The organism is Psychrobacillus sp. FSL K6-1415, assembly GCF_038003185.1.
GTDB lineage: Bacteria > Bacillota > Bacilli > Bacillales_A > Planococcaceae > Psychrobacillus > Psychrobacillus psychrodurans.
The window spans coordinates 634385-691847 of sequence record NZ_JBBOOQ010000001.1 but is presented as its reverse complement, the minus strand read 5'-3'; the positions used below and the strand labels follow the sequence as shown (position 1 = coordinate 691847).

The window sequence follows — 57463 nt, the reverse complement described above, 5'->3', positions numbered from 1 at the left end:
TTTGCCTTTTGATTCTAGCAGATTTTCAACTCCAAGAATAACAACCACTTCTACATCTGGTAATAAAACAAGCACATCTAATTCTGCATCTATCCACTGGGCTTTACGGCCTTGTATCATATTCTCTACATACGCTCGTTTTCCATTAAATGCTCCACCGAAAATGACATGCATCGTTCCCCCTCCAATACAGCTTTTTTATCCGGCCAATGCAATGTAAACATAATCCCGTGAGGTACTTCCCAATCCCAAAAACTCTTTTCTATATTTGCAAACCTGGTCAGTATAAAACGAATAGGCCCACCATGCGTAACGATTATCGGGTGCTCTACCTTTTCGACTGTTTCTAATAAGGCTTCTAGCACCCGTTTTTCCATTGCTTGCATTGACTCTCCATTTGGTGGGGCTATTTGCCTCGGATCATCAAGCCAATTTCTGTATTGAGCTTCATCTTTTAATTCATTATATGTTTTTTGTTCCCAATCACCAAAGGAGCATTCTCGAAAATTTGAATTCTCAATATAAGGAACTTCACTAAAAATTTTCGCTGCTGTTTGCTTGCAACGCATTAAGTCGCTGCCAATTATTTGATTAGTTTCAAATGAAATTTTTTTCGTTTTCATTCCAGTAATGATTGGTTCGTCAGTCCAGCCGATATACTTTTTGTCTCGATTTCCTTGCGTTGGAAAATGTCTTACGAGAACAATAGCAAAAGGGTTAGCCATAGCACCACCTCCGAAATTTCTACGCTTGCACCAAGTAAATCACCAGTAACTCCACCGAAGTTTTTCAATACCCAACTGCGGAACAAACAAATAAATGCAAATAACACAGCGGCTATAGTGACAGCAACCACCCAATTGGTCATCCATCCTAAAACTACTAGGCCAATAAAAAAGTGACATGCTGTTGTAATTGTAACGACATTGGCATTCATTTTTCCCTTGAAATAATAAGCCAGTCCACTCGTTTTAGCACTGTTCGTTACTGAAAATAGGATTCCAAGTAGAGCTCTAGAGAAAAATGGGATAAGCATAACGAAAATCCAGTGAAAGGATTCTGTCGATAATACTTCAGATATAATAATTACTTTACCAATAACTAAGAACACAACCGCCATTACACCAAAAGCACCCACTCGCGGATCCTCTAGTATTTCGAATCGCTTCAATCGATCTTTGTAGGAAAAGAATGCATCCGATGTGTCGATATATCCGTCCATATGAAGTCCTCCAGATAGTACAACCCCTAGAAGTACAATACTAAACCCTGTCATTATTGGACTCCATTCAAAGTAGAGGACTAAACAAGCAATTGCTCCAATGCCTGCTCCTATCCAAGGAAAAATACTGTACATCCCTGTAATTGCTCGTTTTTCCATCGGCAGGTTTTTATTTACTGGAATGACCGTAAAAAATTGAAGTGCCAACAAAATGCTCCTCATTTTCCCACCACATCATTCTTTAATAGGCTTAATACTTTCTCCCATTGTACATGCTTTTTAAAATGGTATGCCCATTCATTAATTTGTTCATCTGATGCCATTTGCCCTCTTTTTTCTTCGCCGTCTTCTTCCTCAAACTCATTTGCAAAATAAGGGATGACTCCTAAAACATCGATACCTGTGTACGTTTCGATGAAATCGATTCCGTCCTCAAACAGAGAAACGTCTCCTTGAAACTTGTTGATAATTATTCCTTTTACACGTGCTCTTTGTACTTCTGGAAGTAGTACAAGCGTACCGACAATGGATGCAAACACGCCGCCATACTCAATATTGGCTACTAATATTACCGGCACATCTGCCAGATCAGCAACACGCATATTTACTAGTTCACGATCACGTAAATTTACTTCAACAGGACTGCCAGCACCTTCTAATATCACATACTCATAGGATTCAGACAGCAAATTCAAACTATTTTTAATGAGTTCTTGCCCTTTTTCAAAAAATTGTTCCCTGTAGCGCATGCCACTCATTCTATCCAACTTTCTTCCTAAAACAATTATATCCGACTCCAAGTTCCTCGCTGGCTTTAATAATATGGGATTCATTTCGGCTAAATAAGAGATTTTTGCAGCTCTTGCTTGCAAAGATTGCGAGACACTTATTTCCAACCCATCTTCTGTATGGATGCTTAAGCTCGACATATTTTGCGATTTAAAGGGGGCTACTTGCTTTCCTTCATTAGCAAGTAGTCGACAAATAGCTGTACAAACCAAACTTTTCCCTACACTAGAAGCAGTACCTTGGACCATTAAGCCCTTCATCTATATCCCTCATTTCCACTGATGACTGACGCCATATTCCATTTCGAAGGCATGATCTGCCTTCGAAACAAGCTTTTGATGGATTTGCCCAATCCACGCTTGATATAGAGCTGTAAATTCATACTTTGATACAGGTTCATCGAGTACTTCATTTGAAACAATTACAACTATCTTTGTTTTTTTTAATAGCTGGTCTATTGTCTCGTATAGCTGCTGCTCTACTTTCTCCATTTGCCCTTCATACAGTTCATTAGCTAGCCAGGTCGTGACACAATCCCATAGGATGCCATCATCTTTTTGGATTTTGGGAATGATTTGTTCGAGATTACGCGGTTGCTCAATCGTCACCCACTCGACTGGGTAGCTTTTACGGTCAACTTGATGTCTTTTTATACGCTCTTTCATTTCTTTATCCACTGCAACGCCAGAAGCTATATACACATTTCGGTTTGCCCGCTTATCCATTAGGTAATATTCAGCAAAGCTGCTTTTTCCACTACGTACACCGCCCGTTATGAAGACAAGTTTTCCACGAACCATGCGGTCATCTCCTTTTGCAAATGCTCCATTTGAGAAATTTCTTTCATGCCCACCCGAAACCATTTTCCATCTAGCCCTTTGAAATTTTCTGTATGGCGGAGGACGCATCCTTTGGCTAATAAACTTTCGAAAAACTCTTTAGAACGTGAAGAATCTGGTAGTTGAAAACAGAGAAAGTTAGTCGCTGATGGTAACACAATACAGTTCCATTTCACTAGAAACACCGTCATTTGTTCACGCATTTCTTTTGCGAAAGCGATTGCTCGCATTCGATAATCTTCCTCTAGCAAACACTCTGCTCCAATTGTCGCCGCAATCGCATTACTATTCCAGTGTGGCATTCTCGAGCGTATATCGTTTACGATGGATTTATTAGCTAAAGCGTATCCAAGTCGAATACCAGGGATTGCATACATTTTCGTCATTGAGCGTACGACAATAACATTTGGAAATTCCTTTAAATACGGGATAAAAGATTCTTTTTCATCTATAAAATCTAGAAATGCTTCGTCTAATATAACTTCACATTTATATCTCATCGCATATTTTGCTATTTGAATAATTTCTTCCAGTGGGATTAAATAACCGGTCGGATTATTAGGTCTACAAATGTAGATTACTTCCGCAAACTCTACTTCATCGAGAACTTCGTCCAAAGGGACTTTCCCAGTCGCAATTATCTCTTTTATGTATACATTGTAAGGTGCAAGTGTTGCTTCATATTCGGAAAAAGTCGGATGAATCAATACTGCACGTTTATTTTCATACCGTTTTGCAAGGCTCGCAAATATTTCCGCTGCCCCATTTCCAATAACCGTATTTTCAACCGAAATACCGTGATATTTTGCAGCTGCCGATAAAAATGGTTCTCCCTGTGGATCTGGGTATTTTGTGATTAGCTGTGCATAGGTTGACCATTTTTCATTCACAAACGTCGGTGCTCCTAATGGATTCACATTTTCACTATAGTCAATAACCGTTTCGGGCATTTCGATTCCGAGTCGCTCATATACATGATGAGCATTTGCACCATGATTAGGTAATGCCAAATAAAACCCCTCCAATGACCATCATCCACAGCCAAAATAGAACTACAGCAGTATTCATATGAGAGATGGTGCTTAATATATGGTTTGGCGATAATGGAACCTCTCCAATTCCCATGAGTGCACGGTTAGAAACGATTCCTTTATATGTATTGATGCCTCCAAGTTGAATGCCTAGCTGATAAGCAGTCGCTGCTTCTAAATAGCCACTATTTGGACTTGGATGTTTTTTCGCATCCTGCCACCAGCCTCTCATCCGTTTGCTAAAAGGCATTCCACTCTCTTTTTTGCCCCACAGCATGATAATATAGCCAGTTAATCGGCTTGGTATATAGTTCGCTATGTCATCCAGCTTTGCGGCTGCAAATCCGAAGTCCTCGTATTTTTCATTTTTATAACCGACCATTGAATCGAGCGTATTTATCGCTTTGTATAACCAAAGTCCAGGCGCACCAGCAAACACAAATGCATAAAAAAGTGGCGCAGTTATTCCGTCACTAATATTTTCTGATACTGTTTCTACGACGCCACGAGTAACTTCTTGTTCATCTAACTTTTCTGTATCACGACCGACAATCCACGAAAGCTTTTGTCTTGCGGACGGTAAATCTTTTGCTACTAACGGTTTATATACATCTAATGCTGCCACTTTTAAACTTTTCTGTGCAAGCCCAGATGCGATTAGTATACTTTCTACCGCAATCCCCACCCATATATGTACGGAGTATGAACCTATTAGTAAAGCTAGTGTGACAGAGAATGTTAAACCAACGACTATAAAAACAAGTAAAAACCCTTTCGCTTTGCGTGCTCTTCCTTTATTCAACCAAGCTGTTAGTTTCGAAATAAGCGTTCCAATCAATTTAACTGGATGCGGCCAACTCGGTGGATCTCCAATTATTCTATCCAATATTAAGCCAATCGCTATTGCAATTATATGTGGACCCATGCCTACTCCCAACCTTTTGCTTTTTTGTAGACTTGAATAGCTTCCACTGTGCATTCATACACACCGAGTCCTATTTTTTTCCCTATTTCCGTGATTGGTCCAGCATATGGAATATGTGTCCTTTTTTGGGTCGCTGCTATTAGTACACTATCCGTAGATGTTCCGGTAGCAATCGTTCCAGTACGAGGGTCCTTTACCTGTTCAAAAGCGAGTGCTTTCGTTTTTGATTCGGTAGCTGTAATAACTGATTGAATAAAAGCTTCGTCTGAAAGTTCTCCATTCACAATTATCCATGTATTAATGGTACCAATTGCTGGAAGCATCTCTACTTCATGTGTTCTAGAGACGTCCACTGCATTCCCTACTCCTGCAGTAACCATAATGACGATGCTTCCAAAAGGTGTGTCATATTCTTTAATGACAGCATCCGTAGTCTTTACTGCGGTCATCATTCCTACTGTATCTGCTTCAGAAAAACCGTTCTCCGCTAAGTATTCAAGCATTTCTTCTTTTACATTATCGCAAGCATAGCTAGCGTCCACTCTTCTATTGACGAAGTTTTTGTACCAGCCACTTCCTGCATTAATCACTGCGGATGACCATGTTTTGAGTTGCGTTTCAGCTTGAAATATAACCAATTCTGCCGTAACTTGAAAGTTCTCTGCTGTGATAAGCTCATCATTCTGCTTTTCATTTACATCCGGAAGAATTGTAATTTGAGGCTTCGGACGTTCAGGGTGAGGATTTGTACTAATACGGGCTTGATACACCGATTCAATTTGATCTTTCTTCACTACTTCCTGAGGTGCGCCTATTACTTGTACCTCCCCGTGATCCATTAATAGCAGACGATCACAGTATAGAGATGCGAGATTTATATCATGAAATACACTAATAATAGTGATTCCTTTTTCAATCGCCTGTGTTTTAATCGTATCAAGTAATTGTTTTTGATGTGCAATGTCTAGATGATTGGTCGGTTCGTCCAGTAGGAGTAAAGGTGCTTGTTGAGCAAGTGCTTGGGCAACAAATACACGTTGTTGTTCCCCACCAGATAATAGGTCTAGCATTTGATGCTCGTATCTTTCCATCGCTGTTAGCTGCATCGCTTCAATAACCGCCGTTTCATCTCCATCCGACCATGAAGAAAACAATCCACTTTGATGGGGATATCGGCCAAGTGCGATCGTGTCTCTCACAGAATGAGAAAAAGCATGACTATGTAATTGTGGTAAAACCGCCATTTTTTTCGCAAGCTCTTTCGATGAATGAGACCTTAACGATTTCCCTTCAATCAAAACTTCTCCGGCCGCCATATGTAAAATACCGCTTATTACTTTTAGTAGTGTAGATTTTCCGCTTCCATTTGGTCCAAGAATTCCAAGCATTTCACCTTTTCCAACTTCAAATGAGACGTTTTTAACGATTAATTTGTGATCATATCCACCCGATACATTTCTCACTTGTAACATATTAAATGCCTCCTTTTTTCCGTTGTCTAAAGAAAATAAATGCAAAAACTGGTGCCCCAATAAATGCAGTTATCACACCAATCGGTAGTTCAGTTGGAGAAATAATCGTACGAGACATTAAATCACAGATGATTAATAATGCTGCTCCATTTATGAAGCTAAGTGGTAACACGTGACGGTTATCGGAACCAAATAATAGCCTTGTCATATGCGGAACGACAAGCCCTACGAATCCAATCGTTCCAGATACAGCGACCGCTGTTCCTGTCAGCATGGAGCCGCCAATTAAAATCATCATTTTCCGCTTTTTCACATTGACCCCTAAATGCTGTGCACGTTCTTCTCCAAATAACATTGCATTTAACTCTCTTCTGTTTAACCACAATAAAATCGTGCCAATAACTACAAACGGCAATGCCATTTGAACAAAACTCCATCCGCGCATTGATACACTTCCGAGTAGCCATCCAATAATTTGTCTCAATTCTTCTCCTGTCAATGCAATCATTAACGAAATTACAGAACCTAAAAAAGAACTAAAAATAATTCCAGTCAAAATAATTGTTTCCATTTTCATCGAACGATCGACTAGCTTGGCAAATGTAATAACAAGTAGCATCGTAACTAGAGCCCCAATCATACTGAAAACAGGCAATGTGAATATTCCTAAAAACGGCACCGAAATACCGAAAAAGAGCGTAGCCACGGCACCAACTGAGGCACCGGACGACACTCCTAACGTATAAGGATCGGCAAGCGGATTTTTTAATAACCCTTGAAATGCAGCACCTGCAATGGCTAGTGATGCACCTACTAGTCCTGCAAGCACCACACGTGGCATGCGAATTTTCCAAACGATATTGGTCGCGATTGCATCTGCTCCCGTATCCCATAATGTGCTGATCGGTACCTTTACGGATCCGACCGATACACCTAGCCAAATTGCTACAAAAAGAGCTATTATGGACAAGATGTAGCCGATCAAGGCTTTACTCACTAAAAGCCTCTGGATAAATTGCTTTCGCTACTTCTTCTAATCCCTCTGCAAGACGTGGACCTGTACGACTTGTTAGGTTCTCATCTACTTGTATAACTTCATTGTTTTTCACTGCTGTAATAGAATCGAACCCGTCACGAGCTTTCACGCTATCCACAATTCCTTCTACATAGCTATACATTACAATAATTACGTCCGGATTACGGTTAACAATTTCTTCTGGTTCTATTTTAAACCAGCCTTCTTGATCCGCTGCAATATTCTCAGCATTCACCATATCTAAGATTTCTTGCATGAACGTTTCTTTACCAGGTGTATAAATTTCCGGAACATCTGAAGTTTCAACGAATACAGTTTTCTTCGTTTCTACTTTTGCTACTTTCTCTTTAACTTCTGCTACTTTTGCTTTCATATCTTCTACAATTTGTTGTGCTTCCTCAGATTTACCAGTAGCACGACCAATTTCCTCAATTGTTGTATATGTTTCATTGAAGTCCGTTGCATTTTTCACTACGTATACTTTTACTCCAGCGTCGCGAATTTGTTGAAATCCAGCTTCACCCACACCCAAGGCAGATTCATGAGCAAATACAATATCCGGATTCATCGCTACGATCTTTTCCACGTTGAATTCCATACCACCGATTTTCTCTTTTTCAAGCGCTTCTTCTGGGTAGTTATCGTAATCATTAACTCCAACAATTTCATCATTTAATCCAAGTGCAAATAAAATTTCTGTATTACTTGGTTGCATAGAAACGATTGTTTTTGGTGCTTCCTCTAATGTAATTTCAGTACCGACTGCATCGGTCATTGTAATTGGGAAAGTTGTTTCATCTACTACTGTTTCTTGTTGCGTATTTCCTGTATTTTCTTCAGGTTTAACTTCTTCTTGTCCGCATCCTACTAGCAATAGAACTGCTAAAGCGGATGTCATCCATAACTGCCATAATTTCTTCATTTTACATTCCTCCTATTTAAGCCAATAAAAAATCTCCCATCCTTTTGATGAGAGATAGATAGGTATAAATCTGCACGAAAACACAATGAGCCAGACCTACACCAAACCTATCCTCGTAGGTAACGGGCGTAAAGCATATAGGCAGGTTTTCTGACTTATGATGTGTTGCATCACATACAGTGGCGGGACCGTGCTGGACTTTAACCAGCTTCCCTTTTAACTCTAGCAATCCGTAACTAGAGCACCTCTATGCATTTATTTATTGATGTTGCTTTGTCTTCATTATACCTTATTTTTTATGACTGTCGACTTCGTTTTTTATTGTTGGCGTTTTGGTTTGGAGGTGAGCTCTCTCGTTCATATGCGTATCTCTCTCGTATAGCTAGGGATCTCTCTCGCATAAGAGGTGAGTTAACATATACTTGCTCTCGTTTGTTGTTTACTTGTTGTCACTGGACTTTTACTTGCGTTCAAGATAGAAATACTTGTGAATAGGCTAGGCTTACTTGCTCTTGAGAGGTATTTACTTGCGTTCAAGAAGTTAATACCAATTTTTTAACTTGATAATTTGGAGATTGCTTTAATATAAAAGAGGAATTAACGTTTACTTGCTCTCGTTTGTTGTTTACTTGTTGTCACTGGACTTTTACTTGCGTTCAAGATAGAAATACTTGTGAATAGGCTAGGCTTACTTGCTCTTGAGAGGTATTTACTTGCGTTCAAGAAGTTAATACCAATTTTTTAACTTGATAATTTGGAGATTGCTTTAATATAAAAGAGGAATTAACGTTTACTTGCTCTCGTTTGTTGTTTACTTGCTGTCACCGGACCTTTACTTGCGTTCAGGAAGTTAATTCCAATTTTTCAACTTGATAATTTGGAGATTGCTCTGATATAAGAGAGGAATTAACGTTTACTTGCTCTCGTTTTGTTGTTTACTTGGTGTCACCGGACCTTTACTTGCGTTCAGGATAGAAATACTTGCGGACGGGCTAGGCTTACTTGCTCTTGAGCGGCACTTACTCGCGTTGTGGATATTAATTCCAAATGAACAGCATAAGAAAACCCTCAACCAAGGTCGAGGGTTTAGGATTACATTTGTTCAGGTGCAGATACACCCAGTAGGCGCAATGCATTTGAGATTGTTTGACGTGCTGCTGTTACAAGTGCAAGGCGAGCTTCTGATTGCGTCACGTTATCCGAATTCAGTACTTTATCCGCATTATAGAAGCTATGGAATGTCGTAGCTAATTCTTGGATATAAATTGCAATTCGATGAGGTGCACGAAGTTTTGCAGCATCTGCAACTATTTGTGGGAAGTCACCAATTTTCTTCAGTAAATCTAATTCTTTTTCACTTTGCAATAATTCAAGTGAATCAGTCGACACTTTCATGCCTTGCGTTTCTGCTGATCGTAAAATTGAACAAATACGTGCATGTGCATATTGAGCGTAGAACACTGGGTTTTCATTAGATTGAGAAACAGCTAAGTCTAAGTCGAAGTCCATATGTGAATCACCTGATCGCATACCGAAGAAGTAACGTACTGCGTCTAGACCTACTTCTTCCACAAGCTCACGCATTGTAACAGCTTTCCCAGTACGTTTACTCATTTTCATTTTTTCGCCGTCTTTATATAGTTGAACCATTTGAATAATTGATACTTCAAGTTTTTCACGCTCATACCCAAGCGCCTCAATTGCCGCTTTCATACGTGGTATATAGCCGTGATGATCTGCTCCCCATATGTTGATCAATTGATCGAATCCACGAACTAATTTATCTTCGTGGTATGCAATATCGGGCAATAAATATGTGAAAGAGCCATCACTTTTGATAAGTACACGGTCCTTGTCGTCTCCAAATGTAGTAGAACGGAACCAAGTTGCTCCTTCTTTTTCAAAAATATGACCGTTCGCACGTAATTTATCTAAAGCTACTTCAATTTTACGGTTCTCATATAAAGATGTTTCCGAGAACCAGTTATCAAAACCAACACGGAAATCAGCTAAGTCTTTTTGAAGTTTTGCAAGCTCTACTTTTAACCCATGTGCACGGAATGCTTTGTAGCGTTCTTCATCCGACATCGATACAAATTTTTCGCCATGTTCTGCAACAAGAGCAGCTGCGATGTCGATAATATCCTGCCCGTGGTAGCCACCTTCAGGCATTTCTTTATCTAATCCTAAAGCTTGGAAATAACGAGCTTCAATCGAAATAGCTAGGTTATGAATTTGGTTTCCGGCATCGTTAATATAATATTCGCGAGCAACGTCAAATCCAGCAAAATCAAGCACATTACATAAAGAATCTCCTACAGATGCTCCACGGGCATGCCCTAAATGTAAGTCACCAGTTGGATTAGCTGATACGAATTCCACTTGAATTTTTTCTCCCGCACCTGAAGTTGAACGGCCAAAGTTTTCTTTTTCTGTAAGGGCAGCCTTTACTACATCTTGTAAGTAATCTTTACGAACCGTGATATTCATGAATCCAGGACCAGCGATATCAATCTTTTCCATCATTGTTCCTGACATATCAAGATTTTCCACGATTGCATCCGCCACTTGACGAGGATTCTTTTTCGCAAGTTTTGTTAGCTGCATTGCAATATTTGTTGCGTAATCACCATTTGCCTTATCTCTTGGTGTTTCAAGTTGGATTGCAGGAATTTGCTCTTCCGTTACAAGTTCTGCTTTTATAATTGCTTGTTGTAATGCGTCTTTAATGGATTGTTGTAGCTGTTCTACTGTGTTCATTTATTCCGCCTCCGTATAAATTAGTTCTAATGTATATGTACCAGCAACTTCTTCATTTATGATTAGCTCATATTCCACTTGAAAATGGCCGTCATCAAAATGTAAATGCTTTGTTTTTGTAGTAATAATTATTGTTCCATATTGAGTATCGTAGCTACCCGTTTGTAGTTCTCCCCGTTCAAATGGCAAGCGCATCTTAACTCCACCATTTCGTAGTATCAACGCGGTCTGTCCACCTAACTTCACAATAGTTCGAGTTATCTTTTGATCTTGCATTTCTTCATAAACTAGATAATACTGTTCACCTTTTAGTGTTAAAGTGCCTTTGATTTCTATATTGATTGTTTCTTCTTGTACATTCGGATGACGAATCGTAGAAACTAGTCTTATATTTACTGTCTTTTGTAATGGAGTAGACATGCCTATCATCCTTTGTAGAAGTTTTATTTATGATTTCCTAAAAGCGATTATTGACCGCAACTGGAAGACAATTCACAATATCATATATTTTTTTACTATAACCTTCATATTATATCTTAATATTAAGGAATGTGACAACTAATCACTGAAAAAGTAATATACTATTCATACTCGAAAGGTTATAATGGACCGAGATATTTTAAGAAGGTGACCTTTGTGCTTATTGACTTTGTTATTAATTTTTGTATTTTGTTTACTTTTGCAATTCTTACCTATATTCCATTTCAAAATAAATTAAATGTTTATATACCATCTTATAATTACGCCCGATTTATACTTGGGATATTAAGCGGATTTACTGGTTGTCTATTAATGTTAACCTCTGTTAGCATTTCTGATTTCTTTATTGTGGATGGGAGAATGGCGGTTATTGCATTATCCGGTGTCTTAGGAGGGCCGTTTGCACCTATTATAAGCGGAACAATAATCGGGGTCTTCCGCCTATTCATGTACGGATATTCCACGAATGCACTGATTGCTGGTAGCAGCACTATCGTAATAGGACTAGTTATTGGACTTTGGAGTTGGAAGAAAACGATGACCTTTCAAAACGTCCCTTACTTTTTTGGATATTCCATCTTGCAAACTTCTATTGTTTTAGGTTTCTTAGGCAATTGGAAATTTGAAACGTGGTTGGCCATTATAAGCTTTATAGTATTTTCAGTCTTGTCGTTTTCCATTATTTTTGTAATTCTTAAACTACTTAGCTCTCTTTTTGAAAAGATAAAACATATTGAAGAGATGTCTGCAACAGACTATCTAACTGGCTTGAATAATAACCGGAAATTTCAAGAATGTACTCAACAGCTTATAGAAAATAATGAAGTATTTTCACTACTATTGTTGGATATTGACTATTTCAAAAAGGTAAATGATACATACGGACATCCTGTTGGAGATGAAGTATTGAAAGAATTAGCACTCCGAATAAAAGATACAAGTAAACCATTCGGAGGTATTGTTTCTCGAAATGGAGGAGAAGAATTTTCAGTCATCCTTCCAAATACTACAGATGATAAGAGCATAGAAATTGCAGATCTCATTAGATTATCAATTGAGAAAAACTTGTTCCTGATCTCAACAGGAGAAAAACTGAGTATAACTATTTCAGGTGGTGTTAGTACTTACCCAGAAGATGCTATAACAACTCATGAATTGTATAAGCTTGCTGATGAAGCCCTTTACTTGGCTAAAACTTCTGGAAGAAATAAAGTAATACATATCAATTAGAATTAATAATGGAATGAAATTTTCAATTGAAACCACAAGTATATTGTTCACTAAAGTGACACTTATACTTGTGGTTTTATTTTCCCTAATCAAGTGATACTGATGGAGAGAAATAGTTAAGGCAGAATCCAGACTCATATTTAATCAATAAAAACGTGATGTCCTAATGACATCACGTTTTTATGTTTTCTATTTAACCCATCCTAAGATCATTTCGCGCAGAAGCTTCGAAGCTGTATTTACGGTCTGTTCCGAAGGATCATAATTCGGTGCTACTTCTACTAGGTCAAAGCCTACAACGTTTAGACCAGAATTTGCAATTGCGTGAATAGAAGCCAATAGCTCACGGCTTGTGATTCCTCCGCAGTCTACTGTTCCTGTTCCAGGTGCGTGCGCTGGGTCCAGTACGTCGATATCGATTGTTACATAGACAGGACGCCCCTCTAATGTTGGTAGCACTTTTTTCAAAGGCTCTAATACTTCGAATTTATGAATTTGCATGCCGTTTTCTTTCGCCCAATCGAACTCTTCTTTCATACCAGAGCGAATTCCGAATGAGTAGACGTTTTTTGGACCGATGTATTCGGCGATTTTACGGATTGGTGTGGAGTGAGAAAGCGGTTCACCTTCGTATTCTTCACGTAGATCTGTATGCGCGTCCATATGAATAATCGCAAGATTGTCATAGTTATCTGCCACTGTTTTCATGACAGGCCATGACACTAAATGTTCGCCTCCCATGCCTACAGGGATTTTCCCATTTAGCAATAGTTGACGAATAAAACCCGATATTAAATCTAAGCTCTTTTCTGCATTACCGAATGGTAGTGGAATATCCCCTGCATCAAAATAGTTCACGTCATCTAGCTCGCGGTCAAGATACGGGCTATATTCCTCTAAGCCGATTGAAGCTTCACGGATCCGCCCAGGGCCAAAACGCGAGCCAGGACGATAGCTTACTGTCCAATCCATTGGCATACCGTAGATAACTGCCTGTGCTTCATCATAATTTTGTTTACTTTTTATAAATACATTACCTGAGTATGCTTCTTCGAATCGCATGGGCTTACTCTCCTGCAAGGTCTTTCACAAATTTTGGTAGTACAAATGCCGCTTTGTGAAGCTCTTTTGTATAGTATTTTGTTTCAATATCAAAAAATTGCTCATCTGGCACTTGTAATGGATCATACTTCTTAGATCCGATTGTAAAGCACCATAATCCACTTGGATATGTCGGAATATTCGCCAAATACATATTTGTAATTGGGAAAATTTCTTTCACATCTTTTTGAACTTGGCGGATTAAATCTGCCTTGAACCAAGGGTTGTCCGATTGCGCAACAAATAGACCGTCTTCTTTTAACGCTTTAGAAATTCCAGCGTAGAAGCCTTTTGTAAATAGGTTTACTGCAGGTCCAACTGGCTCTGTAGAATCTACCATAATTACATCATATTCATTTTCAGACTCAGCTATATGCATGAAACCATCTCCTACTTGAACATCTACACGAGGGTTATCTAATTCACATGCAATTTCTGGTAAGTATACTTTTGAGTACTCAATTACTTTTCCATCTATATCAACAAGCGTTGCTTTCTTCACTTTAGGATGCTTCATAATTTCACGAATTACTCCACCGTCTCCACCACCAACTACTAACACATTTTCAGGGTTAGGATGTGTGAATAAAGGAACATGTGCAACCATTTCATGGTATACAAATTCGTCTTTTTGAGAGGTCATTACCATACCATCTAAAAAGAGCATATTTCCCCATTCTTCAGTTTCTGCCATTTCTAACAATTGAAAATCTGTCTGCTCGGTATGAAGAGTGCGTTTCACCTTCATTGTGATGCCAAAATTCTCGGTTTGCTTCTCTGTAAACCAAAATCCAGCCATTTATCTATCTCCGTTTCTATAATGGGTTTTGTTATTTATTAAAAAAATAAATACATTGAAAGTATAGTGCTTTTTGACAAAAGTGCAATACTTTTTTGTTTTTCCGTTTAATTTGAATCTATTGTTCTCATACTAATGAAAATATCAATTAGAACGGAGTTGATTTCATGGGGCGTATTCAATACAGAAAAAAGGTCATACGAACTAAAAGATGGAAAAGGCTGTTACTTTTAAGTATTGCAGCTATTTGTGCACTTTTTAGCGCATTCATCACGCTCCGAATATACGCTCAAATCGTTGGTGCCCCTATGATTCAAGTGCCAATTTCTTCTGTCTTCTTAGACAGTCAAGGGAATGTTATCGGTGATCGTTTTAAGGAGCAACGCAGATATTGGATTTCATTGGATGAAATGTCCCCTTTTCTACCGCAAGCTACTGTAGCAGTTGAAGATCAGGAGTTTTATGAGCACCACGGGTTTGATTATTCTCGAATTGCTTCTGCTATTTTAAAGGATATAAAAGCCGGTAAAAAGGTGGAAGGTGCCAGTACAATTACGCAGCAATACGCTCGGAATTTATTTCTAACTCATGAAAAATCTTGGACAAGAAAAATAAATGAAGCATTATATGCGTACCGATTAGAAATTTTCTACGATAAGGATGAACTGTTAGAAGGATATCTGAATACGGTATACTTTGGCCACGGTATGTATGGCGTCGAGGCAGCAAGTAGATTTTATTTCGGAAAGAGCGCCAAATCTTTAACTCTAGCTGAATCCGCACTTTTAGTCGGAATTCCGAAAGGTCCTACCTACTATTCACCTTTAGTAAATGAAGAAAAAGCAGTCACTCGCCAGCAGCTCATCTTGACATTGATGGAAAATCAGCAAAAGATAACAACAGAGCAAAAGGAACGGGCGTATAACGAAAATTTCGTATTAAAGGCAGAGGACTCTTTAGTTAAACAGAAAACCGCTCCTTATTTTTTAGAGGAAGTGTGGAAAGAGGCAACAGATATTGCCTTAGAAAAAGGTCGCCGTATTGAGGAAGGTGGCTGGACGATTGAAACTACGTTAAACAAACAGCATCAACAAGTAGCAGAACAAATGATTGAAAAGTGGATGCCAGAAGGAGAATTACAAGTAGGATTCGTCAGTATGGAACCAGATACTGGTTTTGTGACAGCAATGGTAGGCGGACGAGATTTTGCGGATAGCCCATTTAACCGTGTTACGCAGGCTAAGAGACAGCCTGGTTCTACCGTAAAAGCATTATTATTTGCAGCAGCTTTGGAAAATGGATTCTCCCCCCTTACTTATATGAAAAGTGAACGTACTATTTTCACATATGATAATGGCCGCCAAGAATATGAACCGAAAAATGTGAACGGTGAGTTTGCAGGTCACCCTATTTCTCTGGCACAAGCTCTCGCTATTTCTGATAATATTTATGCAGTTAAAACGTTGGAGGAAATTGGATATAAACCATTTCAACAATTAACGGAAAGATTTAATTTGGATATGACTGTCAAGGATACTCCTGCTACAGCGCTGGGGACAACGGAAGTTTCCTTACTAGAAATGACAAAAGTTTATAATACCATATCCGCTGGAGGAATCCAGAAAAAACCTACGTATATTACGAAAATAACAGATAAAAGCGGAAACGTTATTTATGATATAAAGGAAAATGATATAAAAGGGAAAAAGGTATTAACCGAACAAGATTCATTTATATTATCTCATTTACTAACAGGCATGTTCGATCCTGTTTTCAATGACTATTCTCCTGCAACTGGTATTAGTATTCGAGCAAAACAAACGAGACCTTATGCTGCAAAATCTGGAACTACAAACACCGATCAATATTTGATAGGCTACTCTCCACAGTTAACAACCGGTGTATGGAATGGGTACGATCAAGGTAAACAAGTGAGTGATGCAGAAGCGAAGCAAGTAACAAAACAAGTATGGATTGAATTTATGGAGGCTGTTCATCAAGGACTCCCAGTCGAGCCCTTCGTTGCTCCAGACGGTGTGAAAGGTGTCATTGTCGATATAGAGACAGGTGGAATCGCTACATCTGCCTGTGAAAAACAGCGATTAGTATATTTAAAGGAAAAAGATGTGCCAACTAAGCTTTGCACCGATCCAAAATTGAAGCAGCAAACTTTCGAGGATAAATCTGAAGATTCTCCTCCTTGGTCTATCTTCCCATTTAATTTATTTGAATAAGGTATAAAATGGAAAATAGGTCAGACTAGATTAAAAACCCATCGTATTTCAAACATTATCGGCTAATTAGGATATCAATAAAAATAAAATAAAAAGCATTCTACTACCCATCTTTAGGTAATAGAATGCTTTTTCTTAGCTTGGCTTTCTGTAAAAAAATGCGTTTATAGGATTGGGTTGTCCATTCACACAAACAATTTACATATTTGAGTCCACTAAGTGTCCTAGCATTACATGGAAGTAAGCTTTAACTAAATTGTACTTTCTTTTTGCTTTTAATTCAACCACCTAAACAGACTATTTGATTAGTTGGCTTAGACAGATAGATCTTGGTGTAGCTTTTCTTCGCTTCTTTCCCACATTTCTTTGTTATGACTCTGTAAGAATTCACGTAAAATAATTTTGGAGCGGTCATCCATAAAATCTACCAGAATTTGACGTTTCATTGATTTGTCCATACGATTTACATGATCTGCTAAGATTTTATACCCACGACGTTTTTCACGGTTGATAACCATTTCACAAGCACTAACTCCAGCAAAATAAGGTCCTTCTGGATTATAATCTATTGTCACCCAGACAAGCCAATACGGTTTTCCTCCAGCGGAGTCTTCTCTGTTTGTCGTAAATTTAATGCCTCGCTCGGTATCACTTCTGGCATGCATTGCCCCAATTTCGACTCTCGCAACGTCTTCTTCTATATCAATAATGACTGGTGATACATTCTCTAATGAAAGAGAACCTACACCAAATCCCTTATGTCCATCGGTCGGATCATTTTTAATAATCGTGAAGCCAATTTTTTGTTTTGGTTTTTCTTCGTTAGTCATTCGATAGTCCCCTCCGTTCTGGTATGATACTAGTATACAGAAAATTTCACTTAAGGAGGAAATGAAATGCCATATGTAACAGTAAAAATGCTAGAAGGACGTACGGACGAGCAAAAAAGAGCATTAGTTGAGAAGGTAACTGCAGCTGTTTCCGAGACAGTTAATGCACCTGTAGAGAATGTTACTGTATTCATCGAAGAGATGCCGAAAAATCATTATGGAACTGCTGGTAAGTTGTTCAGCGATAGATAAGAAGATTGGAAACGAGCCTTTTTTGAAGGGTTCGTTTTTTTATTCCATTCGGAAGGTCACTTGCTCTCTCCTGCCGTATACTTGCGCACAATTGTGATTTACTCGCTCTCTTTATTAGTTACTTGTGCTACTTCTCAGTTTACTTGCTCTTAAGTAATTTTTACTTGCGGAAAGGATAATTTTTACATAAGAAAAACCGGGGAAAAAGACGACCGGTCTTTTAAGTTCAAAACCTGTTTCTAACGTTGTCGAAGTGCTTTGGACAGACGTTTTGCTATATGATTACCGAGTGAATTTTTAGTGATATTGGTAATCTTATGGCGTTTGCCTGTCCGAAGCCCTCCTACAACGCTAAGAAACAGATTAGTGCATTTTTGGATAACTAGAGATAAGATACTTTCCTATTCATAGAGGAAGCTCACGAAGATGCAATTTCGTGAGCTACTTCGCTTCTTTATAAGGCAAATACTTACTACTTCACTTTATTTCCACTGGTAAAAAGAAAGTCTAATTCCTTCATCTATCATAAAATAATAGCATTTCTAATTCAACAGTGATTACAAATGGTTTTTCCCTACATTAACTTGGACTAATCTTATTATCTAAGCGATATGCTTTGCCAAATTTAATAATGGGTACTACTCACATAGTTGATTGTAGTGCAAGGTGGCGACTCCAGTGGGAAAAGCGTTAGGCGAAGACCCCGCAGCGAAGACATTGGCCAAACTTTGTTTGGGTAATGTCTTTGAGACGAGTAACCGCAGGAGCATTTGTTTTCCAGCGAGGAGGCTGAGGCAACGCCCACGGAGGCCAACAGGAGGTTGGTCACGAAGGCGTTGCCACACGAGGTGGCGCTTTTAGCCTTCGTTCCTTTGTAACCACCTAAAACGGAAATCAGCAGGATTATTCTCTCTTAAAAGTGTCGAAAACCCAGTGTTCACGGGACATTTTTATATACTTTCTTACCTTATAAAAAAAAAGCCATCCTACTGGATAGCTCGTTCATTCATGAGATTCATGACAAATGTAAATGCCTCGTCGATCTCTTCTTTTGTGAAGTTAAGTTTACCTTTTACAACATGAAGTTTTTCGATTTGTTCCTCTTTTGGTAGATAATCGAAATACAATAATGTCGATACTAGTTCTAGGAAACGAGAACTTTTATCTTTCATTTGGTTAATGCACTCTACTAAATCTCGTGTTGCTTCAGGAACTTGTGCCATTTGAGTGAAATGTTCGCCTGCATCGGTCATTTGGTATTTATATTGTACGTATGAGCCTTTATCTTGTCGTTCTTCTTTTAAAAAACCCATATTACATAATTCTTCAATTCGTAAGGTAAGCTCTTCTGAATAAGGGCCATAAAAATGGAATTCGTATTTTTCCTTGTATGGATATTGAAGTTTTTTTGCGATGTAAATCATTTTTTGCAGTTTTTTTCTTCCTGTTATGCCGTTAGCTGCTCCAATAAATTGCACAATTTTTGCATGTTCTTCTATCAAAATTAGACCCCTCCTTTACTTTCAAGTACATTAAGTCAATAAATCGAGTATTTGCTTTTTCAGCGCTTTTTTCTTTCCATCCTTAGTTAAAATATCTTCTGGGAAATACAATTTATGATCCGTTCTTCTTTTTCCGGAGATTGCCTCCACTATTTCTGATTCGCGTGATAGTTCTCGAATTTCTCCATTTGGTTTTAACAAGTGAATTGGTATACGCTCACCTTCTTCTCCAGGACGATAAAAGTCATACGGTAAGTCTGAAGAGGAATCGAAAACTAAGTAATACTCTGGGTCTATACCCGCTTTTTTAAATAACAACTCCAACTCTTTCATTTTCATATAATCTTTTGCCAAATCAAATTCAATATATTGGAATAATTTTCTATTAACAAAACGATTACTTAAGTCTGATAGAATTGGATCTTTCTCTGTCATCCATAGCTGAAAATAGGTCAATAAAACCCCTTCATCTAAAGCTAGATACTCGTTCAAAGTATATGTACCATCAAAGAAACCTCTAAAATGTGTCGGTTGTTGTTCAAAATCATAACCCATTTCACTTAATGCTTTTGCTCGATGCAAGATTTTCGTCAAAATTACCTCAGCACTGCGGGAAACTGGATGAAAATATACTTGCCAATACATTTGATATCTGCTCATTATATAGTCTTCAACAGCATGCATTCCGCTAGATTTGATGACCACTTGATCTTCTCTTGGACGCATCACACGCAAAATTCTTTCCATATCGAAGTGTCCATAGCTTACTCCAGTAAAATACGCATCTCTTTGTAAATAATCCATGCGATCAGCATCAATTTGACTGGATATTAAACTAACTACCTGCTTGTTTGAGTATGTTTTACCGATAACGTCGGCAACTCTTTGTGGAAAATCTTCACTCACTCTTTTTAATATCTCATTTACATCCGTATCGCCAAGTATTATTTGTTGTGTGAAATATTCATGGTCTAATCCAAACACATTTTCAAACGCATGAGAAAACGGGCCATGTCCTAAATCATGGAGAAGAGCGGCACATAGCACTACTAGCCTTTCAGAATCGTCCCATTCCGGTCGGCCACTAAAACTATCATCTACAATTCTTCGTACAATTTCGTACACACCTAACGAGTGATTGAAACGGCTATGTTCGGCACCATGAAAAACTAGATACGTAGTTCCAAGCTGTTTAATGCGGCGAAGTCGTTGAAATTCCTTTGCTCCGATAACATCCCAGATAACCTGATCGCGAACATGGATATAGCGGTGAACTGGATCTTTAAACACTTTTTCTTCTGCTAGCTTTTGTGTCGCATAGCTCATTTTTCCACCTCCGTAATGCTAGTTATAACTTTGTATCCATTATAAAGAAAAAAGCCGCATATTGAAAGGCGGCAAAAGGTCTTATTAATCTGCTATTTTGGCACGTACTTTTTCCATTAATTCGTCTTCAGTTAGCGCTGCAACTGGACGGTTATTGATAAATGCGAATGTTTTTTTACGTCCGGGACCGCAGTATGACTGACATTCGTTCACTTCAATTTCCGCCTCGGGATCAATTGCTTTTAATTTTGGAATCAATGTTTTTAAATTGACCGCCTGACACTCATCGCAAACTCGAAAATGATTTGCCATAGTCCACAACCCCTTTCATTCAACGGAGGCATTCACATAATTTAGTATTTTTTTTACACCAACTGAATTATTTAAAAAAGTAATAGTCTACAGGTCATTGTATCTTAAAGTTTATATTGCTATCAAGTGTATATTACGTGAATAAAAGAGCGATAAGTTGACCATTATGTTAATAGAACAACGAAACTATGAACATGGTAGGAGGAAGAACATGGTAAAAATTAGACAGGACGCATGGATGACAGAAAATGATGAGATGCTAGCAGAGATGGTATTACGTCACGTTCGAGAAGGTAGCACTCAACTAAATGCATTTGAAGAAGCTGGTGATGAATTAAATAGAACTGCAGCCGCTTGCGGATTTCGCTGGAATGCAGTCGTCCGCCATCAATACGAAAGTGAATTAAAGGAAGCTAAAAAAGAAAGAAAAGAAAAGCTACGTATATTAGGAAAGGATTATAGACGAAGAGGAAACGGAATTTATCTAGCTAAACCTCAAGAAGATGGCGATCGTGCACAATCTATTCCAGTATCTGCATTATCAATTGATATTATTATCGCGTATCTTGTACGGTTGCAACACAGTGATTCAGATATTTCTAGATACCGTCACCTTTCAACTATTTCAAATGAAAAGATTCGTAAATTAGAAAGTGAACTTGCAAAACTTGAAAAAGAGAACGCAGCTATTAAACAAGATTACGAGCAATTTGTACAAATCATGAACCGAGCTAGACGTCTTGTAACATTAAACGAAGAGGAAATCCCAGCAGTACCCGTTTTTCAAATGGAGAAGAACGGTAACCTAGTATCTAAAGAACCACCAATCGTTTAGAAGATTGGTGGTTTTGTCTGTAAAAAAACTCAAAACTTGATTAGAAATAGAGTCATATATATATTAAGTACAGCAAGGACCACCACTTTCTTTTCCATGGGCTCGGCTTCAGCATGCGAGGGTCATCTGCTCAAGCTATTCCCACAAAGTTCTTCGTGGAGGTCCTTTTCTTATGTTTCAATTTAAAATATCTATTTTTTTCTTATAGTTTGATGAAAAGACATCTAAGAAAATATATTATCATTTTTCTAGCATTTTCTTATTCCTGTCTACCACTCGTTGCATGTAAAAGAGGTACAATTCCATTTCATCTGGTGTGACGGACTGGTTGATAACAACACTCGATAATTGTTGGAGCATCTGCTGGATACGAATGACGATATCCTCTACTTTGAACGATGTACCAAGCAGTTCATTCATCGATGCCATCACTCCTGGTTTAATATCGGGATATGTAAACTTTGTGTTTTCTCCTTGTAAGCCGATTTCGTAAAATTTACGAATTAGTTCTGCTCGTTCACTTCCACTACCTTCAATACATAGATACACTTGCACTGCGATTCCCTGACGAAGTCTACGCTGAGAAATCCCAGCAAACTTTTTACCATTTATACTTAAATCATATGAACCTGGACAATACGATCCAATAATCTCATAAGCTTCTATTTTCCCACCTGACTCGGGGAATAAAAGCTCTACAAATGCAAGCATCACTTCATAGCCAGTAGGTATATCAATTGCCTGTTTCGCTTCCGGCAAAATAATAGATACATTAAGTACACCTTCATCTAAGACAACAGCTAGTCCGCCCGAATTACGAACGATTGGGGAATATCCCTGTGTGCGAAGAAAATCCTGTGCATCTTCCACGAACGGTAGTCGGTGATCTTGTATACCTAACACAACAGTTTGCGAATGGACCCACGTACGAACGGTTGCAGGTGACTGCTCTTGTCCTACTAGATGACAAAGTAAATCATCCGATGCGAACGATTCGAGTGCTGATCTACTCTTACCGCTAAGTGATTGATCCCAAAATCGCCACTTTTCTTGTTGCAATAAATCTTCTATTTCTGACATGTAACTTCTCCTCAAATAAGTGCTTGTGCAGCTGTAATATAAGCTAGTTTATATACATCATCTGCAGAACATCCTCGTGATAAATCATTTACTGGTGCATTCAATCCCTGTAAAATAGGCCCAATTGCTTCAAATCCACCTAAACGCTGTGCAATTTTATAACCAATATTCCCTGCCTCTAATGAAGGAAATACAAATACCGTTGCATCCCCTTTTACTACTGCATCTGGAGCTTTTTTTGCTGCTATTGCTGGAACAATACTCGCGTCGAATTGTAGCTCTCCCTCTATTATAATACCTGGATCCATCTGTTTTGCTAATTCAGTAGCTCCCACTACCTTTTCTGTTTCCACCGATTGGGCAGAGCCTTTTGTAGAAAAAGATAACATTGCGACTTTTGGTTTTATTCCAAAGGCTGCAGCTGTTTTAGCACTTTCAACTGCTATTTCCGCTAAGTCTTCACTCGTTGGTGCAATAGTAATTGCACAATCAGCGAATACATATCGAACATCATCTTTCACCATGATGAACGCTCCACTTGTTTTCGAGATTCCTGGCTTTGTTTTAATAATCTGTAATGCAGGGCGTACTGTTTCAGCAGTTGTATGTGCTGCTCCACTAACCAATCCATTTGCTTGCTCCATATAAACTAACATTGTTCCAAAATAATTGACGTCTTTTAAAATTTCACGCGCTTGTTCTTCTGTCACTTTACCTTTACGACGTTCTACGAATGCAGAGACAAGCTTGTCCATTTCTTCATAATTTTGGGGATTAATAACGGTTAGAACAGAAGGGATCTCTTCTTTATTTCCAATAATAATGGGATGAATGATACCTTCTTCCTGCAATTTCAGAGCTGCCGTAATAATTCGCTCATCATTTCCCTCAGGTAATATAATAGATAAATTGGCATCCCTTAATTTTTCTTTTATTTCTTGAAAAAAATCCGCCATTTTTTCTCCTCCTACGCTCATTTTTGTTACTTCAAGCATACACGAGTTTGTCACAGATTGTCATGTCAAAGCCGTGTCATTAGAAGAAAAGTTCGAATGTATATGATACACTGAATATGCGATTATTTAACTTAAAGGAGTGTCATAAATAATGAATGAAGCAGCAATTACATTAGATGGTTGGTACGTATTACATGATTTCCGCCAAATGGACTGGGCATCTTGGAAACAAGTAGATCCTGAACTACGCAAACAAGCTACAGAAGAGTTCGTAGCATTTTTGGATGAAATGCAACTTGCTGATGATGCAAAAACGGGAGCTCATGCTTTTTACACAATTGTTGGGCAAAAAGCAGATTTTATGTTAATGACATTACGTCCAACAATGGATGAGCTTCAAGAATTGGAAGCAAGATTTAACAAATTGACAATAGCGGACTTCACAATTCCTGCTTATTCATACGTTTCAGTAGTAGAATTGTCTAATTACCTAGCAGGTGAATCTAACGAAGATCCATATCAAAATCCACATGTACGCGCACGTTTATACCCAGAGCTTCAACGTTCTCAATATATTTGCTTCTATCCAATGGACAAGCGCCGTGATGGAGATGACAACTGGTATATGCTTCCAATGCAAGAGCGTAAAGATTTAATGCGAAGCCATGGTTTAATCGGTCGCAGCTACGCAGGAAAAGTGAAACAAATAATTTCTGGTTCAGTTGGCTTTGACGATTTTGAATGGGGCGTAACACTATTCTCAGACGATGTTCTTCAATTTAAAAAGTTAATATACGAAATGCGTTTTGATGAAGTAAGTGCTCGTTATGCAGAATTCGGGTCATTCTTCACAGGTACTATTCTTGCCGGTGAAAAGCGCTCTACATTCTTTAATATTTAATAGGAAAAGGCTGCAGCTATGCAGTCTTTTTTAGATTAGAAAGTATATAAAGATGTCCTGTGAATACTGGATTCGTGGGGCTTGCGGCTGAAGCCGTGCACAAAGAAAGCGTCCGCTCTTCGCTACAATCAACGGCAAATCTAGGTTTCTGTTGAGAGAGGAACGGGCTTCTTTTTTTTTATTTTCTTCACAATACACTTCCAATATTCCCCTATTCGCAAGTAAACGTTGAGTCAGAGCAAGTAAATACCACATAAGAACAAGTAAGCCTCAGTAAAGAGCAAGTAATTCAAGCACTAGAGCAAGTAAAAAGGTATTGAAAGCAAGTAAGCAAGCTTTTGCCATATACTCAAACAAAGTAAACTCCTTTTATCGGAATATAGTTGTGTTTGTGGCCCTCTAAGTCTTGTGTAATCCCCTATTGTTTCAAAAATCCATTAAACGGAAAAACGCTCGCTATTTTTAGACAATCTTTGTTCATCATTTTCTAGCTGGATGCATAGTGTATGGGTAGGAGGTGATGCAATGGCAGTCGTCAAATCCAACACGAAGCAAATGGAATTACTTGCACGGCTGATGCGAGCAGAAGCGGAAGGTGAAGGCGAGCTCGGCATGCTTATGGTTGGAAACGTAGGAGTAAATAGAGTTCGTGCTGCCTGCCTAGATTTCAAAAATATACGTACGCTAGAGGAAATGGTTTTTCAAAGCCCCGGAGGATTTGAGGCAACACAGAAATCGTACTTCTATCAACGTGCACGTGAGCAAGATAAAAGGCTTGCCCAAAGAGTTATTAATGGTGAACGTTTTCATCCTGCAACCCGTTCTTTGTGGTTTTTTGAACCACCTGGTGAATGCCCAGCGCAGTGGTATAACCAATGGAATACTGGCCGTTTCAAATCGCATTGCTTTTACTCTCCTTCTACCGCAGATTGTCCTGAAATTTAATTTTAGAAAGGATGTATGAATGGTTCAATATTATTGGCACCCTGGAGGTTTTCCCCAACAGCAACAGCAGATGCAACAACCGATGACCCCACCTAGCGTACAATTACCTGCAGCTACTAGACAACAGGAAGAATCTTATATTGAAAATATTTTAAGAGCTAACAGAGGCAAGTTAGGTACATTCTATTTTACGTTCGAGAACAACCGAGAAAGAAATAATTTAGTAATTACTGGCTATGTAGAAGCGGCTGGTCGGGATCACGTTATTATTAGTGATCCAAATGGTAAACGATACTTAATGCTTATGATTTACTTAGACTATGTAACATTTGATGAAGAGATTAATTATTTCACATGATGCCTAGAGCTTATTCGTATTTGCGAATAAGCTTTTTTTATGATTGAGTGCTCCACAATTCTAGATGAAACTCGCACCACCTAAGCTTTTTCTCAAAATAAAAAAGCCGAACCCACGTGAGATTCGACTTTCCAACTAGTTTGCGTATTTCACTGCAGCTACTATGAGCATAATCCATCCTGCTAAAAATGCTACTCCACCAATTGGAGTTATTGCACCTAAAACACTAATTCCCGTTAAACTCAAAACATATAAGCTACCAGAGAAAATAACAATTCCTGCAAGTATTAAATACCCTGCAGTATTCAAAGTAGAGAGTGGGCCAAGCACTTTACTGCTCATCAATATACCTATAGCTATTAAAGCTAACGAATGGAACATCTGATACTGAACTGCTGTATCCCATGTCGCCAAATATTTGTCGGCCACCTTGCCTTCTAATAGATGAGCTCCAAATGCTCCAAGAGCAACAGATAAAAATCCATTAATAGCACCTGCTATAATAAAAAATTGCACAAATTTCTCCTTCTTTCTCTTAGAAATCGAATAGGGAATCCCCATTTGCATCTTCTTCTTTTAAAGCGACTGGTTGTGTAGGTAGAATAGCTGAAGACGTCTGTACACTTCTAGTAATAGGAGCTTGTGACGGAATTTGACCTTCTAAACCAGCATCACATAGCGCCTTGATTGCCACAAGCGATTCTCTGACAGATTGTTCAGTTCCATTATTTTTTGCGTACTTTAGATGTTTATCTATTTGCATTAAAAGTTGCTCATTAGAAATCATCGTCTATGACCCTCCACTTGCTTTGGTTCAAATTTCAAGCATTCCATACCCGAAGAACGCTTAACTACTACAGAGGGAAGTTCCTTTGTTTTAAATCCATATGCTTTACATCCACGGGGATTTCGCGCATCCCATGTCGTAAAAAAGTGTCGACATTTGAAACAATTTACAGGCAATGTCCTCCCCCACTTTCCACTGACTATCGTAGCATATTTATAGGCAAAAATCGATGGGTTGCTCACCCCATGCAGCTAATTGGACATTAATCCTGGAATATGGCTTACTCCCAAAAAATCCTCGATGCGCACTTAGCGGGCTAGGATGTGGTGCTGTTATAATCATATGTTCCTCGGTATCTATTAGTTTTATTTTGGACTGTGCGGGCTTGCCCCATAAAACGAAAATAATAGGTTTTTGACGATCAGAAAGCTTTTGAATGACAGCATCTGTATACGTTTCCCAGCCCATACCTTTATGTGAATTCGCTGCTCCAGTTCGAACAGTTAACACTGTGTTTAATAGCAGAACACCTTGCTTCGCCCACTTCTCTAAATATCCATTAGTTGGAAAAGGGCAGCCTAAATCATCCTCTAGTTCCTTCAGCATATTCCTTAAGCTCGGCGGTATGCGGACACCTGGCTTCACTGAAAAACTCATTCCATGGGCTTGGCCATTCCCATGGTACGGATCTTGACCCAAAATCACTACCTTAACGTTATCATAGGCTGTAATCTTAAATGCACTGCCAATTTCGTTACGTGCAGGAAAAATTGTTTGAGTAGCATATTCCTTATCTAAAAATAACTGTAGCTTTTTATAATAAGGCTTCTCCTGTTCCTCTCTTAACACATCTTTCCAACTAGGCATGTCCATGTCACTCCTTAAAATCCACTTCTACTTCATAATCTACTAACTGGAACATTTCTTTCACCGACTTAGCAGCATTGTCTTCTGCTAATTGTAAAATCCCCTGTCCAGTTGTTTCTTCAATCATCATCTCTTTTGCAGTCTCTGCAAGTTCATATGCTTCCTCGATATCCGCTTTTTCGCGGAATAACCCTTCATATGAGAATACTTCAACCTGGTCAAATAAAATCTCTGGTCCACCTAAAAATTCTGGATGTGGCAATGTTAACTTGGCCGTCTTATTCTCATCATTTACTACTATATCTGATTCGGTTACCTGTGAAAAATCGACGCCAGCTTTGACAGTTCCTGGTACAACTACAAGGAGCTGTCTTTTCGTTCCAGGTAAATCAATCCCAATCTCTTTTCCAAATACTGCATTATCTTGTCTTTCAATAATTACTTTGGTATATGCCTGTGCTGTAGACAACTCATTCAAAGCTTGTACTTGTTCGACGAATGATCCTTTACTTTCGGTGAACGTACTTCCTTTAATAGCCCAAAAGGCTGCAAATGGAAGTGCCGCTACTAATAAGAGAATGAGAAGCCCAATGAGTAGAAAGGACTTCGAGCCAAATTTATATAAAACACGGGGCATCTTCCAAAAGTTAATACCTTTACGGGAAGGACTTTCCGCAATAGTTGCAGCTGTCTCATCTTGCGCTTTTAACTCCTTCAAAAGCTTTTCCATTTCACGAATCTTGTCCTCTTTTCGCATATCATCCCTCTTTTCCTCTGTTTCTATTACGTTTACAATAGCGAAAAGTTTCGCTATTAACAACTAATCTACCATGATACGATGAATAAAAGGAGATTTTTCATATGGCAGATTTTCACTATCGAGAGAAGTTAAAACAAATTGAAAAAGCAGCAAGTAAGAATATGTTGTCAGAAGGCGCTAAAAACATTGGAATGGGATGTTTTGTTTTTGTATTCATCCTAGTAATAGCATTTTTAATTTTTTTATCTGTTTCATTATGGATAAATGATATTATTGTCGGTTCTCTATTAACAGGTATTGTAGTTCTCGTCTGTCTATTTGTTTTATATAAGCTTTGGACAGCTCCCAAGATTCCATAATGTAAATATCCGACAAAATCTGATACAATAAAATAATTATAAGCAGTATAGAAAAAGGAGAAAAGTCCAATGTCTATCAAAAAAACACTTACAATAGCTGGTTCCGATACTTCTGGTGGAGCCGGAATTCAAGCAGATTTAAAAACTTTCCAAGAACACGGTACATACGGCATGAACGTTTTAACAGTTGTTGCTACTATGGATCCCGATAACGGTTGGAGCCACGGAGTATTTTCATTGCCAGTAGACGAGATTAAACGCCAAGCAAAAACCGCATTGTCTACAAACGTTGATGCTATTAAAACTGGAATGTTAAGTACAGAAGATATTATAGAAACTGCAGGGAACATTATAGAAGAAGCAGGAGTTCAAAGTGTAGTTATTGACCCTGTAATGGTATGTAAAGGCGAGGATGAAGTACTAAACCCTGGAACAGTGGATGCAATGATTACGTTCTTACTTCCACGCGCATTAGTAGTTACTCCTAACCTATTTGAAGCTGGACAACTGTCCGGAATTGGAGCTTTGAAAACAATCGAGGATATGAAAGCAGCTGCCGAAAAAATTCACGCACTTGGTGCTAAAAATGTAGTCATCAAAGGAGGAAAACAGTTAAAACATGAAAAAGCTGTTGATCTATTCTTCGATGGTCAAACCCATACACTTTTAGAAACAGAAAAAACTGAGACTACTTATAATCACGGTGCTGGTTGTACGTTTGCCGCAGCAATAACTGCAAACTTAGCTAATGGCTTATCTGTTGCCGATTCAGTTTTTGAAGCGAAGGAATTTGTTTCGGCAGCCATCGCTCATGGGTGGAAGTTGAATCAATACGTTGGTCCAGTCCTACATGGTGCTAAAGGTAAATTTGGTGCACCAGAAGTAACTACCACAACTGTTTAATACGCTGTTATTAACTCGTAAGGTCATCTATGACTTACGAGTTTTTTTATGTTAAATTCAATCATTCGCTTCATATAGTTTTTTTCATTATACTAGTAGCAGACAGTATGTTAGGAGGCAATATGAATGGAAATTGTTCAAGTAGATCGCTTGCAAGAGCTTTTAAATAACTTTGCAAACGAAGATGTATATATACATTTAGAAACGACTAATGGTGCATATGCTGCCCATTTTAACGAGAATGTTTTTAATGCAGGAGCATTTATTCGAAATGTAATGATTCGTTATGAACTTGGAAAAATAGCTGGAGAAGCTCCACATCGTATAGGTTTGAAGCTACCTCATGGTTGGGTTTATGCGCAAGGAATTACCCATTTCGAGCTAGATGAACACGGTCGATTACTGATGGCCGGTCATGACCAAAGTGGAAAATTAGCGGTTGCATTACAAATTAGTAAAACACCATTTACTTATTAAGGAGGACAAATAAATGACATTACCAATGGAACGACATGTACTAGTTGTATTCCCTCACCCAGATGATGAAGCATTTGGAGTATCAGGTACAATTGCTACTTATATTAATCAAGGAATTCCGGTTACATACGCTTGCTTAACCCTAGGAGAAATGGGAAGAAATTTAGGAAACCCTCCGTTTGCCACACGTGAAACATTGCCTCAGATACGTAAAGAAGAATTACTTGCATCAGCTAAGGCAATGGGTTTGACAGACCTTCGTATGATGGGATTACGTGATAAAACGATAGAGTTTGAAGACGATGAAAAAATGGTCGAGATGATGCAAAATCTAATATCTGATACGAACCCTTCACTTATTATTACATTTTATCCTAATTATGCAGTACATCCCGATCATGATGCGACCGGACGTGCAATGGTTCGTGCGGTACGACGTATGCCAGAAGAGCAACGACCGACGATTTATGCACTAGCATTCTCTAATGATTCTAAGGAAGTTCTAGGAGAACCAGATATTGTTCATAATATAAAAGAAGCAGCAGTCCAAAAAATGGGCTCTATGCGTGCCCATATTTCACAAACTGCATGGATGTTAGAGGAAATGGATAAACATCTAGCAGATGGGGAAACCGAAGCAGAGAACTGGCTAAACTTTGAACGTTTTTACACCTATGATTTCTCCAAAGATTTCGAATAAAAAAACTTTTCGATAACTATAGACTTATCTCTGTATTTGAATTATTATTTGTAAGCGTCATCATTACACTACATGAATAAATATTCAAATATAGAAAGTTGGTCTGTTTCATGAAAAAGTTTTCCTTATCCACATGGCTATTGTTCTTACTCCCGTCTATAGCGGGTGTTATACTTTTTATGATTCCTCTACCATTTGATGGTGGATTTAAAATACCGATAGCTTGGCTTGCGAGTATTCTTTCAACAGTACTTGAGCCTGTTGTACAATGGCTTGCTTTGATAACACTTTTAATCGCTGCAGTTGGTTCGACAATTTTTCTATTCAAACCTAAAGAAGAAACCTTTATCAATAACTTGTTTAAAGTAACTCCTTTTTGGACAGTAACACGGATTGTTGGAGCAGTGTTTTCCATCTTAATCATTTGGGAAATTGGCCCAGAAGCAATTTGGAGTGAAAATACAGGTGGAATGTTATTAAGTCCAACTGGATTAGTGTCCTTCTTATTTACCATTTTCTTATTCGCAGGATTGTTGCTACCTCTTCTATTAAACTTCGGATTACTGGAGTTCTTTGGTACGATGATGGTGAGAATTATGCGTCCGTTATTTAAATTACCTGGCCGTTCCGCAGTTGACGCTCTTACGTCATGGGTTGGAGATGGTACAATCGGTGTTTTGCTTACGAGTAGACAGTATGAAGAAGGCTATTACACGAAGAAAGAAGCAGCAATTATTGGTTCTACCTTCTCTGTAGTTTCAATTACGTTCTGTATTGTTGTATTAGATCAAGTAGGTTTGGGTAAATACTTCCTTCCGTATTATTTAACTGTTCTACTTTGTGGTATAGTTCTTGCGTTTATCATGCCAAGAATTTATCCACTTGCTGGAAAAGAGGACGTACATATTGATGGACGTCCACTTGACTTAGAAGCAGAAAAGTTCCCTGAAAATTATAATGCTGTTACACATGGTTTAGAAAATGCATTAAATACAGCCAATAAAAACCGCTCGATTAGTAAGTTTTTCGTTGATGGTATAAAAAACGTGGTGGATATGTATATCGGGGTTGCACCTGTGGTGCTTGCATTCGGTACAATTGCATTAATGCTTGCAGAATATACTTCGGTATTTGCTATTTTAGGCAAACCATTTGAACCTTTGCTTATGCTTTTCGGAATTCCAGAAGCAGCTGCAGCAGCTCAAACTATGGTTGTTGGTTTTGCAGATATGTTCCTACCATCAATACTTGGTGCGTCTATTGAATCGGAAATGACTCGTTTCTTTATCGCTACAATGTCCGTAACACAATTGATCTATATGTCAGAAGTAGGCGGATTGTTATTAGGCTCGAAAATTCCGGTTAATATTAAAGATTTAATCGTTATTTTCTTACTACGTACGCTTATTGCATTCCCAATCATTGCTGTAGTAGCACATATATTGTTTTAAATAAAAACAGCGAACCTTATAGAAGGTCCGCTGTTTTTTTTGTTGCTAGTTTAGTTAACATATCCTTTGTCATTGCATCTAAATCGTATTTAAACGAAAAGCCCCACTCTTCCTTCGCAGCTGTTGCATCAATCGAATCTGGCCAGCTGTTTGCTATTGCTTGACGAATTGGATCCACCTCATAGTTCATGGCGAATGTAGGTATTTCTTTTCTTATTGATGCTGCAATTCCCTCAGGTTCAAAGCTCATTGCTGTTACATTGAACGCATTACGGTGTATTAGTTTGCTTCCGTCTGCTTCCATTAAGTCTACAATCGCCTGTAATGCATCAGGCATATACATCATATCCATATATGTTCCAGCTGCAATATATGATGTATATACTCCATCTTGTATTGCTTTATAGTAGATATCCACTGCATAATCAGTTGTTCCGCCACCTGGTAAAGTTTCATTGGAAATTAGCCCTGGGAAACGTACTCCACGTGTATCTAAGCCAAACTTGTTAAAATAGTAATCACATAGTAGTTCACCAGATACTTTGTTCACACCATACATGGTTGTTGGACGCTGTAATGTATCCTGTGGAGTATTCCTCTTAGGTGTAGATGGACCAAATGCTCCTATAGAGCTTGGAGTAAAGAACTGTAAGCCTAGCTCTCTTGAGGCTTCTAATGCATTCACTAACCCACCCATGTTCAAATTCCAGGCAAGTAAAGGTTTTGCCTCCGCTGTTGCTGATAATAGAGCTGCCATATGAATCATCGTATCAGCTTTAAAATCCTTTGCGAGCTGATGCATTTTTTCTCCGTCTGTCACATCCAAAATTTCAAAAGGACCACTTTCCGATACAGGGGAAGCTATATGTCTAATATCTGTTGCTAATACATTTTCCGAGCCATATTCTTTTCGCAATTTGGTTATTAACTCTGAACCAATTTGACCTAAAGCTCCAGTAACCATAATTTTTTTCATGAAAATTCTCCCTTTCAAAAACAAATGTATTTTTGAGAAGTACATTATTATCCTTCAAACCATTGATATGACTAGTCTTTCATGAGGATTATTATACAATGTTCATTCACTAAATACAATACCTCAGTTTAGGGAGTTTTGTTATAATAAAATAAAGGAGAGAATGATATGAGACTATTACCACTTATATACATATTTATTTTCGGAGTTGTACTAACTGTAGCTTTGCTATTTTTAAACCTACCATTTTGGTTAATTTATATAGTAATTATAGTTGTATACGTTGTATTACTTGTTTTACCTCAAATGTATACGATTTATAAATCTAACAATCTGAAAAAGATTAAGCGCTTTTTGGAGAAAAATAAACATAAGCCTCTATTTGCATACCCACTTGCGGTAAAGAACGGCGATCGTGAAGAAATAATCTCTTCCATTCAACTTATTTTATCGAAGTACAAACAACCATATATGCAAGAGGTATATAAAACAAATTTAGCTTTATTTGAAAATAATGTATCACTGTTTGAACAACGCGCTAAACAAATAAGTAAAGAACCACTTCATACATACTACATTGCATATGCCGAAGCTCAGAAAGGGAATTTTGAAGAAGCTCATTCTTTAAAGGGGAAGTTGCCAGTTGGTTGGATGCCCTATGCAATAGATGCAATTATCGCTCTGGAAAAAAGAGATTTGAGCGGTTTTCGTATAGCCACTGAGCAGTGTATTCACTTGGCTAGTGGAATTCAGAAGTTTAATCTTTTTTATTCGTTTGAATGGATGGAAAAAGAGTATGCAAACTAAACAAAAAAACGCTGAAAACTATCAGCGTTTTTTCACTATTTTTTTCTATAATTAAGTTCTTCTGTGTGCTACCGACTATATGGAATAGGTACAAATCTTCATAAGCACCATCGAGAAAAATTGTTATTAAAATATGTTCCATTCCATTCTCCAAAGTTGCAATAACCTGGAATTCTACTTTTCGATGAACCTCACTTCGTTCAACCTTCATCTTCGTAATTAATGGTAACTTACTCAATAAACCTGCCCCCCCACAGTGAATGATTCAAAGAAAGCTAAGAGCACCACCTCTTGTGGCAACATCCTGTTGACCTGAGGTGGCTAGACCTTCCCGCGTAACGTGTCACTTGAAACGGAAATCGTGTTCACAGGTATATTTATAATAGTCTTCCACAAAAAAGTAGCTATCAAGTTTTTACTTGATAGCTACTTATTATTATTATTATTATTATTTAATTACCCCAAGTTCTTTACCAACTTTTTCATAAACAGCGATGGCTTCATCTAGCATTTCTTTTGTATGGGCTGCAGTCGGCATGTTGCGGACGCGGCCAGTTCCTTTTGGTACAGTTGGGAAGACAATAGATTTTGCGTAAACGCCTTCTTCGAATAGTCGTTTTGAGAATACCTGAGTTAATTTTTCGTCCCCGATGATACAAGGAGTTATCGGTGTTTCAGATGCACCGATGTCAAAGCCTAGTTTCGATAAACCAGCTTTTAGGTAGTCACCGTTTTCCCAAAGTTTATCGTGTAATTCTGTAGAATCAATGATCATTTGAACTGCTGACGTTATGGCGGCTACATCACCAGGTGGTAGCGCTGTGGAGAATAAAAATGGACGCGAACGAACCTTTAACCAGTCGATTAAATCCTTTTTACCTGCAACGTATCCTCCTACGACACCTATTGCTTTGGAAAGGGTACCAATTTGGAAGTCAATTTCTTTTTCTAAACCAAAATGTTTAACAGTTCCTTTTCCTTTACCAGTCACACCTGAACCATGAGCATCGTCTACATAAGTAATTAGATCAAATTCTTTTGCAATTGCTACGATTTCTGGAAGCTTTGCAATATCTCCATCCATGGAGAAAACACCATCCGTAATAACCATTACTTTGTTGTATTGCCCAGATTCAGTTGCAGCCTTCGCTTTTGCACGTAAATCATCCATATCAGAGTGATTAAACGGTATTATTTTCGCACGTGATAGACGGCAACCATCAATAATAGATGCATGGTTTAGTTGGTCTGATAGTATTGCATCGTTTTTATCCATCACAGCAGAAATCGCTGCCATATTACAGTTGAAGCCTGATTGATACGAAATTGCAGCTTCTGTTCCTTTGAATTCAGCTAGCTTTTGCTCTAACTTCACATGAAGATCCAGCGTCCCGTTGATCGTACGAACTGCTCCTGCCCCAACTCCATACTTGTCCACTGCTTCTTTGGCAATTTGTTTAAGTTCTGGATTTGTTGCAAGACCTAAATAGTTATTAGAAGATAGGTTAATGAGCTCAGAACCTTTTACACTGATTTTCGCTCCGTTTGGACCTTCTACAGGGTCGATTTCGTTATATAAACCTTGGCTTTTTAAATCATTTAAGTTTTCGGATATAAAATTATTTAATACATGAGACATGTTCCTCATCCTTTCGCGGGTAATATTCTACTCTATCTTACCACGCTAACAGGATTGAGGAAAATAAAGCTGACACTAAAAGCCCCACAGACATTTGTCATGGGGCTTCGCATTTGCTACATCCTGTTAAAATCTCTATATTTACCTTATCGTTTCAAGCATTTTTTCCTGCAACTCACTCCATTTATCTTCTTCAATGGCTGAATCATAAAGCATCTTGATCATTTTCGATTCTCCAGCATATGTGCATAGATAATCTTGAGCAAGTTCCATTTCGTTTGAATAACGATTTCTCACTTCTAATATTTTATCCTCATTTAGCTTTGTTTGATCGATATGTGGGAAGAAATCTATAATTTCGTCTCCATCTCGCTCTGGTTCGTATATATGAGGGCTTGTAGCATCTACCACACATAACTGGAGTTGCGGAAGTACTACCCCGTCTACACTGTTAGCATCAAGGCCACACCAAATATACCGAACATCTAAACCATGTAATTTAGCCTCTTCCCCAAACTTCTTCATGAAAGAAGATTTCCCACTACCTGGTAACCCTTTTATATACAATCTGGTTTTTAAATTTTTTGAGATTGACTCTAGTGTATCCTTTGCCCCAAGCGGAGTTAGCGATCCCATTAAACGATGTGTTACCTTCGGATTCTTTTGGAGTTGAATATTACCGATATTATTCTTTGTACAATCTTCAAGCAGTGCTGTAATCCCATCCCAGCTGATAGCTACCTGGATAAGCTGTTCCCATTCATCGTGTATCTTTTTTGCTCGGGACAATGCTTGAAGCCCTTTTGTTAACCATACATCATTACTAATCTGTTTTTCTTTTACTATTGGACCAATGTCGCGGAGTTTCCTATCATTATAGGCTTCATAATACGGCACCCATTCATGCCCAGCCCCATAATAAGTGGGATCTACGGTGTCAGCTTGTAAGTAAAGGGTTTTAGTTTCATTAATATATAACCCCTCCAACAGGTCTTCATGCATTGGATCATAAAACCACTCCATATTTTTACCTCGGCGTACGGCATTATAGCCTATTTCCTTAAATATATCCGTCAATCGATAGGTAGTGGGTCCTTTAAAGAAATATACTTTGTTCGCTTCTTGAATAATTTCTTTGTAAAAGCTTTTTACACCTTGTCCAGTATATGACCTTCCCATATAATGAGTAATTATTCCGTTCATAGCTTCATCCTCCCTATCATTCCTTCAAGAAATACTATATGCACTGCCCGGGTGAAATATGAAAAAGAGTGCGGAAAATCAGGATTGATTTTCCACACTCTTCTTCATATACGGCAATGTATAACCGCAAATCTTAAATAATAGTTTTTGAGATAATGGCAATGAATAGTGAACAATCTGCCCTAGCAGTAAAGCAATAATAATAGTACCGATTCCCACGGGACCACCAAGTGCCCAGCCCGCAAGTGCAACAATTATTTCAATACCAGTCCGCACCTTTTTAATACTCCAGCCCGTTTTCGCCATAAGTAGGAGCATAAGAGAGTCGCGTGGACCTGCTCCTACGTTCGGAGACACATAAACCCCAACACCTACTGCCGTTATAGCAATTCCAATAACAAATATAATCAGTTGACCTATGTAACTTGTAATCTCAGGCAATAGCCAGTTAAACACATCAATAAAGGACCCTATAAAAAGAATATTTAACCATGTTCCAAGCTGTGGAAATTTCTTTGTTCCAATCATCGTGATTAACACAATGATAATACCTGTAAAAATTGCCCAGGTGCCAATAGTTAAACCAAGATGATTATATAAACCAACATGAAATACATCCCATGGTCCAATTCCAAATTGCTGTCCTTTAATGGTCATCGAAATTCCCAAAGCCATCGTTGTGACTCCGGCAACAAAAAATATCCAACGCCAAACTAATTGCTTCATTTTATTTCACCTACTTCCCGTTTCTGAAAACTACATATAAAGTCTCCAGTATATAGTAGGTCAATTATAACGATGTTTTAAAGAAACGATTACATTTTAATTATTGTTGCAATTCGTCCATTCGTGAGTTGAAGTAAATCTTTGACGCTTAGTTTTATCTGAAGACCGATTTTCCCACCACTAACAAGTATAAAATCAAGGCTCTCTGCGCTTGTGTCTATCCATGTTGGAAATAGTTTCTTCATACCAATCGGGGAGCATCCACCTCTAATATACCCAGTGGTCGGTAACAATTCTTTTAACGACAAAAGCTCTACTTTTTTCTCACCGACTGCTTGAGCTACTTCTTTTAAATTCAACTCCTTATGTACAGGAATAATACAAACAAAATGCTTATTAGTTCCAGCAGTAACAAGTAATGTTTTATACACAACAAAAACGGGATAGCCTATTTTATCCGCTACAGTTACCCCGTCTACTTGATCTCCAGTGAGCTCGTATTCAATTAATTCGAACGTAATTTTCTGTTGCTCTAATTTCCGAACTGCATTTGTTTTTTGTTTTTTGCTCATGTTCGAATGCTCCTTCTTAAGCTATAAGGAAGAAACTTGGCTGTTGGTCAGTGAAACCATACTTTTTCATGTGTACTTGAAGTGAGTATTTCGCAATAGCTTGTTCTTTAAATCTTCTCTTCTGCAGATTCTCCAAATTTTCTCTCGGTATTTTAGGAGATTGAAAGTCGGATTGAACAGAACGATTGGATACCGCTGCCTCATTTTCTCTTTGCCTCTTAGCTTCAACCTCAACCTGTCTAGTGGCTTCTTGGTTTAATGAGATTTGTGATTGGACTGTCTGAATTTTCGCAGTAGCACTAGCTGCCACTCGCAACTCATTTGGAGACGGTTCATCAGAAGCAAGAGCTGCACTTCGAACTTCTTCCAATAGTTCAATCGTTTTCTCGGGTGTTGGTCCACCAATTGTTTGTACAGGCATAGAAGGGCCTTTAATATCTAGCATACTTTTATTTTTTTCAAGTTGCTGAAATTCTTTAACAGCTGCACTTACTTCAGGAGAATCATTTTCTTTTTCCTTATTCCCAAGTAATAATTCCTCTAACTCATCTAAGGCTGGATTTTTTTTAGGCTGATAAAACTCAGCGTTTTTGCGATAAGTTTGTCCTACATCTTTTCGTTGAAAAGCACGCTTTCGTTGCTCTATCTCTGCTATTGTATTGGAAGTGCCATTACCAGTTGCTCTTACTAACGTCATCTTTTCCACCTCTTTCCATATAATTGTCCTTCTTAACATTTTACCACTTTCGCAAAATATTCAATCTTACTTTTGTCATAGAATGGATATGCACAAAGACTCAAATATTTTTTTGGTAAAATTTGCCGACTTTAGGTCTTTAGTTCTATAAAAATAAGCCTCCGAAGTCGCTCTTTCGGAGGCTTATTCTAATATATTTAGATTTCTCGTTCGAATTAGATAGGAATAATTTGTTCCATATAATCCTTAATCATTTCTTCACTCATTTCCCCTGTGATGACTTTCTCTATTTTACCATTTGGGTTGATAAGTAAGGTGGTTGGTAAAGGATTAATTTTGTAAGTTTCCATCACACTTTTTTTGTCATCGATTAGTACTGGAAAAGTTAATCCTTTACGATCTATAAATTTTTGAACCGCAAAATCAGACTCTCCTATATTTACCGCCAATATTTCTAGTCCCTGGTCTTTATATACTTGATAATGTTTATCCATAAGTGGAAATTCTCGTTCGCATGGTTTACACCAGGTTCCCCAAAAATTTAGGAAGACTCCTTTACCTTTATAATCGGATAGTTGATGTTTTTCTCCATTCATATCCACAAGGGCAAAATCTGGAGCATCATCCCCTACCTGTATTAACGCGGTTTTCTCCTTCGTTAAATTTGTATAAATAGTAAAAACAATCGCCACTACCATTAAAGCTAAAATAATTGTACGCATATAGAAGCGCTTTTTCTTTTTATCCATCGTTATGGCTACCCCTTCTTTAATGACTTAATTGCGTTTCCACAGCACTAGCATCATTCCTGTTATAAATGTAAATGCAATGAATGCCAAAAATGGAATTGTTACAAAACCAAACCAATTGATATATTGTCCTGAACATGGAACTCCGTTTGTACATGCACTGAACTCACTTAAAGAAGGAATTTTTTGCAGTGCATAATGATAACTTGATACTAGCATCCCAATCACTGACAGCGGAAGAATATACTTATAAATCTTTCCGTCATTCTGGTAAAAAGCGATACCTAAGAAAATGACAAGTGGATACATCAAAATTCGCTGATACCAGCAGAGCGTACATGGTATAAATCCCATCCGTTCACTAAAAAATAAGCTACCTAACATCGCTATAATTGACGTTATCCATGCTAAGAGAAGTGGTTTATTTACCATCTTTTGACTCATCTACCATTTCCACAAAATCATCCATGGTTTGTCCAGTAAATTCTTTACCACCAATATAAATTGTTGGCGTCGAATTGACACCCAGATTATTTGCTGTACTCATATCTTTATCCCAGGCATCCTTTGCTTTTCCTTCACTGAAGGCAAGCCTCACTTTTTCAACCTCTTCCTGAGTTGCAACTTCTGCTAAAACCGCACTCAAAAACTCATCTGACATTAAATTCTCTTGACCTGACTCGTTCGTTTGATTTTCGAATAGAAGATGATGGAACTCCCAGAATTTCTCGTTACCTAGTTCTTGATAAACCGATTCCGCAAATTGTGCTGACGTAGTCGAATCTGCAGCGATAAACGAATAATTCATAAAGTAAAATTTTGCTTTACCTGTTTCTACTAATTCCTCGTTAATCATCGGCAGGAGTGTGCTATTAAATTCTCCACAGTGCGGACATTTATAATCACCAAATTCAACTATCTCAACTGGTGCAGACTCTTCTCCTAGAAATGGTTGCCCCTCGTAATCTATTACTACTGAGTCTTCTTTAGCATTCGTTAACATGACTATAGCAATCAGGCATACTGCCAAAACACCGATGAACCAAAATATTTTCTTAGACAAATAAAACACTCCTCTTTTTGAATTAAAACTACATTATGTAGTGTAAAGTGATAAAAATTTACGCAAGAGCGTAAATAAAAAATGCACATATCAAAACAAATATGGCTAATGACAAAAATGCTTTTTTTAATGGAACCTGCCACCGAACATCCTTTAATGGATCTAATATATACTCAATCCGGTAATTTACAGATGTATCCGCAAATGATGCATATGCAAATGGCATTTTTTCTTGCTTGCCAACTTTCAACATCTTCAATAATGCACTACCTAAGTTCACAGATGTCTCCTGTTTATTAATAGCAAATTCATCTGCTAATACTTCCTTAATAATTCTATACTGATGATTGAACCACTTTAGAATCGGGATGTATCCAATTGTGGATCCACAAAGTGAAAGTATAAATATTTTTAAAGGATCACGATTGTTCTTATGATATATCTCGTGAGAAATGACAGCTTTTAACTCATCATCCGTTAGTATGCTTATCAATCCTGTTGATATAACAATTTGGGGCTTTACGAATCCCATGGTTATAGCTATTGGCGCAGGATTCGATACGATAATGATATCTTTTTCCCCGCTACTATGTGTTTGGTTCATATTGTTCGTGAGCAAATTATCTTTATATCGTTCAAAATGTCTTTTCAATCGTGAAGAATAGAAAAATTGAGAACTTATTTGCCAAATGGTGAGCAACAGCGTATAGATTACGAGTGCATCAAGTGCATATTCAAGTGAAGACAGTCCGATTCCCTTCAACCAGCTATGACAAACTACCACAATATTAAATTTGACGTTCCAACCAGCCAACATAGACAGGACATATAAAGCCATTTGAATAAAAATCGTTCCTGAGATGGCAAGTGACAAGAAAAATATAAATGAAGATTGACGTTTAGACATACACTACATATCCTTTTTCAATTCTTTAATTTTTTGCTCGAGCTTAGCAACTAAATCATCATCTACATCTTCTAGCGCGTCTAACATATGACTGACAACGACATTCCCGAACTCATCCATTAATTCATTTGTCATTTCTTTTGACTGCTGACTCAAAAATTCAACTCTTGACTGAACAGGCTTATAAAGAGATGACCTACCTTCTGCCCGCTTTTCAAGAATTCCTTTTTCAACTAAGCGGTTCATAACCGTCATCACTGTATTAAAGTTAGTCATCTTTTCCTTATCTAAAACTTGCTGAACATCCTTTATCGTCATTTCTACGTCATTCCAGAGAATATCCATAATTTTAGCTTCTAGAGGGCCAAAAAAGCGGTTTAATCCACTTTCATTAATTTTAAACTTTCTAATCAACATCAATTTATCACCTCACATTACTCATTGTAGTGCAAATGTTTCTCGAATGGAAGTATTTTATTCAAGAAATACTGTTGTTCCAAGTTAACTAGAGCCGAACGCAGTCTGGTAAGCCTGTCGATTACTCCGATTATTCACTGCTCCCAATTGCTATTGAATAAATTTCACCTGAAATGTTCATACTTCCAAAAAAGAAGAAGGTGAACACTTTGACTAAATTTGAATTAACCTTAAATGATTTTTATGTTGAAACTCTGAATGACATTGTTAGACAATTCAACGAACTTGTACCTGAGCATTCTTCATATTCTTATTCAGCGCAAGATGTAATTGAATTACTACTTGTTCGTGAACATGTGAATAGCGAATTAAAACTCATTAGACCTTGAAAAAGGTCTTCTTATATATTGAGATGTTCTTTAATCGATTTATGATGTCTTTTTCAGCTTTTCAAAGCCACTAAATTTAAATAACTCTGTTATGGTTCATTATAAAAATAGAACTACCAAAAGGAGAAAGTACCTATGGAATTAGTTGTTCATGAAATTAAACGTTTAGTAGAAGATTATTACAAATGCCCTAACTTCCTAATTAAAGAGCAAATCCTTATTGATATTGAACTCTTGAAAGGTGCATTACTACTTTTAAAAATCGACTTTGAATTAGATACTCCGTTAAAACATACTTGATAATACAACATCTTTTTCTAAACAAGAAGATGTGTAATTTTAATAATTAGCCTGAATATCTTCATAAATCAGACATTTACATATTTATGCTTTGCAAAAAGGAACATACTAATACTTTAAAAAATAATAGAGGGATATGAAATATGGACTTTAATTTAATATGGAAATCAATTCTAATTATTGTTGTTGGTATACTGCTAATACGTTTTTCTGGAAGAAGATCGATTTCTCAAATGACAATATCACAAACTGTTATTATGATTTCAATCGGGACACTCTTAATACAACCTATTGCAAATAAAAGTGTTTGGACTACTTTTTTTCTTGCAGCCATTCTCGTAATAACTTTAATAGTTATCGAATTTATCCAGACAAAATGGGACTTTACAGAGACATTTTTCACAGGCAAGTCAAAAATCATTATTGAAAATGGAAAACTAAAAGAGAAAAATTTATATAAGATGCGACTCACTGTTGACAAGCTTGAAATGAGATTACGACAAAACGGAATAGAAAAAATTTCTGATGTACAGTGGGCAACTCTAGAACCCAGTGGTCAATTAGGATATTCTCTAGTCGAAAAAAAGAAGTTTGCAACAAAGGAAGATATCGAAAAAATTCAAAACACTTTAGACACTGTTTTAATTCAATTTAACCAAATTAACATTCAAAAAAGTCCACAAACAAACAATACAGCTCCTAATATTTTTTCTGAAATAAAAAATGGACATCCCCAACACATAGATGAGCATCTTCAATAAATCATTTAAATTTTACTGTAGCTGCGCTTAATAGGTTTTATCAATTTCCACTGCCATCATCGTTTTTGGTGAACTTTATATTTTAAAATTGTTTTTTTTTACAAATATTATTAGAATATTTCCACAACTTATCCACAATGTTGATAACTTATTAAGTTGGATTTTTGCTTTCATAGCAGTCTGCACTTTCTTCCTCAATCTTCAATACTTCTTCAACTCATCTAGTTCAATCAATCATCCGATATGTAAGAATGCCAATAATGGAATCTTGGCGAATGTATTAAGTTCCCAAGTTCCTCCGTCATCTTCAAGTAATCCATTAAGAATACTGCATAAAGCAAAATAAGAATCTAAAAATGGATTGGTCAATTAATGACACAATCCATTTTTAGATTCTAGCTAATCAAATTTCATCCCTTTTAATAAATCTGCAAAAGCATTATTAATCGGCTCTTCTTCTTTATCTTGTTGTTTCAAATACTTCTGAACAGATTTTTTATCTACTTTACCGCCACCCTCTTTTTTACGGCGCGCTTCAAAAGCAGATAATTTCTCTCGATGACCACATTTACATACGAAAATTTGACCTTCTCCTTCCCCACGAAGTTCTAATTTCTTTTTACACTGTGGGCACCGAGCGTTGGTAACACGGGCTACATTTTTACGATGTCCACATTCGCGATCCTGACATACAAGCATTTTGCCTTTTTTACCGTTTACTTCAAGCATTGGTTTTCCGCAATCTGGGCAAGATTTCGTGGATATGTTATCGTGCTTGTATTTTTTATCGCTACCTTTAATCTCCGATACGATTTCTTTTGTGTAGTTTTTCATTTCCGATATAAATACTTCTTTTTTCAGTTTGCCATTAGCAATAGCTTCAAGCTTTTGCTCCCACTTAGCTGTAAGTGTAGGAGATTTTAATTCTTCCGGGACTAAATCGAGCAGCTGTTTTCCTTTTGAAGTTAGGTATATATCCTTTCCTTTTTTCTCCATTAAAAATGAATTAAATAACTTTTCGATAATGTCTGCACGTGTTGCGACAGTACCCAATCCACCAGTGGATTTCAATGTTTCAGCAAGGTTTTTATTTTGTGTTTCCATAAACTTCGACGGATTTTCCATTGCCGATAGTAATGTTGCTTCATTAAAACGAGCAGGTGGCTTTGTTTGTCCTGAAATCTGCGCAATTAATGTTACGTTTAAAGTATTCCCTTTTTCTATACGAGGTAGAATTTGTTCTTTTAAGTCTTCCGAAGTATCATCGTCTTCGAATCGATTTTCATATACTTCTTTCCAACCACTTGATAAAATAGTTTTCCCACTAGCAACGAATTTTTCATCACTGATTTTTGCACGAAGAGTTAATTGCTCGTATTCAAATGCCGGGAATAATACTGCTAAGAAGCGTTTTACTACTAAATCGTAAATTTTGCGTTCTTTATCATTAAAAGCTGAGAAATTTACATAGCCTTCTGTTGGAATAATCGCATGATGATCACTGACTTTGCTATCATCGACAAACGTTTTCGAAGCTTTTATAGGTCTCTTTAAAATCTTATTGGTTAGCAAGCGATATTCCCCTATACCACAAGCTTTAAGACGTTCAGCAAGCGTTCCAACAATATCCGTCGAGATGAAACGTGAATCTGTTCTTGGATATGTTAATACTTTGTGCTGTTCATACAGCTTTTGCATTATATTTAATGTATCTTTTGCAGAAAAACCAAAGATTTTATTGGCATCACGCTGAAGTTCCGTTAGATCATATAGACCAGGTGAATATGTTTTCTTTGGTTTCCTTTCAATTTCCGTCACCGTCGCATTAGCATTGCCTAGTTTTTTTACAATCGCATCAATTTTTTCTTTATCGAAGCTCCGGCTATTTCCTTGAGCATCTTGCCAAGTAAGCTTTAACTTATCAATAGTTTGCGCTTCTATTCCGTAATAAGTTTGAGCTTTGAAGTGTTTAATCTCTTCTTCCCGCTTAGCAATAATAGCAACGACTGGAGTTTGTACTCTTCCACAGTTTAGCTGCGCATTGAATTTTGTAGTTAATGCACGACTTGCATTTAACCCAATATACCAATCTGCCTCGGAGCGAGCTACAGCTGAAGCGTATAGGTTTTCATATGCTTTACCAGGTTTTAAGTTAGTAAATCCATCTTTAATCGCTTTATCCGTTACAGATGATATCCATAGTCGTCTAATTGGTTTATTTACTTTTGCTTTTGCAATAATCCATCTCGCCACTAATTCACCCTCACGACCGGCGTCAGTTGCTATAATAATCTCATTAACGTCTCCACGAGTAAGTTGAGATTTCACTGCATTGAATTGCTTTCCTGATTGTTTTATAACTGTAAGTTTAAGGTGATCGGGTAGCATAGGTAAATCTTCTAAATTCCACGATTTATATTTCACATCATAACTCTCAGGATCTGCCAAGGTTACAAGATGCCCTAAAGCCCAAGTAACAATATAGTCTTTGCCTTCTAAATAGCCATTTCCTTTTTTATCGCATTTAAGTACACGTGCAATATCACGTGCAACAGATGGTTTCTCTGCTAACACTAAACGTTTTGCCATTAATAACATCCTTTCATAAATCCCTACCCTAAATATATCACACGTTTTATATTGGTTCAGTTTTGTCCTAAAAAACATTACAACCTTATTTTAATATGCTACAAGGGTAATATAGTTTTATCTACACATCAAATTACTACTACGATTTAGTGTGTGTTTTCTATCATACGAATAATAGATTACTTAACTTGCCACTATTTTTTATTTATTTTTATACTCAATTCACTATAAATTATTCTAGAAACTCCAATACCGGTCACATTTACATCATTTCGTCGCTACAACATTACTTTTTTCTCACAAATTATATTCAACAAATGATATTATTGACATAATAATAAAGAATGAAAGAGGTGAAATAGTTGGATGCATATAATACTTTTACACAAACAATATTAAATACTTCTGAGGATTTAATCCTCGTTTTGGACGAAACAGGCAAGATATTAAATAAGAATAATGCGTGGAATATGATTAAGCATGTAAATGAATATACCCTCCTTATTACAGAAAACTTTAACTTCACCGATTTATTGGAGTCAACCTATAACTACGATCAACTAGATTCTATCCAACAGGTACTACGTGGTGAAATAGATGAATTTCGAAAAGAATTTACAAGCCTTATAGAAAGTAACCACTATAGTTACTTATTCCATACATATAAATTGAATCTTTCTTCGAATAGAATAGGTGCAATTATTATATATTCATTATCGAAAAAGCATCTGGTAGTTAATTCAGAGACGACTAATATTTTAGAAAGCATGACAGATGCTTTCTTTTCTGTAGATAAACATTGGAATGTTACCTATATAAACGAATACGGAAAAACATTATTAAGCAAAGTGCATACAAGCTTTAACTATTGTAATTCCGAAAGTCCATCTTTAATAGAAACAGAATTTTACCCTTTCCTTCAACAGGTTATGTTAGAGAAAAAAACTAGGCAACAGGAAATTTATATCCCTTCTATCCCAACTTGGTTCGAGGTAAAAGCCTACCCAATGGCTGAAGGAGGATTGTCCGTATTTTTTCATCATATAGCGGAAAGAAAAAATATAGAAAAGGATTTAAGAAGTCTTGCTTATTATGACTTTTTAACGAACTTGCCTAATCGAAGAATGACTTACGATATACTCAAGCACAAAATAAAAAAGAATCAGTCTTTTTCCTTTTTTTACATAGATTTAGATGGTTTCAAATTAATAAATGATATGTATGGTCATGCACGAGGGGATGCACTTCTTGTAGAAATTGCCAAGTTTTTTAACCAAAGTATGGAGATCGATAAAGTAGTTGCACGTGTCGGCGGGGATGAGTTTGTTATATTTACAGATGAAGTAAATAAGGAACAGCTAAGCGTTATAGCTAATAAACTGATTCAAGATTTCCAACAAACTTCCGAATCCAAATCAGTGCCCTCTATTCCACTAAGCCTTAGTATTGGAATTTCCAGGTATCCTATGGATGCACCTAACACTGATTTACTGTTTCGTTACGCTAATATTGCTATGTACGATTCAAAGAAACGAAATGTTAATAACTTCAGTTTCTTTGAACACTCTATGATTGAGGAATTAGAAAGAAAGGTAAATATTGAAAATGAATTACACGGGGACTTAAGTGAAACATCGCTTCATTTTGTTGTACAACCTCAGTTCAATTCTATAACTAATGAAGTAATTGGAATAGAGGTGCTCACTCGTTGGATTCATCCAAAATATGGATACATTACTCCCCCAGAGTTTATTGAAATTGCCGATAATAGTGGAAGAATTGAGGAACTAACAAAGTATTTAATCAGCGAGGTATTTGCCAAAGTTTCTAGTTGGATTCAAGATTATGGATTTGATAAGTCTGTAGCTATCAATATCACTCCTAAGCTACTTGGAAATAGGCAGTTTTTTAATGATTTAATCCATTTTATCCAGTACTATAGAGTTCCACCCCAAATGGTAGATATTGAAATTACAGAAAATGCAAACTTAGAAACTGATCAAAATATATTAGAAAATATTGCATTTTGTAGAAAGCATGGAATTCGCTTATCACTAGATGATTTCGGGACAGGATATTCAAAGCTAGCAGATCTTGTAGATTTTCAAATAGATAAATTGAAAATCGATAAGTATTTTGTGGACAAGATTGGAAAAGAAACAAATGCAGAACTCATTCTACATACATTTATGAATCTTGCCAAAGGATTAAAATGCGATGTTCTCGCTGAAGGTGTAGAATCAAAAGAACAGGTAGACTATTTAAATACTCTTGGTCTAACATACTTCCAGGGATATTATTTCTCAAAACCTATTTCTTTCGATGAATTTGAAGAGAACTACCTAAAAGACAAAAAATTATAGACAGGTGAAGGAAAAGTGCATTTTCTTCACCTGTTTTTTTATGCATATTTATCGAACAACACTAAAGTAATTTTATGGAATGGAAAGGACTTAACACTATTCATTTCCATTGTAGTGGAACACTTTCCTCTGACGATGCCAAGTCTCCTAAGGTCAATATGATAATGGCCACAAAAATCCCCCTTTACTTATATCGTATTAAGCGATACAATCGATTTATACGATATAAATGGAGGTTGCTATGGAATTAAACAAATATTTTACGGATATTTATTATTATTTACATCCTAAACATCAACAAATCATTTCTCACCAAAGTGTTCGTATACTGCAAATTATTCAAAAGGAAGAATTAGTTACAGTCAGTGATATAGCTAATGCTTTAAATATTTCTCATAATACTGCATCTGAACATGTGAAAAAGCTTGAATACAACGGTTGGGTTATAAAAGAACGACTGAAAGAAGACCAACGAAAAGTCTATTTACAATTAACGACAGTAGGATTAGAGGTAGTAAAGCAAAATACAGAATTAGACGAAACAAAATTACAACAATCATTATTTAAATTATCGAGTGAGGAACAAACTTTGGTGTTAAAAGCTTTCCGCATATTGAGTGAGGTAGTCAAATAATGTGGTGGATGAAAATCATTAGCTCAGCTTTTATCATTGCTTGTGTTACAGAGCTTGCAAGAAGGTTTCCATTATATGGTGGAATTATCGCTGCCCTTCCCCTTATTAGTTTAATGAGTATTTTTTGGCTAACTTTTCAAGGGGAAACAAGCAGAGAAATTCAAACCTTTACACTAGGTGTACTTGTTGGATTGCCTGCTACAATTGTTATGCTACTTGCAGTTTATATGATGTTAAAGAACTCATTTCCTTTTGTATTGGCGATAATAGTGGGCATCCTATCTTGGGGAGTTTTTCTCGGGATACAAAAATTAGTTCTTGCACAATTTAATATACAACTATAAATACTAAAACCTCCTGTCAAATGAATTGATAGGAGGTTTTGATATAATGGTGAGTGAAATAATAAGGTTTTATCGCTTCTATTTTATTTGAATGGAAGCAGAGCCGTCTAAGTAATTGGGATATGCAATGAAATCTAGTCTAATAGGGTTAATTATATCTTTTTCATCTAAAGTATTTATAGAAAATTGTTCTTTATCGTTGCCATGATTACTTTGTCCAGGTATATCAACTATTTCACCTTTTGCATTTTCTCCTTGAGAAAATAAGGTATACATATAATTCTCTCTAATCGGATAATATTTAAGTTCGATTGTATTGTCGCCAATGTTTAATACTTCTATTTTTCTATGTGAAGGCTGCTCCAGTATTTCCTTCTTTGCAAAATCTACTAGCAAGTAGCTTTCTTCTTTAGGGAGTGCTTGCACTTTATCGAACTTTAAATATAGCTCTTTCGGCTCCTTAAAATAATTACTTTGCAAGAAGTACGTATTTTCTTTGTTTTGATTTTCACCACGACCAGAAATCCCATTACGAATAGAACTCCATATTTCACCGTTTTCATCTTCTATCCGCATATCCTCAAACTGCAATATTTTCATTTTGTTTTGTTTGTTAAATTCTAATGTAACAGCTACTCTTAATGGATATATCTTTATTTTTTTTACTTTTATTTGTTGACCTTCTATCTCAACGGTTTCATTTAATGTATATATTTTCCCGGGCTTAATTTCTTTTTTGAGTGTAAAAGGTACATTGAAAGGCGTTGTTTTGTTATTTTGCTCTACATCAAACTGAATTTCAAAATTATTGCTTGTAAATTGTTCTGTCTCTCCAAAAACAAAACTAAATTTGTCCACTATTCTATTTGCTGTTTCTTGGTCTGGTAGATCATAACCAACAGATGCTATTAGTTCGTGTCCATCGTTAAATACCTTAACTACTTGGTAATCCATGCCTTCAAGTGAATGGGGAGCTTCTAATGTATAAAAGACTTCTGCACCTGTTTCATCAATAATAATTCCATCGACAGTAAGGGTCATATTATCTTTAATTTGGCTTTTACCGATTGGTTCATAATAATCATTTTCAACGATTGCTTTCATGCCTTTATCTAGCTGAACGAGGTGCACTAACCTATCCATGCCTGGTATTGTAGAAATAGCACTTGCAAATGCAGGTGATACACGAATGGATGCCACGAAGGTTAGTAGTAGAATTGCAACAACTGAAAAAGCCCATAACGTCTTTTTACGCTTTTGCTTTTTGTTTTTCGCTTGGAGTACCCCTTGCTGAATAGCATCATTTACGAGTTGTTCAGGTACTTCAACTTTTTCTAACCTATTTTTAGTTTCTTCAAGCATTTGTTCTTCCTTTTCAAACATGGTCCGCATCTCCTTTCTCCGATAGAAAACATTTTAATGACTTGAGTGCTTTGTGAAGCCTTGACTTAACAGTGCCTTCTGGAATTTTCTCTAGTTCTGCAATTTCTTTTATTTTCGTATTTTGAAAGTACTTTAGAAATATTAACTGCTGTTCAACACTAGACAAGGATTCTATTGCTTCGTTCATCTCTAGGTGAGTCGCATCTTCAAACCCTATCTTCTGTAGCACCTCGCTTGAACTATATCTTTTACGCTTTTTCAACTGGTCCTGACAGTAATTCATCATGATACGAACTAGCCATGTTTTCACGTAGCTTGGTTCTTTAACTGTATGTATTTTTTGATATGCTCGAAAAGTTACTTCCTGCATCGCTTCAAGTGCATCATGTTCATTTTTTAAAAATGCAAAAGCCGTACGATATAATGTATCTTTATATAATTGCATTAACTTTAAGAAAGCCTGGTCATCCCCTTTAATGGCTTTTTTAGCAATTTCTGATTCTACCACTCGGTCACCCCCTTGTTCTGATATACATTAGACATTGCAAAGTCGAAAAAGTTCATATAAATCTTAAATTTATTTTCTTATGAATGGTTATGAATGTGATTATTAAAATGGATATGATAATAAATTGTGGTTACTTGCGCTCACAAGCTGGTTACTTGCTTTCAGCTCATTTTAACTTGCTCACCAGATAGATTTACTTGCGCTATTTTATATTTACTTGCTCTCCCGTTGCTATTACTTGCCCTTAGGATATTTTTTCCATAAGCAGGTCACTTTCTCATACTCTTTCAGCTATTAAGCATTTGTTACTCCATATAAAAAAAGATGTCTCGATTTACCGAGACATCTTAGTTTAGACATTGCAAAGTCGAAAAAGTTCATATAAATCTTAAATTTATTTTCCTATGAATGGTTATGAATGTGATTATTAAAATGGATATGATAATAAATTGTGGTTACTTGCGCTCACAAGCTGGTTACTTGCTTTCAGCTCATTTTAACTTGCTCACCAGATAGATTTACTTGCGCTATTTTCTATTTACTTGCTCTTCCGTTGCTATTACTTGCCCTTAGGATATTTTTTCCATAAGCAGGTCACTTTCTCATACTCTTTCAGCTATTAAGCATTTGTTACTCCATATAAAAAAGATGTCTCGATTTACCGAGACATCTTAGTTTAACTTAGTGTGCATCTATTGTTTCCTTGCAGAGGTTTTTGCTCATTTCGGCGTATTGGACAAATACGCGAGCTAGCTCTCTTAAACGATCATGTACATCACTATCAATAATGACATTATTTTCATCGAAATGGCTTTTATGAGTATACACATAATTAGGTGTAACTAGGCATCTAAAATAATCTAATATCGGTTTCAGCTGATTTTCAATTACAAGATGATGCTGATATGTTCCTCCATTTGCCACGATTGATACTGGTTTATAGCGCATTGACTTTGGATGTAGGAAATCGAATGTGTTTTTTAGTACACCTGGTATGGACCCCTGGAAAATAGGTGAAGCAATTATAAAACCATCCGCTTGGTCAAATTTACTTACAAGCAGCTTCATATCATCGTTGTAGTTTTCAAATGGACGTCCATCTACAAATTGATGCTCGTAATTTGAAAGGCTAATAATTTCTAATTTGTACTCTTTATTAATTTCTTCTATATAGTCTTTCACTTGATCTAAGATGACACCTGTTTTCGTGCCAATTATCGTTCCGTCTACGAGTAGAATTTTCACAATACAGAACCTCCTTATTCACCCTTATTGTATCAAAAAAAGGCGATATTTTTGCAAAAAGAGACTGTATTTATTAAAGTTCATCCTTTTGACGGAGAGGTATTATATTATATGTGTCGGAGGTGTCAAGCTCACGACAAGGTCACCTGGACTTGCACTGAGCTCCATTTTGGTCGTAAAGAACTTTAAGGTGCCATCTGCTCGAAGGATATAGAGCAGAGTCGAGTCTTTAGCGCGAGCATCAAGGTATTGGTTGTAATCATACTGCTCTGTAATATTAGTCTTACGAATGACAAAACCTTTTAGCACAAGTTCCGTTAAATCATAAATATTCGCGGAGCTATTGAATAGTATTTTACCTCCAATAGATGGATGGTACTCACTTTCTGAAACATTGCTAGAAGCAGTTTGATATAGTGCATCTCGTCCCAACTCCACTACAAAGTTTGAGCAGATCAATGCATTATAAGCATCCATTTCTGTAGCGGCAATCATTTTAGGAAAAGGAGCCAAATCTAAGGAATACTCTGTTTGCTCGGACAATATATCCCCTGCATAAGTTGGTACTCCTAGTTTCCTTGCATATCTTAGTTGTTCCCATGAATTATCCACTACTAGTACATCCATTTTCTCGTTAAGCAATGAAAGAGCGAGCTCTGCAGTGAAAGCATTTCCACCAACAATTAGTACACCTGGTTTTTCTGTGGCAACAAGCTTGAGTTTTTTAGCAACCCATCCAATGGAAAATCCGTGGAAAATTACGGTTGCAAATACGAGTGCAAAAGTTAAGGCTGTAAGCATTTCTGCATCCTCATACCCGCTTTCTTGTAACACAGTAGCAAAATATCCGGAAACAGTGAGTGCCACTATCCCACGAGGTGCAATCCAACCGATTAATATTTTTTCATTGTTCATTAGGTCAGTCCCAATGGTCGATAACCATATTGATAAAGGGCGAACGATAAACAACATGGCTAATACAAATAGTACGATTTGCGGATTGAAAATTTCCAATAAGATACTCGGGTCTAAGGACGCTGTTAACATTACAAAAATACTAGAAACAAGTAACACAGATATGTTTTCTTTGAAATGTCTCATATCGTTGATGGATGCAATATGCATATTTGCCATCGTAATCCCCATCGCAGTTACAGCAAGTAAACCTGTTTCATGCATTATTACATCTGAGAAAACAAAAACTAATAGCACAACAGCAAACACGACAGGCGCTTTTAAATACTCTGGAATCTGACCTTTTTCAAACATTTTCCCTAATACCCAGCCGAATAACCAACCTAATCCCCCGGCAAAAATAGAACCTGTAAAGAAAAGTAAAAACGATGTGAATGACTCATCGCCATTTATAAACTTAATAGCTTCAAATGCAAATACAGCTAGTAATGCACCAAACGGATCTACTACAATTCCTTCCCATTTTAGAATTGCGGCTGTTCTGGATTTCAACTTTGCTTGTCTAAGTAATGGCAAAATAACCGTTGGACCAGTCACGATAAATAGCCCACCGATAACAAATGCAACAGCAACTGATAGCCCAGCAATATAATGCGCAGCAAGAGAGCCTGCGATCCAGGCTATGAAAGCTCCAAGCGTTACAATACGGGTAAGTGGCTTGCTAAAGCTTCGTACTTCACGGAAATCTAAATTTAAACTTCCTTCAAATAAAATAATAGCTACTGCTAAAGAAATAAGAGGGCTAAACAATTCCCCCAAGCTCTCTTGAGGGTTGACCAAACCCAAAATAGGTCCTATTAATAGTCCTACGATTGACATTAATACAATTGCAGGCATTCTTATCCGCCATGCTAACCACTGCGAAAATATTCCTACTACTACAACAAACATCAAAACAAATAACATCGAGTCAAACATAGCTTCTCCCCTTACTTATTGACTTTTTCCGGATCTACAAAAATATCTTCTCGCTTTTCCCAATTGAATAATTCTTCTCGTGAAATCGGCTGTTCCTCTATATCCTCTAAGGGTTTAGCGTTTAAAATATCTAATGGTCTATAGATTGTTACATCATTCTTAGTATTATGTATTGAGAAATGGTACATAGCAAAAGCCAATTGTTTCCCTTCAATGGACCGCATTCTTCTTAAAGGTCCTATTAATATAGGGTTTAAAAGTTGAAAAATACCTTCAGATAGGCGCTCTGCTAGGCGAAACTCGCCTCGGTCACCTGTTAGCAAGGATGGTTTATAAATGAAAAGATGTGGTAGCTCCATTTCCATTAACGCCTCCTCCATCCGACCCTTCACCTGACTATAGAAGAAAGGGGACTTTTTATTGGACCCAACCGCTGAGATAACATGAAAATTTGGGATCCCACGTTTTTTGGCTAAAGAAGCAATTCGTAATGGGTATTCTAAATCTACTTTCTCAAAGTTCTTTTTTGATTTAGCTTTTTTCATTGTAGTGCCCAGACAGCAAAATAGGTCATCCGCAATATCTAAATCATTTTCCCCTAATTTATCAAAATCCTTTACTTGAATGTCTAGTTTGGCATGTTTATAAGAAAAATCTCTTCTGACGATGACTGAAACCGCAGCATACTCTTCACTTTCACATAGTTGTTTTACTAAAAACTGTCCAGTAAAACCCGTAGCACCTACTACTATAGCTACCCTTTTAGCCATTTTACTCTCCCCCTTGTCATAAGCACCTGTCCATTTCCATACACTAAAGAGATAACCTTTGGAAAGGAAGATGTAATTTGAAACTAGCTTATTTATTGAATACATTACCACACCGTGGACTTTATCCTGCAGACCGTGCAGTAGCATTACTTTCTACTTTAAAACCAACTAACTTTGAAATTTTTGTGCTTAGCTCTAATACAAGCCTCATTCAATATTTAAAAAAACTACAGATTAAACCTCTTTTGTATAGAAATAATTCTCACCTGATAGAGGAAATGAGAGCTTTTAATCCAACTTGCATTATGCATGATGGGGGAAATTCGGAAAAAGATCTTATTCGCCGTTTAAAAGTGTTGGATAGTACACTTATACACTTGGACGACCATGGAGATGGTGGGGCTTTAGCTGATTTGGTTATTCAAGCGTTGTATGAAAATCCTAAGGACGTAACGAAAGAGTGCTATGTATTTGGTCCGATTGGATATATTCCAACCAAACAAATTGTCTATAAAAATAATAACACGATACAGGATCCCCCGCATATAATCGTATCTTTCCCTCATGAAGATCCCGAAAATTTAACTTACCGAACTTTAAGGCATCTTGTACAGCTTCATATTCCACTTCAGATTAGCGTGTTAGTGGATGAGCATTACAAGCATGACATACTTGAACTAAAACGTTTTGCACTTACTCGTAAATCGATACAAATTATTTCTACATCGGAACCTGATACATTCATTTCTAATAGTGATATTGTTATAACTTCTGGATCATATATGCCATTCCTAGTGGCACAATTTCAAATACCTTGCATTGTTCTTTGTGCTCATGAAGAAGAAGTTAACTACGCATTCCCACAGGAAGGACATGGCTTCGCAAATCTAGGACTTGGTAGGAAGATAAAACAATCTTATCTACAAAACGCAGTAATGGAAATTATCTTACATGATAATAGAAGAAATGCCTATATACAAAAACAGAAACGATTTGATTTTAGTAATAACTTAGTAGAATTGGTAAAACTAATTGAACAAACAATTGCAAGTTCAAAAGAGGAACAAGAAATAGTACGCTAAGTCCATTTTTATGCTACAATAAATGCAAAATGCTGAAGGTGATCGATGATGACAAAATCACAGCTACAATCAGAAATTGCAGAGCTAAAATTGGACTATATTAACTTGCAAGGTGATATGGAAAAATTAGAATCAAATGGCCATCCTACTCAAGTTGAAAATGCTGAACGTAGACTAGCAAAAATGGAAGAAAAACTTGCAGAACTAAACAAACAGCTCGCGGACTTATCATAAGCCGCAGAGCTTTCTTTTTGGAGGAAATAAAAACATGAGCTTATTAGTAGAAAATTTAGGACATACATTCGGTGATCGTACGTTATTCAAGGAAGTTTCATTTCGCTTAGTCGAAGGTGAGCATGTAGGACTTGTAGGTGCAAACGGTGTTGGTAAATCAACATTGATGAATATTTTAACAGGAGAAATCATTCATGACGAAGGTCGAGTAGAATGGTTACCAAACACACATTATGGATATTTAGATCAGCATACACGTCTACAATCTGGACGCTCTATGTTTGATACGCTTCGTGATGCATTTTTACCTCTTTATAAAAAAGAAGAAGAGTTAAATGTAATAATCGGTAAAATGGGCGATGCAACACCTGATGAGCTAGAAGTATTATTAGAGCAAATGGCAGAAATTCAAGATGCTTTAGATGCTGGCGATTTTTATTCATTAGATATGAAGGTAGAGGAAGTTGCTCGCGGTCTTGGATTGGATGCTATTGGACTGGACCGTCCAGTAGAAGCACTTTCTGGCGGTCAGCGTACTAAGGTTTTACTTGCAAAGCTATTATTAGAAAAGCCTAAAGTATTGCTGCTTGATGAGCCTACCAACTATTTAGACGAAGAGCATGTAAACTGGCTTTCCAACTATTTGAAAAACTATCCGCACGCATTCTTATTGATTTCCCATGATACAGAGTTCATGAATGGAATTGTCGATGTTATTTTTCACTTGGAATTTTCTAAACTTACACGATACACTGCATCGTATGAAAAGTT

The 57463-nt window shown here is 37.1% G+C and carries 64 protein-coding genes and 1 riboswitch (2 of these 65 cut by a window edge); of the genes, 21 read left to right on the top strand and 43 right to left on the bottom strand.

The genetic code is table 11. The annotated features are described in order from the left end of the window. The 12 genes from MKY60_RS03395 to MKY60_RS03340 form a co-directional block, all read right to left on the bottom strand. Positions 1–174 carry the beginning of a bifunctional adenosylcobinamide kinase/adenosylcobinamide-phosphate guanylyltransferase gene (locus MKY60_RS03395; protein ID WP_340928575.1) on the bottom strand. Its footprint begins 228 nt before the window's first position, so 174 of the gene's 402 nt are visible here — the first part of the coding sequence; it begins with the start codon at positions 172–174; its stop codon lies beyond the left edge, outside the window. Then, positions 126–725 carry a histidine phosphatase family protein gene (locus tag MKY60_RS03390; protein WP_090565695.1) on the bottom strand — a complete coding sequence of 200 codons (600 nt, stop codon included), beginning with the start codon at positions 723–725 and terminating at the stop codon, positions 126–128. The genes MKY60_RS03395 and MKY60_RS03390 overlap by 49 nt, the downstream gene beginning before the upstream one ends. Next, positions 695–1429, bottom strand: coding sequence for an adenosylcobinamide-GDP ribazoletransferase (gene cobS, locus MKY60_RS03385; protein ID WP_340879032.1), 735 nt, complete (start codon positions 1427–1429; stop codon positions 695–697). Before cobS ends, MKY60_RS03390 begins: the two co-directional genes overlap by 31 nt. Positions 1430–1440: 11 nt before the next feature. Further along, entirely contained in the window at positions 1441–2271 is an 831-nt protein-coding gene (locus tag MKY60_RS03380) for a cobyric acid synthase (protein WP_340928572.1), read from the bottom strand. 9 nt (positions 2272–2280) lie between these two features. Continuing rightward, complete coding sequence (locus MKY60_RS03375; protein ID WP_090565701.1) at positions 2281–2811, bottom strand: bifunctional adenosylcobinamide kinase/adenosylcobinamide-phosphate guanylyltransferase; 531 nt, start codon at positions 2809–2811, stop codon at positions 2281–2283. Continuing rightward, on the bottom strand, positions 2784–3860 hold the full coding sequence (locus tag MKY60_RS03370; protein WP_340928570.1) for a pyridoxal phosphate-dependent aminotransferase: 1077 nt from the start codon (positions 3858–3860) through the stop codon (positions 2784–2786). The genes MKY60_RS03375 and MKY60_RS03370 overlap by 28 nt, the downstream gene beginning before the upstream one ends. Further along, positions 3847–4806 carry an adenosylcobinamide-phosphate synthase CbiB gene (cbiB, locus tag MKY60_RS03365; RefSeq protein WP_340928568.1) on the bottom strand — a complete coding sequence of 320 codons (960 nt, stop codon included), beginning with the start codon at positions 4804–4806 and terminating at the stop codon, positions 3847–3849. The genes MKY60_RS03370 and cbiB overlap by 14 nt, the downstream gene beginning before the upstream one ends. Positions 4807–4808: 2 nt before the next feature. Continuing rightward, the gene (locus MKY60_RS03360; RefSeq protein WP_340928567.1) at positions 4809–6278 is read right to left on the bottom strand and encodes an adenosylcobinamide amidohydrolase; all 1470 of its coding nucleotides are present in this window, start codon (positions 6276–6278) and stop codon (positions 4809–4811) included. A gap of 1 nt (position 6279) precedes the next feature. Continuing rightward, complete coding sequence (locus MKY60_RS03355) at positions 6280–7263, bottom strand: FecCD family ABC transporter permease (RefSeq protein WP_445677997.1); 984 nt, start codon at positions 7261–7263, stop codon at positions 6280–6282. A 4-nt stretch (positions 7264–7267) separates the two neighbouring features. After that, the gene (locus tag MKY60_RS03350; RefSeq protein WP_090565711.1) at positions 7268–8236 is read right to left on the bottom strand and encodes an ABC transporter substrate-binding protein; all 969 of its coding nucleotides are present in this window, start codon (positions 8234–8236) and stop codon (positions 7268–7270) included. Between the two features lie 123 nt (positions 8237–8359). After that, positions 8360–8500: riboswitch (cobalamin riboswitch) on the bottom strand. 828 nt (positions 8501–9328) lie between these two features. Continuing rightward, positions 9329–10996 (bottom strand): arginine--tRNA ligase, encoded by a 1668-nt coding sequence (gene argS, locus MKY60_RS03345; RefSeq protein WP_340928561.1) that lies wholly within the window; start codon positions 10994–10996, stop codon positions 9329–9331. After that, entirely contained in the window at positions 10997–11416 is a 420-nt protein-coding gene (locus MKY60_RS03340) for a DUF1934 domain-containing protein (protein ID WP_340928559.1), read from the bottom strand. A 216-nt stretch (positions 11417–11632) separates the two neighbouring features. On the opposite strand from MKY60_RS03340, the gene MKY60_RS03335 reads away from it, so the two are divergent. Beyond that, complete coding sequence (locus MKY60_RS03335; protein ID WP_340928557.1) at positions 11633–12706, top strand: diguanylate cyclase; 1074 nt, start codon at positions 11633–11635, stop codon at positions 12704–12706. A 189-nt stretch (positions 12707–12895) separates the two neighbouring features. Here MKY60_RS03335 and speB read toward each other — a convergent pair whose 3' ends face one another. After that, entirely contained in the window at positions 12896–13768 is an 873-nt protein-coding gene (speB, locus tag MKY60_RS03330; protein ID WP_340928555.1) for an agmatinase, read from the bottom strand. Positions 13769–13772: 4 nt separating this feature from the next. Beyond that, on the bottom strand, positions 13773–14606 hold the full coding sequence (speE, locus tag MKY60_RS03325) for a spermidine synthase (RefSeq protein WP_093493763.1): 834 nt from the start codon (positions 14604–14606) through the stop codon (positions 13773–13775). Between the two features lie 167 nt (positions 14607–14773). Between speE and MKY60_RS03320 the strand changes: the two genes are divergently transcribed. Beyond that, the gene (locus MKY60_RS03320; protein WP_340928552.1) at positions 14774–16840 is read left to right on the top strand and encodes a transglycosylase domain-containing protein; all 2067 of its coding nucleotides are present in this window, start codon (positions 14774–14776) and stop codon (positions 16838–16840) included. A gap of 314 nt (positions 16841–17154) precedes the next feature. On the opposite strand, the gene MKY60_RS03315 is transcribed toward MKY60_RS03320, so the two are convergent. Then, positions 17155–17670, bottom strand: a complete 516-nt coding sequence (locus MKY60_RS03315) for a YwhD family protein (protein ID WP_340928550.1) — start codon at positions 17668–17670, stop codon at positions 17155–17157. 66 nt (positions 17671–17736) lie between these two features. On the opposite strand from MKY60_RS03315, the gene MKY60_RS03310 reads away from it, so the two are divergent. Continuing rightward, positions 17737–17922, top strand: a complete 186-nt coding sequence (locus MKY60_RS03310; protein WP_090564533.1) for a 2-hydroxymuconate tautomerase — start codon at positions 17737–17739, stop codon at positions 17920–17922. 986 nt (positions 17923–18908) lie between these two features. On the opposite strand, the gene MKY60_RS03305 is transcribed toward MKY60_RS03310, so the two are convergent. The 3 genes from MKY60_RS03305 to MKY60_RS03295 all read right to left on the bottom strand — a co-directional run bounded on the left by MKY60_RS03305 (position 18909) and on the right by MKY60_RS03295 (position 21062). Next, the gene (locus MKY60_RS03305; RefSeq protein WP_340928548.1) at positions 18909–19424 is read right to left on the bottom strand and encodes a YwgA family protein; all 516 of its coding nucleotides are present in this window, start codon (positions 19422–19424) and stop codon (positions 18909–18911) included. Between the two features lie 30 nt (positions 19425–19454). Beyond that, complete coding sequence (locus tag MKY60_RS03300) at positions 19455–20750, bottom strand: HD domain-containing protein (protein ID WP_090564538.1); 1296 nt, start codon at positions 20748–20750, stop codon at positions 19455–19457. Between the two features lie 84 nt (positions 20751–20834). Beyond that, the gene (locus MKY60_RS03295) at positions 20835–21062 is read right to left on the bottom strand and encodes a DUF1450 domain-containing protein (protein WP_090564542.1); all 228 of its coding nucleotides are present in this window, start codon (positions 21060–21062) and stop codon (positions 20835–20837) included. A gap of 211 nt (positions 21063–21273) precedes the next feature. Between MKY60_RS03295 and MKY60_RS03290 the strand changes: the two genes are divergently transcribed. Then, positions 21274–21897: an RsfA family transcriptional regulator gene (locus MKY60_RS03290; protein ID WP_090564544.1), complete on the top strand. Its 624-nt coding sequence runs from the start codon at positions 21274–21276 to the stop codon at positions 21895–21897. 240 nt (positions 21898–22137) lie between these two features. On the opposite strand, the gene MKY60_RS03285 is transcribed toward MKY60_RS03290, so the two are convergent. Both MKY60_RS03285 and pta read right to left on the bottom strand, forming a co-directional pair. Further along, positions 22138–22977: a lipoate--protein ligase family protein gene (locus tag MKY60_RS03285; RefSeq protein ID WP_093493756.1), complete on the bottom strand. Its 840-nt coding sequence runs from the start codon at positions 22975–22977 to the stop codon at positions 22138–22140. Between the two features lie 11 nt (positions 22978–22988). Then, complete coding sequence (pta, locus tag MKY60_RS03280; RefSeq protein WP_340879022.1) at positions 22989–23933, bottom strand: phosphate acetyltransferase; 945 nt, start codon at positions 23931–23933, stop codon at positions 22989–22991. A 151-nt stretch (positions 23934–24084) separates the two neighbouring features. Here pta and hemQ point away from each other — a divergent pair, with 151 nt between their 5' ends. From hemQ to gerQ, 3 genes are all read left to right on the top strand, one after another. After that, positions 24085–24834, top strand: a complete 750-nt coding sequence (gene hemQ / locus MKY60_RS03275) for a hydrogen peroxide-dependent heme synthase (protein WP_090564550.1) — start codon at positions 24085–24087, stop codon at positions 24832–24834. A 525-nt stretch (positions 24835–25359) separates the two neighbouring features. Next, a complete protein-coding gene (locus MKY60_RS03270) occupies positions 25360–25779 on the top strand; it encodes a cell wall hydrolase (RefSeq protein ID WP_093493752.1) in 420 nt (139 codons plus the stop codon). A 19-nt stretch (positions 25780–25798) separates the two neighbouring features. Then, positions 25799–26137: a spore coat protein GerQ gene (gene gerQ / locus MKY60_RS03265; protein ID WP_090564554.1), complete on the top strand. Its 339-nt coding sequence runs from the start codon at positions 25799–25801 to the stop codon at positions 26135–26137. Positions 26138–26272: 135 nt separating this feature from the next. Here gerQ and MKY60_RS03260 read toward each other — a convergent pair whose 3' ends face one another. Genes MKY60_RS03260 through MKY60_RS03240 form a run of 5 tightly spaced genes read right to left on the bottom strand, consistent with a single transcriptional unit; the run spans position 26273 to position 28548 of the window. Further along, positions 26273–26653 (bottom strand): DUF423 domain-containing protein, encoded by a 381-nt coding sequence (locus MKY60_RS03260; protein WP_093493750.1) that lies wholly within the window; start codon positions 26651–26653, stop codon positions 26273–26275. A 19-nt stretch (positions 26654–26672) separates the two neighbouring features. Continuing rightward, positions 26673–26924: a YwdI family protein gene (locus MKY60_RS03255; RefSeq protein ID WP_093493748.1), complete on the bottom strand. Its 252-nt coding sequence runs from the start codon at positions 26922–26924 to the stop codon at positions 26673–26675. After that, entirely contained in the window at positions 26921–27100 is a 180-nt protein-coding gene (locus MKY60_RS03250) for a uracil-DNA glycosylase (protein WP_090564560.1), read from the bottom strand. The genes MKY60_RS03255 and MKY60_RS03250 overlap by 4 nt, the downstream gene beginning before the upstream one ends. Positions 27101–27137: 37 nt before the next feature. Continuing rightward, positions 27138–27791 carry a uracil-DNA glycosylase gene (locus MKY60_RS03245; RefSeq protein WP_340928546.1) on the bottom strand — a complete coding sequence of 218 codons (654 nt, stop codon included), beginning with the start codon at positions 27789–27791 and terminating at the stop codon, positions 27138–27140. 7 nt (positions 27792–27798) lie between these two features. Then, positions 27799–28548 carry a DUF4230 domain-containing protein gene (locus tag MKY60_RS03240; RefSeq protein WP_093493745.1) on the bottom strand — a complete coding sequence of 250 codons (750 nt, stop codon included), beginning with the start codon at positions 28546–28548 and terminating at the stop codon, positions 27799–27801. Positions 28549–28652: 104 nt separating this feature from the next. Between MKY60_RS03240 and MKY60_RS03235 the strand changes: the two genes are divergently transcribed. From MKY60_RS03235 to MKY60_RS03215, 5 genes are all read left to right on the top strand, one after another. Continuing rightward, positions 28653–28910, top strand: a complete 258-nt coding sequence (locus MKY60_RS03235; protein ID WP_093493743.1) for a hypothetical protein — start codon at positions 28653–28655, stop codon at positions 28908–28910. A 69-nt stretch (positions 28911–28979) separates the two neighbouring features. After that, complete coding sequence (gene thiD / locus MKY60_RS03230; RefSeq protein ID WP_090564568.1) at positions 28980–29813, top strand: bifunctional hydroxymethylpyrimidine kinase/phosphomethylpyrimidine kinase; 834 nt, start codon at positions 28980–28982, stop codon at positions 29811–29813. A gap of 126 nt (positions 29814–29939) precedes the next feature. Beyond that, complete coding sequence (locus MKY60_RS03225) at positions 29940–30290, top strand: YojF family protein (RefSeq protein ID WP_093493740.1); 351 nt, start codon at positions 29940–29942, stop codon at positions 30288–30290. Positions 30291–30303: 13 nt separating this feature from the next. Continuing rightward, positions 30304–30990 carry a bacillithiol biosynthesis deacetylase BshB2 gene (bshB2, locus tag MKY60_RS03220; RefSeq protein ID WP_340928543.1) on the top strand — a complete coding sequence of 229 codons (687 nt, stop codon included), beginning with the start codon at positions 30304–30306 and terminating at the stop codon, positions 30988–30990. Positions 30991–31100: 110 nt separating this feature from the next. After that, positions 31101–32441, top strand: a complete 1341-nt coding sequence (locus MKY60_RS03215) for a YjiH family protein (RefSeq protein ID WP_241595095.1) — start codon at positions 31101–31103, stop codon at positions 32439–32441. 16 nt (positions 32442–32457) lie between these two features. Here MKY60_RS03215 and MKY60_RS03210 read toward each other — a convergent pair whose 3' ends face one another. Continuing rightward, positions 32458–33417 (bottom strand): L-threonine 3-dehydrogenase, encoded by a 960-nt coding sequence (locus MKY60_RS03210; RefSeq protein ID WP_093493734.1) that lies wholly within the window; start codon positions 33415–33417, stop codon positions 32458–32460. A gap of 168 nt (positions 33418–33585) precedes the next feature. Here MKY60_RS03210 and MKY60_RS03205 point away from each other — a divergent pair, with 168 nt between their 5' ends. Beyond that, on the top strand, positions 33586–34224 hold the full coding sequence (locus tag MKY60_RS03205) for a hypothetical protein (protein WP_340928541.1): 639 nt from the start codon (positions 33586–33588) through the stop codon (positions 34222–34224). On the opposite strand, the gene MKY60_RS03200 is transcribed toward MKY60_RS03205, so the two are convergent. The 11 genes from MKY60_RS03200 to MKY60_RS03150 all read right to left on the bottom strand — a co-directional run bounded on the left by MKY60_RS03200 (position 34175) and on the right by MKY60_RS03150 (position 42197). Next, entirely contained in the window at positions 34175–34462 is a 288-nt protein-coding gene (locus tag MKY60_RS03200) for a hypothetical protein (RefSeq protein ID WP_093493731.1), read from the bottom strand. The two genes, MKY60_RS03205 and MKY60_RS03200, sit on opposite strands and share 50 nt — an antisense overlap. Positions 34463–34672: 210 nt before the next feature. Beyond that, positions 34673–35863 (bottom strand): glycine C-acetyltransferase, encoded by a 1191-nt coding sequence (locus tag MKY60_RS03195; protein ID WP_241595093.1) that lies wholly within the window; start codon positions 35861–35863, stop codon positions 34673–34675. Positions 35864–36004: 141 nt separating this feature from the next. Beyond that, positions 36005–37066 (bottom strand): hypothetical protein, encoded by a 1062-nt coding sequence (locus MKY60_RS03190; RefSeq protein WP_093493726.1) that lies wholly within the window; start codon positions 37064–37066, stop codon positions 36005–36007. A 78-nt stretch (positions 37067–37144) separates the two neighbouring features. Then, positions 37145–37792, bottom strand: coding sequence for a YczE/YyaS/YitT family protein (locus MKY60_RS03185; RefSeq protein ID WP_340928539.1), 648 nt, complete (start codon positions 37790–37792; stop codon positions 37145–37147). Between the two features lie 89 nt (positions 37793–37881). Beyond that, positions 37882–38364 (bottom strand): Cys-tRNA(Pro) deacylase, encoded by a 483-nt coding sequence (gene ybaK / locus MKY60_RS03180; protein WP_090564586.1) that lies wholly within the window; start codon positions 38362–38364, stop codon positions 37882–37884. A 16-nt stretch (positions 38365–38380) separates the two neighbouring features. Beyond that, positions 38381–39061, bottom strand: coding sequence for a hypothetical protein (locus MKY60_RS03175; RefSeq protein WP_241595091.1), 681 nt, complete (start codon positions 39059–39061; stop codon positions 38381–38383). Between the two features lie 215 nt (positions 39062–39276). After that, complete coding sequence (gene resA, locus MKY60_RS03170; protein WP_340879018.1) at positions 39277–39810, bottom strand: thiol-disulfide oxidoreductase ResA; 534 nt, start codon at positions 39808–39810, stop codon at positions 39277–39279. A gap of 27 nt (positions 39811–39837) precedes the next feature. Continuing rightward, positions 39838–40242 carry a disulfide oxidoreductase gene (locus MKY60_RS03165; protein ID WP_090564593.1) on the bottom strand — a complete coding sequence of 135 codons (405 nt, stop codon included), beginning with the start codon at positions 40240–40242 and terminating at the stop codon, positions 39838–39840. Beyond that, on the bottom strand, positions 40232–40882 hold the full coding sequence (locus tag MKY60_RS03160; RefSeq protein WP_241595086.1) for a DsbA family protein: 651 nt from the start codon (positions 40880–40882) through the stop codon (positions 40232–40234). The genes MKY60_RS03165 and MKY60_RS03160 overlap by 11 nt, the downstream gene beginning before the upstream one ends. A gap of 49 nt (positions 40883–40931) precedes the next feature. Next, positions 40932–41780, bottom strand: coding sequence for a M56 family metallopeptidase (locus tag MKY60_RS03155; RefSeq protein WP_340928537.1), 849 nt, complete (start codon positions 41778–41780; stop codon positions 40932–40934). A gap of 3 nt (positions 41781–41783) precedes the next feature. After that, entirely contained in the window at positions 41784–42197 is a 414-nt protein-coding gene (locus MKY60_RS03150) for a BlaI/MecI/CopY family transcriptional regulator (protein WP_090564599.1), read from the bottom strand. 524 nt (positions 42198–42721) lie between these two features. On the opposite strand from MKY60_RS03150, the gene MKY60_RS03145 reads away from it, so the two are divergent. Both MKY60_RS03145 and MKY60_RS03140 read left to right on the top strand, forming a co-directional pair. Next, positions 42722–42886 (top strand): hypothetical protein, encoded by a 165-nt coding sequence (locus MKY60_RS03145; RefSeq protein ID WP_241595083.1) that lies wholly within the window; start codon positions 42722–42724, stop codon positions 42884–42886. A gap of 143 nt (positions 42887–43029) precedes the next feature. Further along, positions 43030–43647, top strand: a complete 618-nt coding sequence (locus MKY60_RS03140) for a DUF421 domain-containing protein (RefSeq protein ID WP_241595081.1) — start codon at positions 43030–43032, stop codon at positions 43645–43647. 399 nt (positions 43648–44046) lie between these two features. Here the strand turns inward: MKY60_RS03140 and MKY60_RS03135 are convergent, their stop codons facing one another. Beyond that, positions 44047–46236 (bottom strand): DNA topoisomerase III, encoded by a 2190-nt coding sequence (locus tag MKY60_RS03135; RefSeq protein WP_241595079.1) that lies wholly within the window; start codon positions 46234–46236, stop codon positions 44047–44049. Positions 46237–46598: 362 nt separating this feature from the next. Between MKY60_RS03135 and MKY60_RS03130 the strand changes: the two genes are divergently transcribed. From MKY60_RS03130 to MKY60_RS03120, 3 genes are all read left to right on the top strand, one after another. Further along, the gene (locus MKY60_RS03130; RefSeq protein ID WP_340928534.1) at positions 46599–48599 is read left to right on the top strand and encodes a sensor domain-containing protein; all 2001 of its coding nucleotides are present in this window, start codon (positions 46599–46601) and stop codon (positions 48597–48599) included. A gap of 241 nt (positions 48600–48840) precedes the next feature. After that, positions 48841–49233: a MarR family transcriptional regulator gene (locus tag MKY60_RS03125; RefSeq protein WP_241595077.1), complete on the top strand. Its 393-nt coding sequence runs from the start codon at positions 48841–48843 to the stop codon at positions 49231–49233. Continuing rightward, positions 49233–49577: a DUF3147 family protein gene (locus tag MKY60_RS03120; RefSeq protein WP_241595075.1), complete on the top strand. Its 345-nt coding sequence runs from the start codon at positions 49233–49235 to the stop codon at positions 49575–49577. The genes MKY60_RS03125 and MKY60_RS03120 overlap by 1 nt, the downstream gene beginning before the upstream one ends. Positions 49578–49655: 78 nt before the next feature. Here MKY60_RS03120 and MKY60_RS03115 read toward each other — a convergent pair whose 3' ends face one another. The 5 genes from MKY60_RS03115 to MKY60_RS03095 form a co-directional block, all read right to left on the bottom strand. Next, entirely contained in the window at positions 49656–50960 is a 1305-nt protein-coding gene (locus MKY60_RS03115; protein WP_241595073.1) for a DUF4179 domain-containing protein, read from the bottom strand. Further along, entirely contained in the window at positions 50953–51468 is a 516-nt protein-coding gene (locus MKY60_RS03110; RefSeq protein WP_090564613.1) for a sigma-70 family RNA polymerase sigma factor, read from the bottom strand. Before MKY60_RS03110 ends, MKY60_RS03115 begins: the two co-directional genes overlap by 8 nt. 681 nt (positions 51469–52149) lie before the next feature. Beyond that, complete coding sequence (locus MKY60_RS03105) at positions 52150–52713, bottom strand: NADPH-dependent FMN reductase (protein WP_093493704.1); 564 nt, start codon at positions 52711–52713, stop codon at positions 52150–52152. 102 nt (positions 52714–52815) lie between these two features. Next, on the bottom strand, positions 52816–54606 hold the full coding sequence (locus MKY60_RS03100; RefSeq protein ID WP_093493702.1) for a cation:proton antiporter: 1791 nt from the start codon (positions 54604–54606) through the stop codon (positions 52816–52818). A gap of 11 nt (positions 54607–54617) precedes the next feature. Then, entirely contained in the window at positions 54618–55376 is a 759-nt protein-coding gene (locus MKY60_RS03095; RefSeq protein WP_340928532.1) for an NAD(P)H-binding protein, read from the bottom strand. Positions 55377–55453: 77 nt separating this feature from the next. Here MKY60_RS03095 and MKY60_RS03090 point away from each other — a divergent pair, with 77 nt between their 5' ends. The 3 genes in view from MKY60_RS03090 to MKY60_RS03080 are tightly spaced (at most 45 nt apart) and all read left to right on the top strand, a layout consistent with a single transcriptional unit that may run on beyond the window. Continuing rightward, positions 55454–56458 carry a hypothetical protein gene (locus MKY60_RS03090; protein ID WP_241595071.1) on the top strand — a complete coding sequence of 335 codons (1005 nt, stop codon included), beginning with the start codon at positions 55454–55456 and terminating at the stop codon, positions 56456–56458. A 45-nt stretch (positions 56459–56503) separates the two neighbouring features. Further along, entirely contained in the window at positions 56504–56692 is a 189-nt protein-coding gene (locus MKY60_RS03085; RefSeq protein WP_241595070.1) for an SE1832 family protein, read from the top strand. A 34-nt stretch (positions 56693–56726) separates the two neighbouring features. Then, on the top strand, positions 56727–57463 hold the 5' end (the start) of the coding sequence (locus MKY60_RS03080) for an ABC-F family ATP-binding cassette domain-containing protein (protein ID WP_093493697.1). It continues 829 nt past the right edge of the window; 737 of the gene's 1566 nt are visible here — the first part of the coding sequence; it begins with the start codon at positions 56727–56729; the stop codon falls past the right edge of the window.

Excerpts from the sequence above, each read along its gene's own strand:
- MKY60_RS03095 (WP_340928532.1), bottom strand. The coding sequence starts at position 55,376 with ATGGCTAAAAGGGTAGCTATAGTAGTAGGTGCTACGGGTTTTACTGGA.
- MKY60_RS03145 (WP_241595083.1), top strand. The coding sequence starts at position 42,722 with ATGGAATTAGTTGTTCATGAAATTAAACGTTTAGTAGAAGATTATTAC.
- MKY60_RS03165 (WP_090564593.1), bottom strand. The coding sequence starts at position 40,242 with ATGGTAAATAAACCACTTCTCTTAGCATGGATAACGTCAATTATAGCG.
- MKY60_RS03270 (WP_093493752.1), top strand. The coding sequence starts at position 25,360 with ATGGCAGTCGTCAAATCCAACACGAAGCAAATGGAATTACTTGCACGG.
- bshB2 (WP_340928543.1), top strand. The coding sequence starts at position 30,304 with ATGACATTACCAATGGAACGACATGTACTAGTTGTATTCCCTCACCCA.
- MKY60_RS03155 (WP_340928537.1), bottom strand. The coding sequence starts at position 41,780 with ATGTCTAAACGTCAATCTTCATTTATATTTTTCTTGTCACTTGCCATC.
- MKY60_RS03205 (WP_340928541.1), top strand. The coding sequence starts at position 33,586 with ATGAGACTATTACCACTTATATACATATTTATTTTCGGAGTTGTACTA.
- MKY60_RS03085 (WP_241595070.1), top strand. The coding sequence starts at position 56,504 with ATGATGACAAAATCACAGCTACAATCAGAAATTGCAGAGCTAAAATTG.
- MKY60_RS03150 (WP_090564599.1), bottom strand. The coding sequence starts at position 42,197 with ATGTTGATTAGAAAGTTTAAAATTAATGAAAGTGGATTAAACCGCTTT.
- speB (WP_340928555.1), bottom strand. The coding sequence starts at position 13,768 with ATGCGATTCGAAGAAGCATACTCAGGTAATGTATTTATAAAAAGTAAA.
- MKY60_RS03295 (WP_090564542.1), bottom strand. The coding sequence starts at position 21,062 with ATGGCAAATCATTTTCGAGTTTGCGATGAGTGTCAGGCGGTCAATTTA.
- MKY60_RS03140 (WP_241595081.1), top strand. The coding sequence starts at position 43,030 with ATGGACTTTAATTTAATATGGAAATCAATTCTAATTATTGTTGTTGGT.
- MKY60_RS03290 (WP_090564544.1), top strand. The coding sequence starts at position 21,274 with ATGGTAAAAATTAGACAGGACGCATGGATGACAGAAAATGATGAGATG.
- MKY60_RS03125 (WP_241595077.1), top strand. The coding sequence starts at position 48,841 with ATGGAATTAAACAAATATTTTACGGATATTTATTATTATTTACATCCT.
- thiD (WP_090564568.1), top strand. The coding sequence starts at position 28,980 with ATGTCTATCAAAAAAACACTTACAATAGCTGGTTCCGATACTTCTGGT.
- MKY60_RS03350 (WP_090565711.1), bottom strand. The coding sequence starts at position 8,236 with ATGAAGAAATTATGGCAGTTATGGATGACATCCGCTTTAGCAGTTCTA.
- MKY60_RS03285 (WP_093493756.1), bottom strand. The coding sequence starts at position 22,977 with ATGTCAGAAATAGAAGATTTATTGCAACAAGAAAAGTGGCGATTTTGG.
- ybaK (WP_090564586.1), bottom strand. The coding sequence starts at position 38,364 with ATGAGCAAAAAACAAAAAACAAATGCAGTTCGGAAATTAGAGCAACAG.
- MKY60_RS03120 (WP_241595075.1), top strand. The coding sequence starts at position 49,233 with ATGTGGTGGATGAAAATCATTAGCTCAGCTTTTATCATTGCTTGTGTT.
- argS (WP_340928561.1), bottom strand. The coding sequence starts at position 10,996 with ATGAACACAGTAGAACAGCTACAACAATCCATTAAAGACGCATTACAA.
- resA (WP_340879018.1), bottom strand. The coding sequence starts at position 39,810 with ATGGATAAAAAGAAAAAGCGCTTCTATATGCGTACAATTATTTTAGCT.
- MKY60_RS03100 (WP_093493702.1), bottom strand. The coding sequence starts at position 54,606 with ATGTTTGACTCGATGTTATTTGTTTTGATGTTTGTTGTAGTAGTAGGA.
- MKY60_RS03315 (WP_340928550.1), bottom strand. The coding sequence starts at position 17,670 with ATGACTAACGAAGAAAAACCAAAACAAAAAATTGGCTTCACGATTATT.
- gerQ (WP_090564554.1), top strand. The coding sequence starts at position 25,799 with ATGGTTCAATATTATTGGCACCCTGGAGGTTTTCCCCAACAGCAACAG.
- MKY60_RS03310 (WP_090564533.1), top strand. The coding sequence starts at position 17,737 with ATGCCATATGTAACAGTAAAAATGCTAGAAGGACGTACGGACGAGCAA.
- speE (WP_093493763.1), bottom strand. The coding sequence starts at position 14,606 with ATGGCTGGATTTTGGTTTACAGAGAAGCAAACCGAGAATTTTGGCATC.
- MKY60_RS03185 (WP_340928539.1), bottom strand. The coding sequence starts at position 37,792 with ATGAAGCAATTAGTTTGGCGTTGGATATTTTTTGTTGCCGGAGTCACA.
- MKY60_RS03380 (WP_340928572.1), bottom strand. The coding sequence starts at position 2,271 with ATGAAGGGCTTAATGGTCCAAGGTACTGCTTCTAGTGTAGGGAAAAGT.
- MKY60_RS03390 (WP_090565695.1), bottom strand. The coding sequence starts at position 725 with ATGGCTAACCCTTTTGCTATTGTTCTCGTAAGACATTTTCCAACGCAA.
- MKY60_RS03225 (WP_093493740.1), top strand. The coding sequence starts at position 29,940 with ATGGAAATTGTTCAAGTAGATCGCTTGCAAGAGCTTTTAAATAACTTT.
- MKY60_RS03175 (WP_241595091.1), bottom strand. The coding sequence starts at position 39,061 with ATGACGTTAGTAAGAGCAACTGGTAATGGCACTTCCAATACAATAGCA.
- cbiB (WP_340928568.1), bottom strand. The coding sequence starts at position 4,806 with ATGGGTCCACATATAATTGCAATAGCGATTGGCTTAATATTGGATAGA.
- MKY60_RS03245 (WP_340928546.1), bottom strand. The coding sequence starts at position 27,791 with ATGCCTAGTTGGAAAGATGTGTTAAGAGAGGAACAGGAGAAGCCTTAT.
- MKY60_RS03375 (WP_090565701.1), bottom strand. The coding sequence starts at position 2,811 with ATGGTTCGTGGAAAACTTGTCTTCATAACGGGCGGTGTACGTAGTGGA.
- MKY60_RS03360 (WP_340928567.1), bottom strand. The coding sequence starts at position 6,278 with ATGTTACAAGTGAGAAATGTATCGGGTGGATATGATCACAAATTAATC.
- MKY60_RS03195 (WP_241595093.1), bottom strand. The coding sequence starts at position 35,863 with ATGTCTCATGTATTAAATAATTTTATATCCGAAAACTTAAATGATTTA.
- MKY60_RS03210 (WP_093493734.1), bottom strand. The coding sequence starts at position 33,417 with ATGAAAAAAATTATGGTTACTGGAGCTTTAGGTCAAATTGGTTCAGAG.
- MKY60_RS03115 (WP_241595073.1), bottom strand. The coding sequence starts at position 50,960 with ATGTTTGAAAAGGAAGAACAAATGCTTGAAGAAACTAAAAATAGGTTA.
- MKY60_RS03215 (WP_241595095.1), top strand. The coding sequence starts at position 31,101 with ATGAAAAAGTTTTCCTTATCCACATGGCTATTGTTCTTACTCCCGTCT.
- MKY60_RS03340 (WP_340928559.1), bottom strand. The coding sequence starts at position 11,416 with ATGTCTACTCCATTACAAAAGACAGTAAATATAAGACTAGTTTCTACG.
- MKY60_RS03255 (WP_093493748.1), bottom strand. The coding sequence starts at position 26,924 with ATGATTTCTAATGAGCAACTTTTAATGCAAATAGATAAACATCTAAAG.
- hemQ (WP_090564550.1), top strand. The coding sequence starts at position 24,085 with ATGAATGAAGCAGCAATTACATTAGATGGTTGGTACGTATTACATGAT.
- pta (WP_340879022.1), bottom strand. The coding sequence starts at position 23,933 with ATGGCGGATTTTTTTCAAGAAATAAAAGAAAAATTAAGGGATGCCAAT.
- MKY60_RS03240 (WP_093493745.1), bottom strand. The coding sequence starts at position 28,548 with ATGCGAAAAGAGGACAAGATTCGTGAAATGGAAAAGCTTTTGAAGGAG.
- MKY60_RS03320 (WP_340928552.1), top strand. The coding sequence starts at position 14,774 with ATGGGGCGTATTCAATACAGAAAAAAGGTCATACGAACTAAAAGATGG.
- MKY60_RS03190 (WP_093493726.1), bottom strand. The coding sequence starts at position 37,066 with ATGAACGGAATAATTACTCATTATATGGGAAGGTCATATACTGGACAA.
- MKY60_RS03300 (WP_090564538.1), bottom strand. The coding sequence starts at position 20,750 with ATGAGCTATGCGACACAAAAGCTAGCAGAAGAAAAAGTGTTTAAAGAT.
- MKY60_RS03135 (WP_241595079.1), bottom strand. The coding sequence starts at position 46,236 with ATGGCAAAACGTTTAGTGTTAGCAGAGAAACCATCTGTTGCACGTGAT.
- MKY60_RS03235 (WP_093493743.1), top strand. The coding sequence starts at position 28,653 with ATGGCAGATTTTCACTATCGAGAGAAGTTAAAACAAATTGAAAAAGCA.